Consider the following 57,671-nt stretch of genomic DNA (forward strand, 5'->3'; position numbering starts at 1 on the left):
TGACGTACTCGTGGACCAGGGCCCCGTGCGTCATCATCGCGCCCTTGGGCAGCGCGGTGGTCCCGGAGGTGTACAGCAGCTGCACCAGGTCGTCGGAGGCGGGCGGGCGCCGCGGGGTGAAGGCCCGTTCCGTCTCCAGGGCGTCGAGCAGCGAGCCGGGGGCGTCGCGCAGCGCGCGGGCCGGGAGTCCGGCGGGGAGTCGCGCGGCGAGGCCCGGGTCGGTCAGGACGAGGGAGGAGCCGGACTGGTCGAGGAGGTAGGTCAGGTCGTCGCCGATGAGGTTCTGGTTGACCGGTACGTGGACGAACCCGGCCCGTGCGCAGGCGAGGAAGCCGATCAGATAGGCGTCGGAGTTGTGCGCGTAGGCGGCCACCCGGTCGCCGGGGGCGAGCCCGTGCTCCTCGGTGAGGACGGCGGCGGCCGTGGAGACGGCGGCGTCCAGGGAGCGGTAGGTCCAGGCCCGGCCGGCGTAGCGCACGGCGGTCCGGTCGGGGGTGCGCCGGGCGCTGCGGGTGAGGACGCCGTCGACTGTGCTGCTGCGTACACCTGTCATGGCGTGATCCTGTGCGGCCCGGCCCCCGGGGGTCAAGAGGCTGGATACCGACCAGACGGTTGACAGTTCCCGGGGCTCCCTGGCTGAGTGGCGCGTGGCTGTCCGGGCGGTCCGGACCGGCCACCGTGCCACCCGTACCGCTGGGAGGAACACCTTGACGTTACGCAACCGTCTGAGACTGCTCGGGGTCGCCGGTCTCGCCCTGTTCACCGTGTCGGCGTCGCTGCCGCCGGCCGCCGCGTCCGGGGCCCCTGAGTCGCGGCACCCGTCCGGGGACGGTCTCTCCGCCGTCATCCGATACACGGAGTACGGCATTCCGCACATCGTGGCGAAGGACTACGCGCAGCTGGGGTTCGGCACCGGCTGGGCGCAGGCCGCCGACCAGGTGTGCACGCTGGCGGACGGCTTCCTCACGGTGCGCGGGGAGCGGTCGAGGTTCTTCGGCCCGGACGCCGCCACGGACTACTCCCTCTCCTCGGCGGCGACGAACCTCTCCAGCGACCTGTACTTCCGGGGCGTCCGGGACAGCGGCACGGTGGAGAAGCTGCTCAAGGAGCCCGCGCCCGCCGGTCCGAGCCGGGACGTCAAGGAGACGATGCGCGGCTTCGCCGCCGGGTACAACGCGTGGATAGCGCAGAACCGGATCACCGACCCGGCCTGCCGGGGCGCGTCCTGGGTACGCCCGGTGACGGCACTGGACGTGGCGGCGCGCGGCTACGCGCTGGCGGTGCTCGGCGGCCAGGGGCGCGGGATCGACGGCATCACGGCCGCGCGGCCGCCGACCGCCGCTCCCCCGGCGGCCGGGGTCACGCCCGAGGAGGCGGCGACGGCGGCGAAGCGGCTGCTGTCGACGCAGAACGCGGACATGGGGTCCAACGCGGTGGCCTTCGACGGCTCCACCACGGTGAACGGGCGCGGGCTGCTGCTCGGCAACCCGCACTACCCGTGGCAGGGCGGACGCCGCTTCTGGCAGGTGCAGCAGACGATCCCCGGCGAGCTGAACGTGTCGGGCGCGTCCCTGCTGGGCTCGACGACGATCTCGATCGGGCACAACGCCGACGTGGCGTGGAGCCATACGGTCGCCACGGGCGTCACGCTGAACCTGCATCAGCTCAACCTCGATCCGGCCGACCCGACCGCCTATCTGGTGGACGGCAAGCGGGAACGGATGACGAAGCGGACAGTGAGCGTCCCGGTGAAGGGCGGGGCCGACGTGACCCGCACCCAGTGGTGGACCCGCTACGGGCCGGTGGTCACCTCGATGGGCGCGGCGCTGCCGTTGCCGTGGACGGCGACCACGGCGTACGCGCTGAACGACCCGAACGCGACGAATCTGCGGATGGCGGACACCGGTCTGGGCTTCGGCAAGGCCCGCTCCACGGGTGACGTCGAGCGTGCGCTGCACCGGTCGCAGGGCATGCCGTGGGTGAACACGATCGCGGCGGACCGGGCGGGTCACTCGTTCTTCTCCCAGTCGCAGGTGCTGCCGAGGATCACGGACGAGCTGGCGGAGCGCTGCTCGACCCCGCTGGGCCGGGCCACCTACCCTGCTTCCGGCCTCGCGGTGCTGGACGGTTCGAGGGCGGACTGCGCGCTGGGCAGCGACCCGGACGCGGTGCGGCCGGGGATCTTCGGCCCGGGCCGGATGCCGGTGCTGAAGAACCAGCCGTACGTGGAGAACTCCAACGACAGCGCGTGGCTGACGAACGCGGATCGGCCGCTGACCGGGTACGAGCGGGTCTTCGGCACGATCGCGACACCCCGGTCGATGCGGACGCGAGGCGCGGTCGAGGACGTCGCGTCGATGGCGGACCGGGGACGGCTCCGGGTCGGGGACCTTCAGCGGCAGCAGTTCGCCAACCGTGCGCCTGCCGGGGATCTGGCCGCCTCCGAGGCGGCGAAGTGGTGTGCGGCGCTGCCGGGCGGCACGGCCGTGGGCACCGACGGGACGCCGGTCGACGTGTCGGCCGCCTGCCGGGTGTTGCGGCGCTGGGACCGGACCGTGGACAGCGACAGCCGGGGCGCGCTGCTCTTCGACCGGTTCTGGCGGAAGGCGTCGTCGGCGCCCGCCGCCGAGCTGTGGAGGACCCCGTTCGATCCGGCCGACCCGGTGCGCACCCCGCGCGACCTGAACACGGCCGCGCCCGTCCTGGGCAGGGCCCTGGCGGACGCGGTGGCGGAACTGCGGGCGGCGGGCATCCCGCTCGACGCGCCGCTGGGCGAGCACCAGTTCGTCGTGCGGAACGGCAAGCGGCTCCCGATCGGCGGCGGGACGGAGTCGCTGGGCATCTGGAACAAGACCGAGCCGCGGTGGAACGCGTCGGGAGGCGGCTATACGGAGGTGTCCTCGGGCTCCAGCTACATCCAGGCGGTCGGCTGGGACGACAGCCGCTGCCCGGTGGCCCGGACGCTGCTGACGTACTCCCAGTCGGAGAACCCGAAGTCGCCGCACTACAGCGACCAGACCCGGCTGTACGCGGGTGAGCGCTGGGTGACGTCCCGGTTCTGCGAGAAGGACATCGCACGCTCGCCGGCTCTGCGGGTGGTGCGGGTGCACGAGCGGCGGTAGGCCAGGTCCGGGAGGGCTGTGGGTCACATCCGGGAAGGCTATTGGCCAGTCCGGGGGGCCTCAGCCCGGCCCGGGAGGCCCCGCAGCTCGGCCCGGGAGAGCCCTCAGCCCGGCCCGGAAGGGGCACGGTCCAGTCCGGGAGGGGCGCGTTCTGCCCCTCCCGGACCCGGTCGCCGCTACAGCGGGCGTTCGAAGCCCTCCCAGTACGGTTCGCGCAGCCGCCGTTTGTAGAGCTTGCCGTTGGGGTCGCGGGGCATCGCGGCGATGAAGTCGAGGCTCCGGGGCCGTTTGTACCCGGCGAGCCGTTCCTCGCAGTGGGCGAGGATCGCGGCGGCGAGCGCGTCCGACGGCTCGTGGCCCTCGGCCGGTTCGACGACGGCCTTGACCTCCTCGCCCCGGTCGGCGTGGGGGATGCCGAAGGCGGCGGCGTCCGCGACGGCGGGGTGGGTGAGCAGGGCCGACTCGATCTCGGCGGGGTAGATGTTGACCCCGCCGGCGATGATCATGTCGATCTTGCGGTCGCGGAGGAAAAGATAGCCGTCCGCGTCGAGCACGCCGAGGTCGCCGACGGTGAAGAAGTCGCCGATACGGTTCGTGCGGGTCTTCGTCTCATCCTTGTGGTAGCTGAAGCCGCCGGTGCTCATCTTCATGTAGACGGTGCCCAGTTCGCCCGCCGGGAGCCGGTTGCCGTCGTCGTCGAAGACGGCCAGCTCGCTGATCGGCCAGGCCTTGCCGACGGTGCCCGGCTTCTTCAGCCAGTCCTCGGAGGTGGCGAACGCTCCCCCGCCCTCGCTGGCCGCGTAGTACTCCTCGACGCAGCTCCCCCACCAGTCGATCATGGCGCGTTTGACGTGGTCGGGGCAGGGGGCGGCCCCGTGGATGGCGTGCCGCATGGAGGAGACGTCGTAGCGGGCCTTCACCTCGTCGGGCAGGGCGAGCAGCCGGTGGAACTGGGTGGGGACCATGTGGGTGTGCGTGCAGCGGTGGGCGTCGATGAGGCGGAGCATCTCCTCCGGGGACCAGCCGTCCATCAGGACCAGCGGGTGGCCGATGTGGAGTGCCGCGCCCGCGAACTGGAGCACGGCGGTGTGGTAGAGCGGTGAGCAGACCAGGTGGACGTTGTCGTCGAACGGGCGGATACCGAAGATGCCGAGGAACCCGCCGAGATAGGTCTCCTCGGGGCGTTTGCCGGGCAGGGGGCGTCTGATGCCGCGCGGGCGGCCCGTGGTCCCCGAGGTGTAGTTCATGACCCAGCCGAGGGTGCGGTCCTCGGGCGGGGTGGCCGGGTGGCCTTCGAGGAGTTCGGCGTAGGGGCGGCAGCCGGGGACCGTGCCGACGCCGTAGCGGTGGGTCGCGGGCAGTTCCGCCTCGTCGGCGGCGGCCGTGGCGGTGGCCGCGAAGCGTTCGTGGGCGATCAGGACACGGGCCCCCGAGTCGGCGACGATCCAGGCGATCTCGGGGCCGACGAGGTGGTGGTTGACCGGGACGAGGTAGAAGCCGGCCTGCGAGGCGGCGAGGTGGGCGGTGAGGAGTTCGACGCCGTTGGGCAGCACGACGGCGAAGGCGTCGCCCTCGCGCAGTCCGGCCGCGCGCAGTCCGTGGACCATGCGGTTGACGTCGGCGTGGAGCCGGCCCGCGCTCCACTCCTCGCCGTCGGGGGCGATCAGGGCGGTGCGGTCGGGGTCGGCGGCGGCCTGGGCCCAGAAGCCGTTGGGCGGCTGGTTCACGTGGCACTCCTTCCGGCGATGCGGTTCATGCGGGTGACGGCCCGTTCGAAGCCGCGGGTCAGGTCGTCGACGACGGCCCGGACGCTGCGTTCGCTGGTCATCCGGCCGACGATCTGCCCGACGGGTGTGCCCAGCAGTTCGCCGACCTCGTACTTCTGGATCCGGGAGACGGCCTCGGCGACCAGCAGCCCCTGGAGCGGCATGGGCAGGGTTCCGGGCCCTGCCGCGTCGTCCCAGGCGTCGGTCCACGCGGTACGGAGCTGGCGCGCGGGTTTCCCCGTGAGGGCGCGGGAGCGGACGGTGTCGCCGGAGCCCGCGGCCAGGAGCTTGGCGGTCAGGGCCGGGGAGTGCAGGTCGGCCTCCTCGGTGGTGAGCCAGAGGGAGCCGAGCCAGACGCCCTGCGCGCCGAGGGCGATCCCGGCGGCGGCCTGTTCGCCGCTGCCGATACCTCCGGCGGCGAGCACGGGCAGGGGGGCGACGGCCTCGACGACTTCGGGGACCAGCACCATGGAGCCGATCTCCCCGGTGTGGCCGCCCGCTTCGTACCCCTGGGCGACGACGACGTCGATGCCCGCCTCCGCGTGCCGCCTGGCGTGCCGGGCGCTGCCGGCCAGGGCGGCGACGAGGACCCCGTGGCCGTGGGCCCGTTCGATGACGTCGGCGGGCGGGGAGCCGAGGGCGTTGGCGAGGAGTTTGATCGGATAGTCGAAGGCCACGTCGAGCTGGTTCCGGGCGACTTCCTCCATCCAGCCGGTGATCCGCCAGCCGGACACCTCCCCCGCTGCCAGTTCGGGCACGCCGTGCCGGGCCAGGAGCTCCCGCACGAATCCGCGGTGCTCGGCCGGGATCATCGCCTCGACGTCCGCCTCGGTGACGCCCTCGACCTTCTTGGCCGGCATGACGACGTCGAGGCCGTAGGGCTTGCCGTCGGCGAGGTCGTGCAGGCGGTCCAGGTCGCGCGCGAGATCCTCGGGAGCGGTGTAACGCACCGCTCCGAGCACACCGAAGCCCCCGGCTCTGGTGATGGCCGCGGCGACCTCGGGGAACGGCGTGAAACCGAAGATGGCGTGCTCGATTCCCAGTTGGCGGCTCAGTTCCGTCTCCATGGGCGGCAGGATGCCGCAGCGGGGCGGCCGAGGGAAGACTTTTTCTGATGCAGCGTCAGATTCTTTGCGGGCCGGGACGCACCCGCGAGCGCGGGGGTGACAGTAATCTCTGCGGCGGCAGGAACTTTCACTGCTCGGCGAGATTTCGGAAGTTACTTTCGCGCGGGCTCCGGCACACGGGTACGGCCCGGTGACCGGACGTCGGGCGCGGGAAGGAGTTGCGGATGACCGGGGACATGCGGGGGAACGGACGGGCGGCGGACGGCCGGGACGCGCGGGGAGGCCCGGAGCCGGCCGGGGGCCACGGCTCCACGTCCGGCCCGCGTCCGGCCGGGGGCCGGGCCACCGGCGCCCGCGCGGCCGGACGCGGCATCGCCCGGCGGCGGCTGGGCGGCGGGATACTGGCGCTGGGCGGTGCCCTCGCGCTGACGCCGATCCCGCTCGCGGGCGCGGCCGACCGGGGCGGGCCGCGCACGGGGACTGCGGACAGAGCGGCGGGCATGGGAGCGGGCATGGAGTCAGGGGCACACCGGCCCACGCTGCGGCGCGGGAGCGCCGCGCGCGCCGGGCTGCTCCAGGAGCCGCTGGACCAACTCGTCCGGGACGCCGAGGCCTACCTCGACGACTCCCCCGCGCACCCCTGGTACGCGGGCGCTGTGCTGCTCGCCGGGCGGGGCGGAACGGTGGCGCTGCACCGGCCGATCGGCAAGGCGGTGCGCTATGCCGCGTACGACGAGAAGACCGACACCGGGGTGGAGTTCCCGGCGGACCAGCAGATCGCGATGGCCGAGGACACCGTCTTCGACCTGGCCTCGATCTCCAAGCTGTTCACCTCGCTCCTGGCGGTCCAGCAGATCGAGCGCGGGGCGCTGGAGCTGGAGGCCGCGGTCGCCACGTATCTCCCGGACTTCGCGGGCGGCGGCAAGCAGGACGTCACCGTCCGTCAACTGCTGACGCACACCTCGGGTTTCCGTTCATGGATCCCGCTCTACGCGGAGCCGACTCGGGAGGGGAAGCTCCGGATGCTGTGGGAGGAGGTCCCGGCGAGCACCCCGGGCAGCGCGTATCTCTACTCCGACCTCAACCTGATCTCGTTGCAGCTGATCCTGGAGAAGATCACCGGCCGCCCACTGGACGCGCTGCTCCGCGACGAGATCACCGCCCCGCTCGGGATGCACCGCACCCGCTACAACCCGCCCGACTCCTGGAAGCCGAAGATCGCGGCGACCGAGGACGCCCGGCTGCCCTGGTCCGGTCTCGATCGCGGCCTGGTCTGGGGCGAGGTGCACGACGAGAACGCCTACAGCCTGGACGGGGTGGCGGGCCACGCCGGGGTGTTCTCCTGCGCCTGGGACCTCGCGATCCTCGCCCGGACGCTCCTTAACGGCGGGGTGTACGGCCGCTCCCGCGTCCTGTCCGACGAGTCGGTCGACCTGCTGTTCACCGACTTCAACACCGCGTTCCCGGGCGACGAGCACGGCCTCGGCTTCGAGCTCTACCAGCACTGGTACATGGGGGCGATGGCGACCCCGCGCAGTGCGGGGCACACCGGATTCACCGGGACCAGCCTGGTGCTCGACCCGTCGACCGACACCTTCCTCATCGTGCTGGGCAACTCCGTCCACCCGGTGCGGAGTTGGCGCTCGGGCAGTGCGCCCCGGGTGGCGGCCGCCAACCAGTTGGCGCGGGCCGTTCCGGTCCGGCCCGAACGGGGGCGTACGGCGTGGTTCTCCGGGATGGCGAGCGCGTCCACCGCCACCCTGACCCTGCCCGCCCTGCGTCTGGACTCCGCACGGGCCCGCCTGGAGTGCGCACTGTGGTGGGACACCGAACCGGCCGCCGACGGCCTCTTCCTGGAGGCGTCGGCGGGGCAGGACTGGCAGCCGGTGCCGTTCACCACCCTCGCGCCGGGCCCCGGCCACCGGCCGGATCCGCAGCCGCACCCGGCCGGCTCGGTGACCGGCTGGTCGGGGCGCGTCTGGCACCGGCTGGAGGCGGACCTGACGGCCTGGCGCGGCCGGGACGTCACCCTGCGCTGGCGCTACGCCACCGACCGGCTGTACGTGGGACGCGGCGCGTACGTGGACGGGCTGCGGGTCCGCGACGGCGCCCGCACGGTCTTCGACGCGGAACGGCCCCGGGACGCCGGCCGGATCGAGGCGACGGGCTGGGTACCCTCGGCGGACTGAGCCCGCGCCCGGACGGGGAGGGGCGTCGGCGGCCGACGCCCCTCGCACCGCCGGAGCGGCCGCGCCCTCACGTCACCGCGTCCGCCTGCGCGTCCGCCCGCGCGGGCAAGGGCGCGGGTACCGGCGCGGTCGACTCCCGGACCACCAGCCGCGGGCGGATCAACAGGGAGCGGCCGGCCGAGGGCGCCGACTCGATCCGGGCGCGCAGTTGCTGGAAGGTCTCCGCCGCCATCTCCGGCAGCGGCTGGCGGACGGTGGTGAGCGGCGGCTCGAAGAGATCGGCGAGCAGGATGTCGTCGAAGCCGACCACCGACACATCGCGCCCGGCGGTGCGTCCGGCGTCCTTGGCGCCCCGGCAGATCCCGATCGCGCACATGTCGTTGATGGCGACGAACGCGGTGGGCGGGCGGGGCCCGGAGAGCAGCTCGCGGGCGGCGTTGCGGCCCAGTTCGGCCGCGTCCTTGTCACCGAACTCGGTGGTGTCCGCCCCGGGCCAGACCGTGGCGTCGGCCGGGTCGAGCCCGGCCTCCTCCAGCGCGGCGCGGAAGCCCCGCAGCCGCTCGCGGCGGTTGACGCTGTTGACCGAACCGGAGACGAAGGCGAGTCTTCGGTGGCCGAGTTCGAGGAGATGGCGGGTGGCCAGCTCCGCCCCCATGGCGTTGTCCACGCTGATGCTCGCCAGTGACGGCGGGTCGCCGGCCTGGGCCGTGCGGTCGAAGGCGACCATCTTCAGACCCCGGCTGAGCAGCGGCTCGACGTGTTCGAGGGAGGGCAGCGAGGAGCAGAGCACCACTCCGCTGACCCCGTCCGCCAACAGCTCCTCGCCGTACTTGAGCTCCCGCGCGGGATCGCGCTCGCTGTTGCAGAGCAGCACGTGGTACCCCTCGGCGAGCGCGATGGCCTCCAGCTCCCGCGCGAGCGACCCCCAGAACGGGTTCGCCACGGACGGCACGATCAGGCCGATCACCTTGATCCGGCCCGTGCGCAGCATCCGCGCCGCACGGTTGGGCCGGTAGCTCAGCCGCTCGATCGTCTGCTCGACACGGGCCAGGGTGGCCGCCTGCATACGGTCGGTGCGCCCGTTGAGGACGTTGGAGACCGTACTCGCGGAAACGCCCGCAGCCGCCGCGACCTGATGGATCGTTACCCCGCTCATGCCACCTCCGATTGGAAACTCCCTGACGATTCTAGTGTATCGATTTACTGAAGTCTCTCTACCGATACACCCGTTAACTTGCTCGAAAAATTGTTGTGCATCAGCTGTTGACGCCACTCCAGCGGCATTCCTAGTCTCAGTGCATCGATTTACCAGCACATCCCAGCCATGGCCGGGACTCCCTCACTGGATCGATCCACAAACTCCGCCTCAAAAAAGGGGTGCCTCATGGAACTCAACAGACGGTCGCTGCTCGCCGCCATCGGTGCGGGCACCGCCGCCGCGCTCACGGGCTGCGGCACCGGCACCTCCGCGGCCGGTTCCGCCGACGGTCCCGCCGAGGGCGAGATCACCCTCCTCACCCCGATCTACGAGGGCGCGAAGGGCAAGACGCTCCTGGAGGGCGACACCCTCGGCGGGTTCCGGAAGAAGTATCCGGACGTCAAGGTGAACGTGGACTACACCACGTACGCCCAGCTCAACGAGAAGATCACCACCGGGCTCGCGGGCGGCCTGCTGCCCGACGTGCTGATGATGGGGGTCGGCTGGATCCCGCCGTTCGCCGCCAAGGGGGCGATCGCGGAACTGCCGGAGAAGCTGGCAGAGGCGCACGACTACGAGAAGCGGGTGCTGGAGCCGTCGCGCCACGACGGCAAGCTGTACGCCCTGCCCGTCGTGCTCGACACCCGCATCGTGGTCTACCGCAAGGACCACTTCGCCGAGGCCGGCATCCGCAGGACGCCCGCCAACTGGTCCGAACTGCGCGCCGTCGCCAAGCAGCTGACGAAGAAGGGCCGGGTCGGGTTCGACCCCTTCTCCATCGATCTGCGCCAGTGCTGGGAGACCTTCCTCTTCGCCAACGGCGGCCGGCTGTTCAGCGAGGACGGCAGGAAGCCGCTGTTCACCGACGCCCGTGGGGTGGAGGCCCTCCAGTTCTTCAAGGACCTGGTGGCCGACGGCTCGGCGGACTTCGCGCGCAAGACCGCCGCCGGAGCACCGTCGAACGTGCAGACCGGCCAGGCCTCGATGATGATGACGACCAGCGCGCTGTGGGTCCAGGTCAAGGAACAGAACCCGGAGCTGATCGAGCAGGACAAGCTCGGCTCGTTCGTCCTGGCCAACCGCAGGCCCGCGATGCTCCAGGGCGGCACGCTCGTCACCCAGTCGGCGAGCTCCAAGCACCCGGCCGCGGCCCGTGCGCTCGTGGAGTGGCTGGCCACCCCCGAATCGATCCTCGGCGCGGCCCAGCAGCGCGGTTCGGTGCCCGGGCTGCGGGATCTCGACGACACCGGCTACGTCAAGGAGAACCAGTTCGTCGACCTCTCCCTGAAGAACCTCCAGCACGCGGCGTCCGAGGGCGGCACCGCCGCCTGGATGGAGATCCGCGAGAAGATCAAGCCGACGCTGGAGCCCGCGATCGTGGGCGACCAGTCGGCGAAGGACGCCATCGCGGAGCTCGGCCGGCTCGCCGAGGCCGCCATCGGCCGGATGTGAGGACCGGTCACTGTGGGAGCGACATCCGTATTGAAGGCGCGGCCCGTGCGGCCGCCCGCACCTCCTGAATCGGCGCCGACCCAGCGCACCCGCCGGACCCCCACGGGACCCGGACGCCGACGGCGCCGGGCCGGCATGCTCATGGTGGCGCCCGCGCTGCTGCACGCCTCGCTGTGGATCGGCCTGCCGGTGCTGGCCGCGGTGGCCCTGGCGTTCACGAAGTACGACGTACTGACCGCCCCGCAGTTCGTGGGTCTTGACAACTTCCGGGACATGCTGGACGACGCGGTCTTCCGCAAGTCCATCGTCAACACCGCCGTCTACACCTTCTTCACCGTGCCGTTCGGCATGCTGCTGGGCCTGCTGCTGGCCATGGCCCTGCACACCGGCCTCAAGGCCCGCGGCATCTTCCGCACCGCGGTCTTCCTGCCGCAGGTCACGGCCACGGTCGCCATCGCCCTGGTCTGGCTGTGGATCTACAACCCGGGCAATGGCCTGCTCAACGCGCTGCTGTCGTTCATCGGCATCGACGGCCCGGCCTGGCTCTCCTCGACGACGTGGGCGATGCCCTCGGTGATCCTGGTCGGCATCTGGCAGGGCATCGGCATGAAGATGCTCATCTATCTCGCCGCGCTCCAGTCGCTCCCCAGGGAGCTGTACGAGGCGGCGTCGGTGGACGGCGCGTCGAAGGTCCGGCAGTTCTTCTCCATCACGCTGCCGCTGCTGAAGCCCGCCACGTTCTTCGTGCTCATCACGTCGATGATCAGCGCGTTCCAGTCCTTCGACCAGATCTACATCCTCACCGACGGCGGCCCCGCCAACAGCACGACGATGATGACCTACGAGATCTACAAGTCCGCCTTCCGGGAGTTCCGCGTCGGATACGCCTGCGCCCAGTCCCTGGTGCTGTTCGTGCTGCTGATGGGCTTCACCCTGGTCAACCGGCGGATCATGGGAGGCACCCGTGGCCACAGTTGATACCCGGAAGCCGGTAGCCCCGAGCACCGCGGAGCCGCGGGGGCGCGGCGGTCGGCGGCCGGTGTCCCCGGGCCGGATCGCGCTCTACATCACGCTGTCGGTGATCTCCCTGCTGATGGTGGTGCCGTTCGTCTGGATGGTGATCACCTCACTCAAGTCGCCGGTGGAGATCGCCTCCCAGGACGCCGGACTCCTGCCCAGCAGCTGGCAGTTCGGCAACTACGTCGACGCGTTCCGGGCGGCCCCGTTCGCCACGTACGCCCGCAACAGCTTCATCATCGCGATCAGTCACACCGTGCTGAACGTCCTGGTCGCCTCCATGGCCGGGTACGCGCTGGCGCGGATCAGGTTCCGCGGCAGCGAGGTGATCTTCTACCTGTTCATCGCGGCGCTGATGATCCCGACGTACACGAAGGTGCTGCCGGAGTTCCTGATCGTCCGCTTCATGCCGCTGGCCGGCGGGAACGACATCCTCGGTCAGGGCGGGAGCGGCTGGCTCGACACCTGGTGGGCCCTGATCATCCCGGGGGCGGTGACGCCGTTCGCGGTCTTCCTCTTCCGCCAGTTCTACCTGGATCTGCCGGTGGAGCTGGAGGAGGCGGCCCGCCTCGACGGCCTCGGCGAGTTCCGCATCTACGCCCGGATCATGACGCCGCAGGTCAAGCCGGCGCTCACCACCGTGGCGCTGCTGACCTTCGAGTCGTCCTGGAACAACTTCCTGTGGCCGTTGCTGGTGACCCGGACGGACAGCCTGCGGGTCATCCAGGTCGGGCTCTCCGTCTTCAAGACGGAGAACGGCACCCAGTGGCACTTCCTGATGGCCGGCACCACGCTCGCCACCCTTCCCATGGTCCTTCTCTTCCTCATCGGCCAGCGCTACTTCGTGCAGGGCTTCGCCACCGCCGGTCTCAAGTGACCGGCCCCCGGCCCCCTGCGGCCGGGCACCGAATCCGGCCCGCAGTGGCCGGAAACCGAAAGGGCTTCACCCATGTCTGCTGATCTGCAGGGCTCCCGCGCGCTGGTGACGGGGGCGGGGCACGGCATCGGCCGGGCCATCGCGCTCGCCCTGGCCGAGGCCGGCGCCGACGTCGCCGTGCACTACCACTCCTCCGCCGACCGGGCGGCCGAAACGGTCTCGGCGATCGAGGCGCTGGGCAGGCGCTCCAAGGCGTTCGCCGCCGACGCGACCGTGACCGCGGACGTGGACCGGCTGGTCGAGGAGGCGGCCGGCTTCCTCGGCGGACTCGACATCCTGGTCTGCAACGCCGGTCACCTCGTCGGCCGCTCGACCATCGCCGAGATGAGCGACGAACACTTCGACCGGGTGATCTCCACCAACCTGTCCTCGACGTTCCGCACGGTGCGGGCGGCGCTGCCGCATCTGACGCGGTCCCCGGCCGGACGCGTCATCACCATGTCCTCGCTCGCCGCGCACAACGGCGGCGGCCCCGGCTCGGTGGCCTACGCCGCCGCGAAGGCCGGGATCCGCGGCTTCACCAAGGGCCTGGCCAAGGAGCTGGCCGGCACCGGCATCACGGTCAACGCGGTCGCGCCGGGCTTCATCAAGGGCACCGCGTTCCACGACACCTTCACCGCGCCCGCGGCGCAGGAGGCCATGGAAGCGGGCATCCCGGTCGGCCGGGCGGGCACCCCCGAGGACGTGGCGTCCGCCGTGGTCCATCTGGCCTCGCCCGCTTCGGGCTTCCTGACGGCGACCACGATGGACATCGACGGTGGCGTATGGCCGCGTTGAGGCGGATCGCGCGGGAGCGCGGCGGCTGGTGGCACGCGTACGTCTGCCCGGCGCACGGGGTGGAGCTGGAGCACGGCGATCTCCTCGCCGGGGCGTTCCCCGAGGGCGGTGCGCGGTGTGCGCACGGCTGCCGGGTGGACACCGAAGCGGTGCGCGGCGCGTGGCTGGTCCTCTCGCACCAGGCCTGGGCCCGTCATCTGCGGGTGCTGGCGCACCGGGGCGAGCGGGCGGAGGCGGTGGAGCGGCTGGGCGAGTACGCGGGCCTGTACGCCGAGCTGGCCGCCGACCGGCACGGCGAGGCGCAGGGCTGGATGCTGCGCGGCCGGCTCTTCCACCAGGCGCTGACGGACGCCATCTGGGCGGTGAACGTCGGGCACGCGGTGATCACGCTCGCGGAGAAGGAGGCCGGGGACCTGGCCGCGGTGCTGCCGCTGCTGGAGGCGCTGGAGGAAGCGGCGCTGGAGGCCCGGGACGTGTTGACCGCCCAGGGGCAGCTGGCGTCCAACTACACGGCGTGGCTGAACGCGGCCGGCGTCGCGGCGAGCCGGGCGGTGGCGGCCGTCCGGTCCACGGCCTGGGAGGGCGCCGGATGCTGGCTGGAGGGCGAGCACGGGCTGTACGCGCATCTGCGCGTGGCCGTCGCGGACGACGGCTGGGAGTGGGAGGGCAGTACCTACTACCACGGCTTCGTGCTGCGGGCGGCGCTGCTGGCGCTGCGCTCCACCGACCCGTCCGCCCTGCCGACCGACGTGGTGGGCGTGCTGGCGGGGATGACGGACGTGCTGGCCGCCGTCGCGACGCCGGGCGGTGTGCTGCCGGCCCTGCACGACGGCCCCTACCGGCGCGACGCCCTCGGGCTTGAGTGGCTGGAACTGATCGCGCTGGCCCGGCAGTCGGTGCCGTCGGACGCGCTGGACGCGGTGGCGGACCGGGTCCGTGCGGAGCTCGGCGAGGCGGACGACGCTCTCGACCGTGAGCTGGACGGCTGGTTCGCCGGGCCGCCGCTCCCCCGGCGGGCCGCTTCCGCCCCGGTCACCGTGTTTCCCTCGACCGGGTACGCGGTGCTGCGGGCGGCGGGCATCCACGCCCTGGTGGACTTCGGCCCGCACGGCGGATCGCACGGCCACCGGGACAAGCTGTCGCTGTATCTGTACGGCGACACCACCGCGTGGCAGCCGGACCCGGGCCAGGTGCCTTACGCCCACCCGGAGTTCCGCGACCTGTACACCTCGACTGCGGCCCACCCCGCGTTCCGGGTGGACGGCGCCGAGCAGGCCGAGTGCGCCGGTGCGCTGACGGCGGCGGACGCCGTCTCGGTGACCGCCGAGGTGACGGAGGCGTACGAGGGTGTCCGGGCGGTCCGTCGGGTGACCGTCGGCCCGTGCTATCTGGTGGACCTCCTGACGGTGGAGGTCACGGGCCGGGAGGACCCCCGCGTCACCGCCCAACTGCGGCCCGGCACCGCGCTGGACGTGCAGGTGCAGGCGGCGGGCCCGGTGCGCACCACCTGGTACGGGGACGAGACGCTGCACGGCTGGCACACCCAGGGCGACGGGGTGCCGGTGCGTCCCCTCACCCTGCCGGGCCCCGGTCCGGCCGACGACCCGCAGCGCACCCGGACCCGGGTCGACTTCACGGCCGAGGGAGCGCACGTCGTCTTCGCCTCGGTCTACCAGGCGGCGTCGGCGGGCCCCGCGGTGAGCGAGGTGCGGCTGGACGGTACGGAGCTGACCGTGGAACTGTCGGACGGTTCGATCGCCCACTTCCGGACGGAGGGCTGAGCCGTGCTGCTCTCGGCGACCCCACCGCCCGGTCCGCGCCCCGCCCAGGAGACCCGGGTGCGGGAGGAGGCGGCCCGCCACCGCGAACTGACCCCGCCCCGCACCCACCCGCTGGCCAGCATCACCTGGCTGGGCCCGGCCGCGTCCAACCCGGCCCTGGCCTACCGGATCGGCGGCGACCCGGCCGATCTCGCGGAGAGCGTGCGCTGGATCGAGGCGGCGTCACGGCTGCCGCACTGGGGCCGGGCCCATATGCCCGACCACGACCTGGACGCCGGCTGGCTGCTCCACCATCTGGCGCTCGCCCTGCGCTGGATCGGGAACGACCTGCCGGACGACGTGGCCGCGCTGCTCCGCTACAAGCTGCTGATCCAGGGGCGTCGCCTGTACGACTTCGCGGTGGCGAGCGAGGGCCGCTGGTGGTCGTCCTCGTACTGGCAGAACCACAACTGGATCTGTTACGCGGGTCTGGCGACGGCCGGCTACGTGCTGGGCAAGGAGGCGTGGACCGAACGGGCGAAGTCGAACCTCGCCACGGTGCTGGACGTGATGCCCGAGGACGGTTCGCACGCGGAGGGGGTCGTCTACTGGCGTTACGGAGTCCCGTTCCTGGCGATCCACCTGGATCTGCTGGCGGAGACCGAGGGCGTCGACTGGTGGGACCGGGGAGGCTTCATGGCGAACACCTTCGGCTACCGGCTGCACCAGAGCGCGCCCGGCTTCGCGTTCACGATCGACCACGGCGACTGCCACGACCGGCGCAGCGGCCACAGCGCCGGGCTCTACTACCGGCTGGCCGCGCAGTACGGCATCGCCGAGGCGCAGTGGCTGGGCGACCTCGCCTCGGGCGAGCTGCTCCGGGCGGAGGCGGAGCACAGCGGGGTGCGGCCGGGCATCCTGCCGGAGGCGTACCTCGAATACCTCTGGTACGACCCGGCCGTCGTGGCGGCCCGGCCCACCGTGACCCGGGCGTTCTTCCCGGACCTGGGGCTGCTCGCGGCCCGCACCGGCTGGGACGCGGACGCCACCGCGGTGTCGTTCAAGGCGAGTCCCGGCGGCGGCCACCGGGCCTGGGAGACGAGCGCGAAGCACCGGGCGGAGCTGGGCCACGAGACGCTGAACCAGGGGCACCACCACCCGGACTCGGGCTCCTTCGTCCTGCTGTCGGGGGCCGCCCACCTCGCCGTGGACGACGGCTACAGCAACCGCAAGCGGGCGGAACACCACAATCTGCTGCTGGTCGACGGGCAGGGGTACGCGGACGAGGACCGCTACCACGTCTACGAGGGGATTCCGTATCTGCGGCAGGCCCGGCAGCGGGACGTGCTGGTGGGCGACGAGGAGGGGTGGGCGCACGCCACGGCGGAGATCGCCGCGATGTACGACCCGGCCCTCGGGGTCGGCCGACTGGACCGGACCCTGGTGTTCACCCCGGCGGGGCGGCTGGTGCTCCTGGACCTGGCGGAGTCTCAGGAGCCGCGGGAGTGGACGTTCCTGCTCCGGACGGACCGGCCGACGGAGGAACACGCCGACGGCAGCCGGCTGATCAGGTCCGGCGAGGCCACCGCCCGGGTGCGCCGGCTCGCCCCGGACGAGGCGTCGGTGCGCACCGGGGTCATGGAGGTGGAGGCCAATCCGACGTCCAGCACTCCGGAACTGCGGCTCACCCGCACCCTGCACACGCTGGACGTGACCACTCCGGCCTGCCGGGCGGGCCTGTTCCTCACCGCCATCACGCCGGACGCCGCGTGCCCGGTCACCGGGGCGGAGCTGACCGAGGGCCACGGTGTGCGGTTCGCGGACGGCGAGGAGAGCGTGTTCCTCTCCCCCGTCGCCCGCCGCATCCGGGGGGTGGGGCTCTCGGCGGACGCCGCCGCCGTCCTGCTCACCGCCGCCGGAGCCGCGTACGTCGTGGCGGCGACCCGGCTGGAGCTGGCGGGCCGGGTACTCCTCGACGTAACGGATCCGTACACAGGAAAGGTCGGGTAGATCATGGGGACACCTCTCGCCGGGGCGGTGGCGTCGCCGCCCGTTCCGGAAGCCACCCCGTCGGGCTGGCCGACGCTGCTGCGCCGGCTGGAGTTCGTCGCCTACCCGGCCGCCGCCGGGGCCGCGTTCACGCTGCTGGCGCTGGGGGTGGTGACCTGGCTGCCGGCGCTCGCCGCGATGGGCCGGGCGCTCCAGCGGTGGCGGGTGGAGGGGGACAGCCGCTGCTTCACCAACACGCTGGCCGCCTTCGGCGGTTACTGGCGCGCGCTGTGGCTCCACGGCCTGCTGTCCACGGCAGTAGCGGCCGTCCTGGCCGCCAACACCATGTATGCGCTGGGCCGTTCGGAGGCATGGACCTTCCCCTTGCTGGCCGCGCAGATGGGCATCGCGGCGGCGTTCGTGATCCACCATGTGGCGCTCGCGGCCGAGGCGGGCCGGGACCCGGACGGCGGTGTCCGGTCCTGGTCGGCCGGGGCGCTGGCGCTCGGCTTCGGGTCCCCGGCCCGGGGCACCGCCCTGCTCGGCGCGGTGATCTCCGCCGTCCTGCTCTCCCTCGTCGTACCGCTGGGGCCACTGCTGCTCGGCCCGAGCGTTCCGGTACTGCTCGCCCTGTCCATCGCCGATCCCAGGAGGCACACCTCATGACCCGTCTTCCGCGCACCGCCCTGGCCGCCGCGCTCGTCGTCGGCCTCGCCCCGCTCGTCGTGACCACGCCCTCGGCCGCGGCCGAGGCGGCGAGCGCGTACTACGTGTCGCCGTCCGGGAGCGACGCGAACTCCGGTACGTCGGCGGGCGCTCCGCTGGCCACAATCCAGAAGGCGGTGGATCTGGCTCCGTCGGGCGCGGTGGTGAACCTGGCCCCGGGCACCTACCGGCAGGACGTGGTGACCGCTCGGGCCGGGGTCACCATCACCGGTCCGTCGAACGCCGTGGTGAAGGGCGCGGGCGACGCCCGGATCATCCAGGTCCGGCACGACAGCACGACGCTCAGCGGCTTCACCGTGGACGGGCTGCACGGGTCGGCCTCGAACGTGTCGGGCTACCGGCTCAAACTCATTTATGTCATGAGCACGACTCCCGGGAACGGGGTCGGCGGCCTGCGCGTCACCGGCATGACCCTCAAGAACGCGGCCGACGAGTGCCTGCGCCTGCGCTATCTCGTCACGGGTGCCGAGGTGAACGACAACACCATCACGGGCTGCGGGGTCGCCGACTTCGTGTTCGACGGGGGCGGGAAGAACGGCGAGGGGATCTACCTCGGTACGGCCCCCGAGCAGCAGGGCTCCAACGGGGCTCCGGACGCGGCGGCCGACGTCAGCCGGAACAACCGCATCCACCACAACACCATCGTCACGCGGGGCAACGAGTGCGTGGACGTGAAGGAGAACGCGACGAACAACTACGTCGAGTACAACGACTGCAGCGGCCAGCGCGACCCCAGCTCCGGCGGGCTCGACGCCCGGGGCAGCGGCAATATCTTCCGGTACAACACCGTCCACGGCAACGTGGGCGCGGGCGTCCGGCTCGGCGGTGACACCGCGACGGACGGCACCGCGACCTCCGTCTACGGCAACACCATCACCGGCAACGCGGGCGGCGGCATCAAGTTCATGCGCACCCCGCAGGGCCCCGTCTGCTCCAACACCATGAGCGGCAACACGGGCGGCGACGCCGTGGGCACCTACGGCAGCTCCTACGACCCGACCGGTGTGTGCCCGCAGTGAGCGGCCGGGGGCCCGCGAGACGCGGGGTTCTGTACGCGGCGGCGGCAGCCGGGGCCGCCGCGGTCGCCGCCACGGCGACGGACGCGCGCGCGGCGGGGACGACCGGCCCCGCACGTTCACGCTGGACGACGTCCTGGGCCACGGCCCAGACCGCGCCGACCGCCGCCGACCCGGTGGCGTACGCCGGGCTGACCGACGGCTACTGCACGGCCCTGCTGCGGCTGTCGGCGGGTGGAGCGGTCCGGCTGCGGTACGCGAACACCTTCGGGACCGCGCCCGTGCTGGTCGGCCCGGTGACCGCGGACGGCCGCCCGGTGACCTTCGCCGGGCGGAGCCAGGAGTGGCTGGCGGCGGGCGCGAGTCTGACCAGCGATCCCGTCGCGGGGCTGCGGGTCCCGGACGGGGCGCGGCTGGAGGTGCGGACGCGGGTCCCCGGCCCGACCGGTCCGCTCTCCTTCCACCGCAACACCCATGCCTGGCACACCGTCGACGGCGTGCGCACCCGGTCGGTCCTCCTGCTGACCGGGGTGGAGACCACCGGGGCGCGCGGCCCGGTCCTCGCGGTGCTCGGCGACTCCATCGCGGAGGGCGTCGGCACCCCCGACGACGCCGATCTGCGGTGGCCCGACCAGTTGGCGCGGCGGCTTCCCGGTGCGGCCGTCGCCAACCTCGGGATCAGCGGCAACCGGCTGCTGCTCGACGACGTCCGCTTCGGGCCCGGTGGCCAGGCCCGCTTCGACCGCGACGTACTCGGGCTGCCGGGACTGCGGACGGTGCTCGTCCACCTGGGCGTCAACGACCTCCAGCAGCCGCCGGGACAGAGCGGTCCGGACCAGGTCCTGGCCGGCTACCGGCAGGTGGTGCTGCGCGCCCGGGGCGCCGGGCTGCGGGTCGTGGGCGCCACCATCACCCCGTTCGAGGGGTGGACCCGCTGGTCGCCGGAGCTTGACGCGGTCCGCGGGCACATCAACCGGGCCGTGCGCACCGGGCGGATCTTCGACGGCGTGGCCGACTTCGACGCCGCGCTGCGCGACCCGGACCGCCCGTCCCGGATGCTCCCCGCGCTCGACAGCGGCGACGGTCTGCATCCGGGCCCTTCCGGTCACGCGGCGCTCGCCGCCGCCGTCGACCGCGGACACCTTCTGTGAGCCGGCGTGATCCGAGACCTTCCGTCGGCCGAGACCTTCTGTGAGCCGAGACCTTCCGTGAGCCGACACCTTCTGTGAGAGGCGACATGACGAACCGAGGCACCACCCGGCGCACCGTCCTGACCGGTGCGGCCGCCCTGGGCGCGGCGGCGACGCTGCCCCTGACCCTCGCCGCTCCCGCCCACACGGCGTCCGGCACGGCACGGACGGGGGCCGAGGACGCCGCGGCGCTGCGCACCCGTTGGCACACACTGCTGACCGGCGGCCCGGACCTCGACCGGGACGACGAGCGGATCGTCGCCGCGACCGCCCGTGTGGGGCGGGCCGGGGCCACCGCCGCCACCGGCCTCGACCCGTCCCGGACGGACGGGCTGTTCCCCGACCTGACCAGCACGACGCTCTCCAACCACGTCACCACGTCGTTCAAGCGGCTGGCGACGGCCGCCACCGCCTGGGCGGTCCCCGGCACCCCGCAGCACGGTGACGCGGCCCTGCTGGCGAAACTGCTGGGCGGCGTCGACTGGATGCTGACCCACCGTTACGGCCCCGAGCACACCCGCTTCGACAACGACTGGGACTGGGAGATAGGCGCGGCGCTCGCGCTCAACGACACGGCGGTGCTGCTCCACGACGAGCTGGGCGCGGAGCGCCTGGAGCGGGTCACGGCCGCCGTGCTCCACTACACACCGGACCCGAACCTGTGGCGGGTGAACCGGCAGATCGCGACCGGCGCCAACCGGGTGTGGGTCTCCACCGTGGTGGCCGTCAACGCGGTGCTGCGCGGCGACGGCGACGCACTGGCCCGGGTCCGTGACGCTCTTTCGGATGTCGAGGGTGCGGGCGCCAACAGCGTCCTGGCCTTCAACGACACCGGCGGCGCGGCGGCCGGCACGGGCGAGGGCTTCTCCTCCGACGGCTCGTTCCTCCAGCACTACAAGCACCCGTACAACGGCGGTTACGGCAAGGAGCTGCTGGGGAATCTGTCCCGGCTGCTCAATCTGCTGGCCGGTACGGCGTGGACGGTGACCGACCCCGATCTCGACAACGTGCGGGGCTGGGTGGACGACGGCTTCGACCCGCTGATGTTCCGGGGCGATGTGATGGCGTCGGTGTGCGGGCGGGAGATCGCCCGGCCGAGCAAGCAGGGGCACGCGTCGGCGCAGACCGTCGTCGAGGCGGTGCTGCGGCTGATCCCCTGCTTCCCGGGGGAGCCCGCCGACCGGTTCACGGCGCTGGTGAAGCAGTGGATCGCCGAGGACCGCTACCGGGACTTCCTCGCCGTGACCGACCTCGCCTCGCTGGTCGCCGCGCAGCGCGCGCTCGCCTCCGCCGTCCCGGCCCGGGGCCCGCTGGTCGCCCACAAGCAGCATCCTCTGATGGACAAGGCGGCCCACCACCGCCCCGCGTTCGGCCTCGGCATCTCCGCGTACTCGACCCGGATCTACAACTACGAGTCGATCCAGAACGAGAACCTGCGCGGCTGGCACCTCTCGGACGGGATGGTGCTGCTGTACACCGACGATCTGGGCCACTACAGCGAGGACTACTGGCCCACCGTCGACCCGGCCAGGCTGCCCGGCACCACCGTCATCGCCGGGCGTCCGGCCGACGCGGCGGGGCAGCGCACCACCAGCACCGCCGACTGGGCCGGCGGCACCGCGCTCCCGGACACCACGCTGGGCGCGTACGGGATGGAGCTGCGGGCCTTCGGCAGCACGCTGCACGGGCTCAAGAGCTGGTTCTGCCTGGACGACGTCATCGCCTGTGTCGGTTCGGGCATCACCGCCGAGGCGGGGACCGCCGAGACCGTGGTGGAGAACCGCAAGCTGCGCGACCCGCGTGCCGCGCTCCTGGTGAACGGCTCCGCCGCCCCGGACGGTCCCGGCTGGTCCGACGAGCTGGCGAACGTCCGGTGGCTGCACCTGGCCGGAACCGGCGGGTACGTCTTCCCCCGGCCCGCCTCCGTGCGCGCCCTGCGCGAGGAGCGCACCGCGACCTGGCGGGAGATCAACCTCAAGTACGGCACCGACACCCCGGTCACCCGCCCGTACCTGACGCTCTGGCACGACCACGGCCCGGCTCCGAGCGGGGCCGGCTACTTCCATCTCCAGTTGCCCGCCGCCTCGGCCGGGCGCACCCGGCTGCTGTCGGCCGCGCCGCCGGTGGAGCTGGTCGCCGATTCGACCGCCGTGCACGCGGTGCGGCGCGGTGCGGACGGGCTGCTGGCGGCCAACTTCTGGCGGGCGGGCTCGGCGCGGGAGCTGAGCTGCGACGGTCCGGCGTCCGTCCTGGTGCGTCCGAAGGGGCGGAACGTGGGCGTCGCCCTGTCCGATCCCACTCACCTGCGGTCCACCGTGGTGGTCGAGCTGGCCGGGCGCGGGCTCACGCTCGCCTCGGGCGGCCCCCGGGTGAGCACGGCACGCACGCCGGGCTCCATCCGGATCACCGCCGACACCTCGGGGCTGCGCGGAGCGACCCTCGACCTCACCCTGAAGAGGAGCTAGAGCCTTGCTGTTCGACATGGATCTGGAGCGGCTGCGGGAGTACCGCCCCGAGCCGCAGGAACCGGCCGACTTCGACGCCTTCTGGGAGAAGACCCTCGCGGAGAGCGCCCGGCACGACGTCGACGCCCGGTTCGTGCCGTACGAGACGGGACTGGCGACCGTCGACGTACTCGATGTGACGTTCAGGGGCTGGGCCGGGCAGCCGGTGAAGGCGTGGCTGATGCTGCCGAAGCAGCGCTCCGGGCCGCTGCCCGCCGTGGTGCAGTACATCGGGTACAACGGCGGCCGGGGCATCCCGTACGCGTGGCTGACCTGGAGCGCGCTCGGTTACGCGCACCTGGTGATGGACAACCGGGGGCAGGGCGGCGGCGGCAAGAACACCGCCGACACTCCGGACATCGGGCCCGAGGGCCATGGTTCGTCCTCGCCGGGCTTCCTGACCCGGGGCATCGAGGACCCCCACCGGCACTACTACCGGCGGCTCATCACCGACGCGGTCCGGGCCGTCGACGCGGCGAAGGCCCACGACGCGGTCGACGCCGGACGGGTCGCCGTCCTCGGCGGCAGCCAGGGCGGCGGGCTCGCGCTGGCCGTCGCCGGGCTGCGGGACGACGTGGCGGCGGCCGTCGCCGACGTGCCGTTCCTCTGCCACTACCGGCGCGCCTCACAGATCACGGACGCCGGACCGTACGCGGAGATAGCCCGTTGGCTGTCGGGGCACCGCTTCCGGATCGAGGAGGCGATGGAGACCCTGTCCTACTTCGACGGTGTCAACTTCGCCGCACGCGCGAGCGCGCCCGCCTGGTTCTCGGTGGGGCTGATGGACCGGATCTGCCCGTCCTCCACGGTGTTCGCCGCCTATCACCGCTATGCGGGACCGGCCGAGATCGAGGTGTTCCCGTACAACGGGCACGAGGGCGGCGCCGAGTACGACCTGCCGCGCAAGCTGGGTGCGCTGCGGGGGGTGTTCGGGGCCTGAGGCGGCCGAGAGGGCTGAGGGGCCTGAGGGGCGGGGTCACCGGCCCAGCGCGGCCATCGCCGCGTTGTGGCCGGGGACCCCGCTGACGCCGCCGCCGCGCACCGCGCCCGCCCCGCAGAGCGAGACGTTGGCGTGGGTGGTCTCCACGCCCCAGCGCCCGGTGCCCTCGTCCGCGTACGGGAAGGAGAGGTCGCGGTGGAAGATGTGGCCACCGGGCAGCCGCAGATCACGCTCCAGGTCGAGCGGGGTCCTGGCCTCGATGCAGGGTTCGCCGTTCACGTCGAGGGCCAGGCAGTCGGTGACCGGCTCCTCCAGATGCGCGTCCAGTTCGGCCAGGGTCGCCTTCAGCAGGGCCGCGCGGGCGGCGTCGTTGTCGGCGGCGAAGAGCCGGGCCGGGGCGTGCAGGCCGAAGAGGGTGAGGGTCTGGTAGCCGCGCGCGGCGAGGTCGGGGCCGAGGATCGACGGGTCGGTCAGCGAGTGGCAGTAGATCTCGGAGGGCGGGGCGGCGGGCAGCCGTCCGGCCGCCGCGTCCCGGTAGGCGTCGGCGAGCTGCCCGTACCCCTCGGCGATGTGGAACGTGCCGGCGAAGGCCTGCCGGGGGTCGACGGACCGGTCACGGAGCCTGGGCAGCCGGGTGAGCAGCATGTTCACCTTGAGCTGCGCGCCCTCGGCGGGCGGCGGCGGGGCGTCGCCGAGGAGGGTGGCGAGGGCCTGCGGGGAGGCGTTGACGAGCACCCGGCGGGCGGCGACGACGTGTTCCCCCTCCGGGGTGCGGACGGTGACCTCGGCGTGAGTGCCGTCGGTCTCGATCCGGGTCGCCTCGTGCCGTACGCGGATCTCGGCGCCCGCCGCACGGGCGGCCCCGGCCAGCGCGTCGGTGAGCGCGCCCATGCCTCCTACGGGGACGTCCCAGTCACCGGTGCCGCCGCCGATCACGTGGTAGAGGAAGCACCGGTTCTGGAGCAGCGAGGTGGCGTGGGCGTCGGCGAAGGTACCGATCAGGGCGTCGGTGAGGACGACCCCGCGTACCAGGTCGTCGGTGAAGTTCTCCTCGACGGCCACCCCGAGCGGTTCCTCGAACAGCATCCGCCAGGCGTCGGCGTCGTCGATGCGTTCGCGCAGTGCGTCCCGGCTCGGCAGGGGCTCGGTGAGCGTCGGGAAGACCCGTGTCGCGAGTCGCTGGGTCATGGCGTAGAACCGCTGCCAGGCCGCGTACTCGCGCTCGCCGCCGGTCAGCTCGGCGAAGGACTCCCGCGTCCCGTCGCCCGCGACGAGCAGCCCGGTGGGGCGTCCGTCGCGCACCGCGGGGGTGTAGGAGGAGACGGTCCGCTTGCGTACGGCGAAGTCGAGGCCGAGGTCCCGGACGATCTTGTCGGGCAGCAGGGACACCAGATACGAGTAGCGCGAGAGCCGGGCGTCGACCCCCGCGAAGGGGCGGGTCGAGATCGCCGCTCCCCCGGTGGCGTCGAGACGTTCCAGGACGAGGACCGACTGCCCGGCACGGGCCAGGTAGGCAGCGGCGACCAGGCCGTTGTGGCCGCCGCCGACGATCACGGCGTCGTAGCGGTCGCGGGCGGGCATGCCGGAGCCGGAGGCCCGCTGGGCGACGGGCTGACCTGCGGGTGACCGGGGTGCGGGTGTCTGGGGTGCGGGCATGCACCTTCGTAACACGCCGCCTTCCGTCCCGGCCAGGGGTGGCGTGCTCCCGGCCTGGGGGGCGTGACGGACACGGGGGGGGGACGGACACAGAGGGGGCGGGAGGGACACGGAGGGGGCGGGAGGGACGCGGGGCGGGCGTGCGGATCAGGTGCGGTGCGGTCCGGCGGCCTCCGCCGACCGTCCGAGCCGCTCCAGGCAGTGCGCCTCGTCGTCGCGGGCCGCCAGCGTCTGGGGGTGGTCGGGGCCCAGCACCCGGCCGCGCGCCTCGGCGACCTCCCGGTAGGCCACCAGCGCCTCGCTCCACCGGCCGAGCCAGCCGAGCCCCGCGGCGACCTCCCGGCGGCTGATCACGGTGTCCGGGTGATCAGGTCCGAGGGTGCGTTCCCGGAGCGCGCAGACCTCGCGCGCCTCGGCGAGCGCCTCCTCCCAGCGGCCCGTCCGCCCCAGGTTGACCCCGAGGCCGTGGCGGGCGCGCAGCGTCTCGGGGTCGGCGGCGCCCGCGGTCCGGGTGCGGTCGGCGACCAGGGAGCGGTACAGCTCCAGGGCCTCCGCGTCGCGGCCGAGCCGGCCGAGGCTGATACCGGCCTCGTAGCGGGCGGCGAAGGTGTCGGGGTGATCGGGCCCGAGAGTGCTCGCGCGGGCCCTGGCGACGTCCTGGAAGGTGTCCAGCGCCTCGTCCCAGCGGCCCAGCCTGCCCAGGGTGTACGCCACTTCGTAGCGGGTGGTGAGGGTGTCGGGGTGCGTCGGGCCGAGCAGCCGGGCGCGGGCGTCGGCGACCTCCCGGGCCAGCTGCCAGGACTCCTCGGGCCGCCCCAGCCTGCTGAGGTTGAACGCCAGGTTGTGGCGGCAGCGCAGGGTGTCCGGGTGGTCGGGGCCCATGACGCGTTCGCGGACGGCGAGGACCGCCGCGTACACCTGGTGGGCCTCGGCGTGCCGGCCGAGTCGGCCCAGGGCGTGGGCGGTCGCCTGGCGGGCGGCGAGTGTCTGCGGGTGGTCGGCGCCCAGGGCGCGTTCGCGGCCCTCGGCGACCCGGGCGAACTCGCGCAGCCCTTCCTCGGCCCGGCCCGTGCGGCTGAGGGTGAGGCCGAGTTCGTAACGGCTGGCGAGGGTGTCGGGGTGGTCGGGGCCGAGGACGCGGCCGCGCTGGGCGGCGACCTCCCGGTGCACCTCGCCCGCCTCCTCCCAGCGGCCCAGGCGGCCGAGGTCGATGCCCGCGCTGTGGCGGCCGTCGAGCGCGGCGAGGAGATCGGCAGCGGGGGGCCCGGCCGGCCCGGAGACGGCGGGGCCGGAGTGCGGGGCGGTCGCGGAGTGTGAGGCTCCGGTGGTCCACTGGCCCGTCAGCCCGGCGGCCGGGTCGACCCGTTGGGCGGCGGGGCCCGTCGCGCCGGTCGCCCGGTGGCCGGCGGTCATGGAGCGGGTCCAGGCGGGCAGGGCCCTCGTGCGCGGGGCCGACGGCCGCTCGGCGCCGGACAGGGCGAGGGGTCCCGGCCCGAGCGCGGGCTGTTCCCCGGTCCGGCCGAGGACGATGCGGCGGCGCAGGTCGCCCGCGTCGACGGGCCGCTCCTCGGGGGCCTTGGCCAGTAGGTCGAGGACGACGCGGTCGAGGAAGCCGGGCAGGTCGGCGCGGTGGGTGCGCAGCGGTTCCGGCGGGGTGTCGCGGTGTCCGACGAGCACGGCCCAGGCGTCGTCCTGGTCGAACGGCGGTACGCCGGTGGCGATTTCGTACAGGACGCAGCCCAACGAGTAGAGGTCGCTGCGGTGGTCGACCTCTTTGCCGCTGATCTGCTCGGGCGACATGTAGTGCGGGGTGCCCATGGCGAGGCCGGTGGTGGTGAGGCGGGACGTCATGCCGATGTCGTGGCCGAGGCGCGCTATGCCGAAGTCGCAGATCTTCACCGTGCCGTCGGTCAGCCGCATGATGTTGGCGGGCTTGAGGTCGCGGTGGACGATGCCCTGCTGGTGGGTGTAGCCGAGGGCGTCGGCGACCTGTTCCGCGATGTCGACGACATGGTCGACGGGCAGCGGGTGCTGCTGGTTCTCCTCCAGCAGCTGGCTCAGGTTGTGCCCGTCGAGCAGCTCCATGACGAGGTAGAGCACGCCCTCGTGCTCGCCGAAGTCGTGCACGACGGTGACGCCCCGGTGCTGGAGGGAGGCGGCCACCCGGGCCTCGCGCCGGAACCGTTCGCGCAGGATGCGGGTGAACGCCCGGTCGTGCTGGGGGCCCATGGGTTTGAGGCATTTGACGGCGACCTGACGGCCCAGCGACTCGTCGCGGGCGCGCCACACCTCGCCCATGCCGCCGCGCCCGATCAGTTCGAGCAGTCGGTACCGGCTCTGGATCAGCCTGGTGTCCGCCATCTGCCGCTTCCCGCCCCCGTTGTAGCCCTCAGCGCTGTGCCCTCCCCGGCCCGTCCAGTATGGCGGCCGGTCCGCGGAGTTTGTACGCGGCGGGGCGGCTGTCGGGCCCCAGCCGTGCCATCGCCCCGAGAATATGACCGGGCGGCAGCTGCCAGCGCACCCGGTCCGGGATCGCGCGCAGGACGGCGCCGGTGGCACGCAGCCGCCGGTCGACGGTGGCCGGCGGCGGGGCAGGCCGGCCGTACAGCTCGTGGGCGTACGGGGGCAGGGACTGGTAGGCGAGCGCCGCCACCCGCCGCCAGACCAGGGCGCGCGCCGGAACGAGCCAGGGGCGCACGGGCGGGCTGCGGAGGAAGTCGTCGACGTCGGCGGCCTCGGCTCCGGCGGCGAGTTCGGGGCGTACGCGGTCGAAGTAGGCGGCGAGTGCGGCGGCGGTGTCGGGCACCCGCTCCGGGTCGAGGCCGACGAGCCGGGCGCCGGTGCGGTGTTCGTCGATGTACCGGTCGGCCTGGGCGTCGGTGAGGGGGTAGCCGGAGCGGCGCTGGACCTGGAGGTAGGAGTCGGCCTCGGCGCAGTGCACCCAGAGCAGCAGTTCCGGTTCGTCGACACCGTACGTCTCGCCGGTGTCCGGGTCGGTGGCCTTGATCACGCGGTGGATCCGGCGGACCCGGGCGCCCGCCTGTTCGGCGGCGTCGGATGTGCCGTAGGTGATAGTGCCGACGAAGGACGCCGTACGCATGAGCCGGCCCCAGGCGTCCCGGCGGAAGTCGGAGTTCTGGGTGACTCCGCGCACGGCGCGCGGGTGGAGTGCCTGGAGGTAGAGGGCGCGGATGCCCGCGATCCACATCATCGGGTCGCCGTGCAGCTGCCAGGTGACCGACCGGGGCCCGAAAAGGCCGGGGTCGGGTCGCGGCGGAGAGGCGCCGTTCATCCGCGGGTACCTCCGGCTCGACGGTGCACGGGGGCGGTGCCGGTACGCGCACGGACCGGGACCGGGACCGATGGCACGTCGGGGAGGGGTGTCTCCGGCAGGGCGGGTCGGACGGCGACCGGGCCCCGTGCACGGTGGCCGAGCGGTTCACGGTCCGGGTGAGGCCACGTTCGGCGCGCCCCCAGGAATACCCCCTGGGGGTATGCTGTTATGGCGGATGTCCCCAGGACGGAAGAGACGGAAAAGAAGACCCGAAGGCACATCACACACGTGGAGTCACGATGAACAACCACTCCGGCCACGACATGACCGCCCACGGCGGCGCCCGTCCCGGTGGACTGTCGGTCTCCGAGAACGGGTACACCCTCGAACTCGACTCGACGATCTTTCCGGCCGGGGTACGGACGGTCACCTTCCGGGTGACCGGTCCCGACGGACGTCCGGTGACCGAGTTCACGCCCGAGCACGAGAAGAAGCTGCACTTCATCGCCGTCCGGCGCGACACGACCGGCTTCCAGCACGTGCACCCGGTGATGGACGGGAAGGGCACCTGGAGCGTCGACCTGACGCTGGAACCGGGAGACTGGAGATTCTTCGCCGACATCCACCCGGTGGGCCACGGCGGAACCATGACGCTGGGCATCGACGCCTCGGTCGCCGGGCCGTACGACCCGCGGCCGATTCCCGGGGGCTCGCGCAGCGCCCATGTCGACGAGTACACCGTCACCCTCGACGGCGAGCTCCTGCCCGGCACGGCGAGCGACCTGACGCTGACCGTCAGCCGGAACGGGCGGCCGGTCACCGATCTGCAGCCCTACCTGGGCGCGTACGGGCATCTGGTGGCGCTGCGGGTCGGCGACCTGGGCTACCTCCACGTCCACCCGGACGGCGAGCCCGGTGACGGCGTCACCGCGCCGGGGCCCGGGATCACCTTCATGGCCACGGCGCCGTCGGGCGGCGTCTACCGCCTCTACCTGGACTTCCAGCACGAGGACGTCGTCCGGACGGCCGAGTTCACGGTGCGGACCACCGCGACCGCCCCCGGCCCGGACGCGGCGCCCCGGGCGGCGTCCGAGCACACGGGCCACCACGGCGGCCACGCACACCACTGACCGGCCGCAGGAATCTCACCGGCCGGCCGGGCCGCGCACGGCCCTGCCGAGGGGCGCTCGATCCGTCGAGCGCCCCGCCACCCTCCAGCACAGCCTCCCCGTCGGAAGGACCGCCATGCCCCGGTGGACGAGGGCGAGATCGAGCGTGCCCGCGCGGGCACCTCGGACGACCCCGGGATCGCGGCGATCATCACCCTCGCCCTCCAGGTCCACCGCGAGCCGACGTCGATCACCGACGCGCAGGTCGTCGCGCTGCGCGGGCACGGCTACAGCGACCGTGCGATAGCCGACGTCGTCGGCGTCGTCGCACTCAACGTCCTCACCGGCGCCTTCAACCTGCTGGCCGACCTCACCCCGGAGAGCGGCGCCAATGCGTAGGGACATCCCCGCCTCCCCCCGCGGGGCGCGGCCTCCGGCGCGAGGCCGCGCCCCGCCGCAAGGACCCGGAAGGAACACGCCATGCGCCTGTTCGCCCACCGCGACTACCGCCGCCTGTTCAGCGCCCAGGTCATCGCCCTCTTCGGGACCGGCCTGGCCACCGTGGCCCTCGGGCTCCTCGCCTACGACCTCGCCGGTCCGAGCGCCGGGGCGGTCCTCGCCACCGCCCTGACCATCAAGATGGTCATGTACGTGGTCATCGCCCCGGTCGCCGCCGCGTACGTCGACCGCTTCCCCAGAAGAACCCTCCTGGCCCTCCTCGACGCGGTGCGTGCCGTGGTGGTCCTGGCGCTGCCGTTCGTCACGGAGGTCTGGCACATCTACCTCCTGGTCGGCCTGCTCCAAGCCGCTTCCGCGGCGTTCACCCCGACGTTCCAGGCCGTCATCCCTGACATCGTCACCGAGGAGTCGGACTACGTACGCGCCCTGTCCGCCTCGCAGGTCGCCTCCACGATGGAGAGCCTCCTCTCCCCCGTCATGGCAGCGGTCGCCCTGGCGTTCCTGAGCTTCGACCGGCTGTTCCTCGGCACCTCCGCCGGATTCCTCCTCTCCGCCCTGCTCGTGCTGTCGACGCGCATCCCCGAAGCCCGCCCCAGCTCCCGCACCCGGGCATGGGACAGGGCGACGGCAGGGATCAGGACCTTCCTCGGGACACCCCGGCTGCGCGGCATCATGGCGCTCAATCTCGCGGTCGCGGCGGCAGGGTCGATCGTCGTCGTCAACACCGTCAACTACGTCCGTGACGAGCTCGGGGGCTCGCAGTCGGCCGTCGCGTGGATGCTCGCCGCCTCCGGCAGCGGGACCCTGCTGGCCGCCCTCGCACTGCCCCGGGTGCTCGACCGGGTCGCCGCCCGGACGGTCATGGTGACCGGCGCCGGAGTCCTCGTCGGCGGCACGGCCGCCGCGGTGACGCTCGCCGCGGCCGGACTGGCCACCTGGACCGGTGCGGCGCTCGTCTGGACCCTGATCGGCATCGGCATGGCGCTGGTCATCACCCCGACCGGCAAGGTCCTGCGCGCCTCGGTCGAACCGAACGCGATCCCCGGCGTCTTCGCCGCCCAGTTCTCCCTCTCGCACCTCGCCTGGCTGATCACCTATCCCATCGCCGGATGGCTCGGCACGAACACCGGCTTCGCCGCCGCCTGGTCCGCCCTCGCGGCACTCGCCACCGCGGGCGCGATCGGCGCCCTCCTTCTGTGGCCGCGCCACGACGGACGAGGAGCCGCGCCCGGGACCCTGACCCCCGTCCCGGCCGGGCGCCCGTCGGACCGGTCCACCCTCTCCAAGGCCGCGTAGAACGCGCTGTCGGCCGCCGACGTCGCGCGGGCCCGTGACCGAGCCCGGTAACGAGCCCAACCCCCGACAGCCGTATCCGGTCGGCCCCAACAGCAGCTCGCTATACCCCCAGGGGGTATATTGCTCACTCGGAAGCGAGATACCCCCCTCCCGTATAGGAGAAAGCTATGTCAACCTCGTCCGCCCCTCCGAGCCCACGCCGCTGGACGGCACTCGTCCTCATAGCCCTGGCCCAGTTCACGGTCATCATGGACACGTCCATCATTGGCGTGGCCCTCCCCAAGATGCAGGCGGACCTGGGCTTCTCCCCCGAGGGCCTGTCCTGGGTGTTCAACGCCTACGTCGTCGCCTTCGGCGGGCTCCTCCTGCTCGGCGGGCGGCTCTCCGACCTGTTCGGCGCCAAGCGGATCTTCGTCGCCGGCTGGATCGTGATGGCCGGGGGATCCCTGGTCGCCGGCCTCGCCTCGGAGATCTGGGTCGAACTGACCGGGCGCGCCCTGCAGGGCGTCGGCGCCGCGCTGATCGCCCCGTCCGCCCTGACGCTGCTGATGATGCTCTTCGGCTCCCGCCCCAAGGAACTGACCAAGGCGCTGGCGCTGTACGGCGCGGCGGCACCGGCGGGCGGCACCGCCGGCGTCTTCCTCGGCGGTGTGATCACCGAGTACGCCAGCTGGCCCTGGGTGTTCTACATCAACATCCCGATCGCCCTGATGGTGCTGGCCTTCACCCCGCGGGTCATGCCCTCGTCCCCCGTCCGCCGCGGATCCGTCGACTTCGGCGGAGCGGCCACCGTCACCGTGGGACTGGCCACCGCCGTCTACGCCATCGTCCGCGCCCCGGAAACCGGCTGGTGCTCGGCCGAGACCTGGCTCGTCCTGCTGGCCGGCCTGGCGCTGATCGCCGCGTTCGTCGCCATCCAGTCGAAGCGCCGCGAGCCGCTGATGCGGCTGGGCATCTGGAAGGCCCCCAACCTCGCCGGCGCGAACATCGCGCAGCTCCTGATGGCCGCCGCGTGGATCCCCATGTGGTTCTTCCTCAACCTGTACCTCCAGCAGGTCCTGGGGCTGGGCGCGTTCGCATCGGGCGCGGCCCTGCTGCCCATGACGGTCGCCATCATGATCATGATGATCGTCCTGGCACCCCGTCTGATGGCCCGTTTCGGGAGCAAGCCGCTGATCGTCACCGGCCTGTCGGCCCTCGCGGCAGGCATGCTGTGGCTGTCGTTCGCCCGGGCGGACGGCACCTTCTGGGTCGACGTCCTGCCCGCCTCCCTGCTGGCCGCGGCCGGCATGTCGCTGGCGTTCATTCCCTCCCTCGGCACCGCACTGTCCGGTGCGCGCCCCGAGGAGGGCGGTCTGGCCTCCGGCATCGTCAACACCAGCTACCAGGTCGGCTCGGCACTCGGACTGGCCGCGATGACGGCCGTGTCCGCGGCGTACGGCGCCCGTGAACTCGGCAACCCCGAAGCACTCACCAACGGGTTCTCCGCCGCCTTCGTCGGAGCGGCGGCCCTCGCCGCCGTCGGCGCGGTCGCGTCACTGCTCACCCTGCGCGGGGCCCCCTCGCGGAATTCCGCCCCCAGCGAGAAGCAGCGCGTCTGAGCGGGCGCCTCTCGAACCCGCAGGGGCCGGCCCGGTCGGGCCGGCCCCTGCGGGGCGGTCGGGTTCGGGCGGTCGGCTCAGTCGCGCAGGAACGTCTCGACGCTGGTCGCCAGGGCCAGCGGAGTCTCGTACATGGGGTAGTGGCCGCTGTTGGCGATCTCCTCCAGTTCGGCGTTCGGATAGTGGCTGAGCCATGTGGCGCGCATGGCATCGGCCGTCAGGGCGAGATCGTGCTCGCCGACGATGACCTTGACCGGGACGGGGTTGCCGGTGATCCGTTCCGTGAGGTCGGCCGTGACCCAGTCCTTCACGTAGCCACCGAACGCCTCGCGGGTCGACCACTCCAGCGAGCGGTCGACCATCAGGTCGAGCCACACCCGGGGGGCACGTCGGCCGGTGACCAGGTCCACAATGGCCCGTCGCTTGTCGCGGTCCTGCGCGGCACCGTAGAACAGTGCCTCCCCGTCGCGGTCCAGCGGATAGACACCGGCGGGAACGGGGGCCAGGCCGACCAGCTTGCGCACCCTTCCCGGAGCCTGGGCCAGCACCTGCTGGGCCGCCTTGCCGCCCATGGAGTGGCCGACGAGGGAGAAGCTCTCCCAGCCGAGTTCACCGGCCAGCGCGAGGGCGTCGTCGGCGATCTCGGCGAGCGTGTACGCGCCGCCGACGGCTCTGCGATCGCCGTAGCCCCGGTAGTCGAGTAGCGCGTAACTGAAGGTGTCGCCGTCCAGGTAGTCCAGGACGGGGCCCCAGCCGGAGCTGGTCCCGAACCAGTCGTGGAGCACCAGCACTTTGTGGTCGCCGGAACCGATCAGGCGGTGCGGCATGCTCATACGGGGCCTCCCGGGTCGTGGACGGTCGGGCGCGCGGGGCGACGCGCGCTCCGGATCCCTTCCCCCGGCCGGGTCCGCGAACCGGATCGACGGGGAGTGCCACAGCCCGTGTGGTGGAGTCCGTCCCGGCCGCAGCGCGCTCGCCGACAGCCGGTCCCCGGGGACGTCCGCTCAGTGGCCGGCGGTCAGTTCTCCGGTGAGCCTGTCGTGGATGCGCGCGCTCGGGTCGTTGAGGCCGGTGATCTCGACGGTCTTGCCGCGCTGGGCGTACTTGGTCTCGATGGCGTCGAGAGCGGCGACGGAGGAGGCGTCCCAGATGTGGGCCGAGCTCAGGTCGATGACGACGCGGTCGGGGTCGTTCGCGTAGTCGAACCTGCCGACGAGGTCGTTGGCGGAGGCGAAGAAGAGTTCGCCGGTGACCCGGTAGACGACGGTGGCGCGGTCGGGGTCGGTGACGGCGGTGACGTCGGCGAGGTGGGCGACGCGCCGGGTGAAGATGACCATGGCGGTGACGGAGCCGACGACCACGCCGATGGCGAGGTTGTGCGTGATCACGACGCAGGCGACGGTGATCACCATGACGGCGATCTCGCCGACGGGCATCCGCCGGAGGGTCTTGGGCGCGATGGAGTGCCAGTCGAAGGTCGCGAAGGAGACCATGACCATGACGGCCACCAGGGCGGCCATGGGGATGTCGGAGACGACCGGGCCGAAGACGATGCACAGCACCATCAGGAACGCGCCCGCCAGGAACGTGGAGAGGCGGGTGCGGGCGCCGGACACCTTTACGTTGATCATGGTCTGGCCGATCATGGCGCAGCCGCCCATGCCGCCGAAGAAGCCGGTGACGATGTTCGCGACGCCCTGCCCGAGGGATTCACGGGTCTTGTTCGAGTGGGTGTCGGTGATGTCGTCGACCAGCTTCGCGGTCATCAGCGATTCCATCAGGCCGACCAGCGCCATCGCGAACGCGTAGGGGGCGATCGTCGTGAGCGTGTCGAGGGTGAACGGCACATCGGGCAGGCCCGGCACCGGCAGGGAGGACGGCAGGGCTCCCTGGTCACCGACGGTCGGCACCGCGATGGCGGCGCCGACGGTGATCACGGTGAGGATGACGATGGAGACGAGCGGGGCCGGGACCACCGTGGTGATCTTCGGGAAGAGCACCATGAGTGCCAGGCCGCCGATGATCAGGGGGTAGACGGGCCAGGGCACGTCGGTCATCTCGGGAATCTGGGCCATGAAGATCAGGATGGCCAGGGAGTTGACGAAGCCGACCATCACCGACCGCGGAATGAACCGCATCAGTTTCGCTACGCCCAGCGCCCCCAGGACGACCTGGAAGACGCCCGCGAGGATGACGGCGGCGATGAGGTAGCCGAGGCCGTGGTCACGGTTCAGCGGTGCGATCACCAGGGCGACGGCGCCGGTGGCGGCGGAGATCATGGCCCGCCGCCCGCCGACGACGGAGATCACCACGGCCATGGTGAAGGAGGCGAACAGACCGATCGCGGGATCGACTCCGGCGATGATCGAGAACGAGATCGCTTCGGGGATCAGCGCGAGCGCGACGACCAGTCCCGCCAGCACCTCGGTACGCCACACCTTCGGATCGGACAGCCAGTCGGGCTTCAGGTCGCGCAGGCGGGTGGCCGGGGACACAGCGGAGTCAGCGGAAGACAAGGGAGAAGGACCTGTCCTGCTCGGGCGCGCCCGGTCGACGGGCGAGTGCGCGGGGATGACGGGGTGCCGGGCGGCCCCCGTGGACGGCTCCGTGAGCGCGGAGCCGGAAGACCGGGGTGGGGACGGACGCGGAGCCGCGCTTCGGTGCGGCCGCGGTCACGTCCGGGGTCGGAGCGTCACGGCGGGCAGAGCGCGGCGCCGGGCGTCATGGGCTCGCGCACGCCCTTCTCCTGAGACAATCGGACCTTCGTCGGAGGCTTCATCGGCCCCGACACGGCGGTACGGGCAGCGGAACGCGGCCTCGCCTCCGACAACTCTACCCTGACGTTAGGGTAGAGATCGGCTGAGGGGCGCCCGCCCCGGACGGAGGGGCGCCTGCCGCAGGGGCGGTATCGGTGGGGACGATCCGGGAACGTACCGGGAACGAGAGAGGCCAGAGGCACCGCGTGGACGGCAAGCACATGCAGATCGGCGAGGTCGCCGCACGGACCGAGCTCTCCCTGCGCACGATCCGCCATTACGAGGAGACCGGCCTCGTCGTCCCCTCCGCCCGGTCCCAGGGCGGATTCCGCCTCTACACCGAGACCGACGTCGCCCGCCTCATGGTCATCCGGAGGATGAAGCCGCTCGGCTTCACCCTGGACCAGATGCGCGAACTGCTCGATGCCACCGACCGGCTCGACGGGGACGACCGGCTCGACGCCGGCCGGCGCGAGGAGCTGCTGGCCCGGGTGCGCGCCTATCAGCAGGCCGCCGCCGAGCAGGTCGGGAAGCTCCGCGTCCAGCTCTCTCGGGCCGAGGACTTCGAAGCCACCCTCCGCGCCCGCTGGGACGGCGACGCCGCACCGTAGGTGGAGGCGGACCGTTGCCATGTCTCCCGCTTTGAGCAGACCATCAAGTCCCGCGAAGAGGACAGGTACCGGTTGATGCGTACAACAGAGCCGACAGAAGCCCACATCGAGGACGCGAGCAACATCCTGGTCGCGCCTTCGGTGTTGCACGACGACGACACGATCAGGAGCTTCTTCGGTTCCGTCATCACGCCCGAGGACCTCGCCTCCGGTGCGCCCGACCTCACCCGGAGGACCGTCTACCTGTGCGGTGACATATCCGCGTTCAGCGGCCGCCGACTGCACTCCGCCGCCCGGGTGTTCGTCGTCCGGGAGCTGTCGCACCGGTACCACGAGGACATCGACGAACCGTGGGCCCTCATCGACATCGGCCGCGTCCCCATCCGCGTACACGGAGTCGGCGTGTACTACCGCCGCTTCTTCGGGCTCGACGACGGTCATTTCGAGGGGATCCGCGCGGAGCACGCGTTCCAGTCCCTGACGGAGTCCACCAAGCCCGGCACAGCGCATCGCAGCGGAATCTATCTGACGCCCGTCACACGGAACGGCGACGAACTGCGTTTCCGCCTGCTCCGGTGCTCCACGAACCTCTCGGGGCCGACGGAGGGCTTTCGCCCGACCGACACGCTCATCGTCGAGGCGCTGAACCGCGAGGCGGCCACCGTCTTCCGGGACCAGGCTCCGCTGAACCACGTCCTCGCCCAGATCTACCACAACACCCTTGCCACGGCGGAGCGCAAGCAGTCCAAGGCCAAGATCGCGGCCCACGCCGACAAGACCAAGGACATGCCCGTCAACGGCATCATGGCCTTCTGCACCTTCTACGACCGGCTCGACAGCCTGCGCCCCCTGACCGATGACGCCTTCGACTACGGCGTGAAAGGCGCCAGCGGGCTGACCAGACTCCGCTTCCGTCTCAAGGAGACGGCCGAAGAGCGCGACGGGACCCCGCTCCCCTCGCAGTTCAGCGTGACCCTCTATCCCGGCTCCGTGTTCTTCATGCCGCTGTCCACCAACCGCCTGTATACGCACGAGATCCGGCCCTCGGCGCTGGACGCCGCGTCGCTCCCGACCCGCCTGGGGTACGTGGTGCGCTGTTCGAGCACCGAAGCCGTGCACAGAGACGGCCACACGTTCCTCGAAGTGGCCGGGGACCTGGTGAGGATGGAACCGCCCACACCGGCCGGCCTGGACGATCTGCGCAAGCTGTACGCCGAGGAGAACAGGACCTCGTCCTTCATCGACTACGGCGACAAATTCCTCTTCAGCATGAACACGGGAGACTACGTTGCCCCCCGGATCTAGGTTTTCGGATGAGATCCTCGTGAGCACTGTGCCGACCGAGGAAGATCTCTTCACGAAGCTGTCCACGTCGGCTCATCTGGAAGACCTGGGAAAGGGGCGGCGAGGCGCCGTGCTCACCAGGACGGACGAGGCGGACGGCGTGCCGCTCGTACGCACGACCACGCGGTACAGCAGCCCTGCGCAGCGTTTCCGGGCCGTGCACGAACGGCTGGCGCGACGCGTCCAGGAACGTGCGGCGCTTCCGGTCGGCTTCAACAACGCTCTCATCGAGAGCTACACGAACGCCTACACGAGAATGGGCAGCCACTCCGACCAGGCACTCGATCTGGCCGACGAGTCGTTCATCGCCGTCCTCTCCTGCTATCGGTTTCCCGAAGCGGGCCCACCGAGGAAGCTGATTTTCGAATCGAAGGAGTCCGGTGACGAGAAGGTCGAGATCCCACTGACCCACAACGGTGTCGTCGCGTTCTCCGTCGACGCGAACAGGCGGCTCAGGCACAGAATCGTGCTGGAGGATCCCTCCCGCACAGCGGACAACCTGTGGCTGGGCGTGACCTTCCGGACGTCGAAGACCTTCGTCCGGTATCGCGACGGGCAGGCACACCTCCCGCGGGGTGCCCGCCTCACATCGGCCGACGAGGAGCAGAGGAACGAGTTCTACCGGCTGCGACGCCGCGAGAACAAGGAGACGGACTTCAGCTACCCCCCGCTGACGTACACCGTCAGCGAGAGCGATCTGGTGCCGCCCGTCTGACCTCCGGGCCCTGAACCACGTGGCGGGACCACTCTCCGCCGCGAAGGCCGACTGCCCCTCACCGCCGCACGCGCGGCATCCCCAGCCCGATCCACGAGATGATCTCCCGCTGGATCTCGTTGTTGCCGCCGCCGAAGGTGAAGATCACGGCCGACCGGTAGCCGCGTTCCAGTTCGCCGTGGAGCACGGCGCCCGCCGATCCCTCCTTCAGCGCGCCCGCGGAGCCGACGATCTCCATCAGCCAGGCGTAGGCGTCCCGGCGGGCCTCGGAGCCGTAGACCTTGACAGCCGAGGCGTCCTGGGGGGTGAGCGTGCCGTCCTGGAGGGCCGCGACCATCTGCCAGTTGAGCAGTTTCATCGCGTCGAGGCGGGTGTGGGTACGGGCGAGCAGGGCGCGCACCCAGCCGAGGTCGATGACCCGGCGGCCGTCGGCGAGCTTGGTGTCGGCGGCCCAGCGCTGGACGTTGTGCAGGGCGCGGACCGCCATCGTGCCGTGGGCGGCGAGGGTGACGCGTTCGTGGTTGAGCTGGTTGGTGATGAGCCGCCAGCCGTTGTTCTCCTCGCCGACGCGGCGGGACACCGGGACCCGGATGTTCTCGTAGTAGCTCGTGGTCGTGTCGTGCGAGGCGAGGGTGTTGATCAGGGTGCAGGAGTAGCCCGGGTCGCTCGTGGGGACGAGGAGCATGGTGATGCCCTTGTGGGGCGGGGCGTCGGGGTCGGTGCGCACGGCGAGCCAGACCCAGTCGGCGGTGTCGCCGTTGGTGGTCCAGATCTTCTGTCCGTCGACGACGTACGCGTCCCCGTCGCGGACGGCGCGGGTCTTGAGAGCGGCGAGGTCGGTGCCGGCGTCCGGTTCGCTGTAGCCGATCGCGAAGTCGATCTCCCCGGCCAGGATGCCGGGCAGGAAGTGGGCCTTCTGCTCATCGGTGCCGAACTGCATGATCGTGGGCCCGACGGTGTTCAGGGCCATCAGCGGCAGCGGTACGCCGGCCTGGGCGGCCTCGTCGAAGAAGATGAACTGTTCCATCGGGCTGAGTCCCCGGCCGCCGTACTCCTTCGGCCAGCCGACCCCCAGCCAGCCGTCGGCGCCGAGCCTGCGGACCGTGTCGCGGTAGAAGCGCTTCTGGGCGGCGGGCTCCGCGTAGCGGGCGTAGGCGTTGTCGGGCACCAGGGTCGCGAAGTAGGTGCGCAGTTCGGTACGCAGCCGCTGCTGCTCAGGCGTGTATTCGAGGTGCACGGCCCCTCCAGAGTCTCGCTTCGGCGTCGTCCGTGTGCGGCGGCGCACACAGTAGAACGTGTTGCAAGAATCCGGAAGGGCCGGCGGGCGTCCGGCGGACGAAAGGCCCAGCGGTCAGCGCTTGACGGCGCGCAGCACCACGAATTTCGGGTCGCCCGCGACCGTGGTGCAGTTCCCGAAGATCCGGCGCAGGTGGGTGTGGTACGAGAGGTGCCGGTTGCCCACGACCCAGAGCTCGCCGCCCTGGCGCAGGGCGGTCCGAGCCCCGGCGAACATCGTGCGGGCCGTCGCGTCGGTGGTCGCCATGTGCGAGTGGAAGGGCGGGTTGTTCAGCACCAGGTCCACGCTGCCCGGGTCGAGGTCGCCGAGACCGTCGCCGACCAGGAAGTCGGCCTTCGCGCCGTCGGGCGCACCGGCCCGGAAGGTCTCCTCGGCGGAGGCGACCGCCCCGTAGGACTCGTCGACGAAGGTGAGGTGCGCGTCGGGGTTGGCGATGGCGGCGGAGAGCCCGAGGACCCCGTTGCCGCAGCCCAGGTCGACGACCTGGACCGCCCCGGACCGGGTGGGCAGGTGCTTCAGGAAGAAGCGGGTGCCGATGTCGAGGCGCTCCGCGCAGAAGATCCCGGCGTGGTTGACGGCCGTCAGGCCAGCGACCGGGCCCACGTCGGCGGGCAGCTCGTAGCGGTACGGCCACGGGCTCGGCGTACGCGGCAGAGCGGGGTCCGGGGTGCAGAAGATGAGCCGCGCCTTGCGCACCGCGAGGGAGGTGCGGGTCGGGCCGATGATCCGCTCGAAGAGCTTGAGCGTGGAGGTGTGGATCTCCTTGACCATGCCGGTGCCGATGACCACGGTGCCGGAGTGGACGGCGGGGGCGATCCGGTGGAGCTGGTCCTCCAGGAACGCCAGGGACTTGGGCACCCGGACGAGCAGGACGTCGATCCGGTCCGGCGGGGTGTCGCGCGAGGACAGCAGCCGGACCGCGTCCTGGTCGACGCCGTTCCTGGCGAGGTTGGCGAGGGTCGCGCGCCGGGCCAGGTAGGAGTCGCTGATCTGGACCGGCCGGTGTGCGGCCAGCGCGGTGGCGAGCGCCCCCCACCGGTCCCCCACGACCGCGACCGTCCCCGAGAGGTCGACCGGGCCCGTCTCGGGATCCGTCAGCTGCCGGAGCAGGTATTCATCGGCGGCGTCCCACGCGCGGAAGGGATCGCGCGGGTGCTCGGGGAAGCGGGCGAGCTCGAAAGCGCCCTGTGAGGTCGTCAAACGGTTCATATGTCACTCAGGCTAGCCGAGGGAACCGGGGCGCGCCCCACACGCTCCCCGGCTCCCCGGCCGCCTCCACCTCGGCGTACGGCTCCGCGCACCGGCCCACCGGGTGTCCCCACGGGCCCGCCGGGCCGTCAGGGCAGTTGTTTGTCGATGGCCGACCGCCCCTCGGCGGCCAGCTTGCGCCGTGCCCATTCCAGGGTCTCCGGCGTCAGGTCCCGCCCGGAGGCGAGCACCAGGTCCTCCGCGCTCGGCCGGTCGCTCGCGCCCGTGTGCAGGAGCCGGTCGGGCGTGATGCCGTCCGGCCCGGACACGGCCGCGGATACGGGTTCGGACTCTTCGCTCATGCCGCCTCCTCGTCCTTGCGGCAATTCTCGCGCCGCACGGGCCCGGCCGCATCCGAGGAGCCCGCGCACGCCTACCCAGGAGGGTGAATCAGCCCTTGGCACGCCCGAGGAGTGGGCAGAAGAGGGACGTCGTTGCCCCATTCTCCGAGGCGGTGCCCATGCTCCACGGTGTCGACGTCAGCGCCTATCAGCCCTCCTACGACACGGACGGACTCGACTTCGTCATCGTCAAGTCCACCGAAGGCCGCACCTATGTCAATCCGCGTCTGGACGCGCAGGTCAAGCGGGCCAGGGACGCCGAGTGCGTCGTCGGCTTCTACCACTTCCTCTGGCCGGGGGACGTGTCGGACCAGGTGGCGTACTTCCTGAGCAAGACCCCGGAGAAGGCGGGTGATCTGCTCGCGGTCGACTGGGAACAGACCGGCGGCGGGACGCGGGCGAGCAACGCGGACAAGGACCGGTTCATCCGCGCGGTGAAGCGGGAACGGCCCGACCACCGGGTCCTGTTGTACTGCAACCGCTCCTTCTGGCTCAACCACGACACCACCGGCTACGCGGGCGACGGGCTGTGGATCGCCGACTACGGCACCGCGGGCAAGCCCCGCATCGAGGCGGACTGGCGCATTCACCAGTACACCGACGACCCCCTCGACCGGAACGTCGCCGACTTCGACTCGGTCCGCGCCCTGCGCGACTGGGCGGCCGGCCGCTAGAGAAGGCGGACACCCCGCGCACCCCGTACGCCCCCGGTGGCCCTGGGCCACCGGGGGCGTACGGCGTTCCGACGGCTTCCGGCGGACCGATTCTTGACCTGCACATGATAGGTACACAGTGTTCACACGTGGGGCACGGTGCGTGTGGAAGGCTCCCGCCTGACCACCTACCGCACGGCCGTCGCGCGGGTCCCCCACCCAGGGTCCTCGTCGCGACGCCCGCGTTCCGGAGAGGACACCCCACATGTCCCGTCGTCACTCGTTCTACGCGCGTCCACTGCTCGCCGCCGTGGCAGCCGTCACCGTGCTCGCCGGCACCGCCGCCGCGGCCCCGTCGGACACCTCGCCCGGCCGGTACACCGCCACCGCTGCGGCCCTCGACGACACCTACTACCAGGACTACTACCAGGACGCGCTCGGCAAGACCGGAGCCGAGCTGAAGTCCGCCCTGCACACGATCATCAGCGACCAGACCAAGCTCTCCTACAGCCAGGTGTGGGACGCCCTCAAGGCGACCGACGAGGATCCCGCCAACTCCTCCAACGTCGTCCTGCTGTACACCGGGCGCTCCCAGTCCAAGAACGACAACGGCGGCGACTCGGGACAGTGGAACCGGGAGCACGTCTGGGCCAAGTCGCACGGTGACTTCGGCACCGCGACGGGCCCGGGCACCGACGTCCATCATCTGCGGCCCACCGATGTCCAGGTCAACTCCACGCGCGGGAACAAGGACTTCGACAACGGCGGGAGCGAACTGGGCGACGCGCCGGGCAACTTCACCGACAGCGATTCCTTCGAGCCGCGCGACGAGGTCAAGGGCGACGTCGCCCGCATGATCCTCTACATGTCGGTGCGCTACGAGGGCAACGACTCCTTCGCCGACCTCGAACCCAACGACCAGGTGAACAACGGGTCCGCGCCGAAGATGGGCAAGCTGTCCGTCCTGAAGCAGTGGAGCCAGGAAGACCCGCCGGACACCTTCGAAAAGCGCCGCAACGACGTCATATTCGACCAGTTCCAGCACAACCGGAACCCGTTCATAGACCACCCGGAGTGGGTCGGCGCCATCTGGTAGTCCTGCCCACCCGGCGGTACGGCTCAGTCCTCCCCGGCCAGGGCCTGCGCGCAGCCTTCGACGGCGTCCTCACGGGTGGCGTAGCGCGGCAGGTCCTGGCCGGTCCGTTCCCGCACGAGGTCGGACGGGCCCAGCAGATCGTTCGGATCGACGACCGCCGCGCGCCGCCCGTCGCCGGCGAGCCGCGCGAGCCCGGTGTGCAGCATCGCCAGGGCCACGGAGTCGACCGACGTGACGTCGTGCAGGTCGAGGACGACCGAACCCCCGCCCGGCCCGGACTCGTCCAGGGCGTACAGCACGCGCTCCGCGGCCGTGAAGTCGATGGACCCCTGGGCGACGACGACGCCGACCTGTTCGTGCAGGACCCGTTCGTGCCCGGCCGACGGCGCCGACGGCAGGTCGTCCGCGGTGGTGACGAGGGTGACGGTGGAACCGGGGAGCGCGGGGTTGAGCATGAGGTGGAGCCCGTAGCGGTCCGACATCGCCTCCAGTGCGGCGTGGCCGCGCACCGATCCACCGGTGGCGTCGAGCGGCGGGCTGTAGGTCGCCACGCCGAAGCGGGCGGGGCCCACCGCGATGAGGCCGCCGGACACCCCGCTCTTGGCGGGAAGGCCGACGCGCAGCAGCCACTCGCCCGAGCCGTCGTACATGCCGCAGGTCGCCATGACGGCGAGGACCCGGGCGGCGACCTCGGCGGAGACGACCCGCTCGCGGGTCACCGGGTTCACGCCGCCGTAGGCGAGCGTCGCGGCCATCGTGGCGAGGTCGACGGCGGTGACCCGGATCGCGCACTGACGGAAGTAGCGGTCGACCGCGAGGACCTGGTCGACGGGCATGGTGCCGGTGGAGCGGATCAGGTACGCCAGCGCCCGGTTGCGGTCCCCGGTCACCGACTCGGAGCTGAACACCTCTTCGTCGACGTCCAGTTCACGCCCGGCGAAGCAGCCGAGGCAGTGCAGGATCCGGTCGAAGGCGGGTTCGTCCGGGGTGTCGGGGATCAGCGCGGTGGTGACGATCGCACCGGCGTTGACCATGGCGTTGGCGGGCCTGCCCGTACCGGGTTCGAGGCTGATGGCGTTGAACGCCTCGCCGCTCGGCTCGGCGCCGACCCAGCGGCTCACCTCGTCGAGGCCGAGCAGGGAGAGCGCGAGGGCGTAGATGAACGGTTTGGAGACCGACTGGAGGGTGAAGGGCACCTCGGCCTCGCCCGCGACGTAGCGGTGTCCGTCCATGCTCACCAACGCGAGACCGAAGGCGTCCGGGTCGGCGAGGGCAAGCTGGGGAATGTAGTCGGCCGGCTTCCCCTCCCGTACGTCGACGAACCGGTCGCGCAGGTTCTGGAGGGAGTCGGTCACCGCGTCGGCGGCGCTCATGGCCCGCGCCCCTCAGCCGCGCTCGGCCTGGGCGACCCGGGGGAAGGTCTTCACCCCGGCGGCCTTGCGGCTGTTGGCCTGGGCGGTGACCGTGCGGCCGGGCGGGGCGTCCTCGACGCCGACGACGACGGCGTCGAGCACCTTGTCCTCGGCGTCGACGAACTCCACCTTCACGGCGAAGAACGTGGCCTCGTCGGTGGGGTTGGTGACCCGGACGAGCGCGCTGCGGACCTCCTCGGACGCGGTGAGCGGCAGTCCGTTGACCGAGACGTCGCCGATGGCGTTGCCCCGGCCCTCGACCTCCTCCAGCCGCTTCGCCGCCTCCTGCCGTACGCGTTCGGACTCGGCGGACACCGAGGCGGCGAAGCTCTGCTGGGTGCGCGGGCTCGGCGCCTCGGAGGGTGATTCCTCCGGCTCGGGTGTGAGGGTGTGGACACCCTGGTCGGTGCCTTCGCTGCTGGTGTCGGAGTCGCAAGCCGCCGTGGAGGCGAACAGCAGGGCCGCGACGGCGACGGGGGCCAGGGCGCGTACGGCTCGGCGCGCGGGGAGGTTCGCTTTCACGGACGGTCCGTCCAATCCAGGAGAGGGGGTGCGAGAGGGGGGAAGGGCTGTTCGCGGGTCACACCGTCTCGTCGCCGAAGATGTCGCGGAGCTTCGCCTCGCGCTCGGTGTCGAGATTGCTGTGGAGGAGTTCGGCGCCGTCGCCGGGCAGTTGTGCGCCGATCCGCTCGGGCACCTCGTTCATGGTCAGCAGGAACAGCGCCGAGGTCCCGGGCGTCACCTTCTCCTTGACCTCGGCGATGAAGTCGTCGTCGATGCCGACGTCCGCGAGCTTCCCGCCGAGCGCCCCGGCGGCCGCCCCGATGGCCGCTCCCAGCAGCGGCATGAGGAAGATCAGGCCGAAGAGCATGCCCCAGAAGGTCCCGCTGAGGGCCCCGGCGCCGACGAGGTTCAGCAGCTGTCTGGTGCGCGGCTTGGCCCGGTCGGCGGGCCAGCTGACCACCGCCGCGTCGAGGATCTTGATCAGCCCTTCCTTCTGAAGGGATTTCAGCGCCTCCTCGACGCTCTCCGCGCCTTCAGCCGTCCGGAACTTCCACACCGTGAGCGTGGACATCGCGCAGCCTCCCGCACTCCAAGGGCAACAACTCGCCCATATTAGGATCAAAAGGTATGAATTGACTCGTCGAAGCATCCGCTTCATACGGGAGCGGGTTCGAGCCCTGGGAGGGAACGATGGATACGGACGCCCTGACCGCCGACCTGTTGCGGGAGCTGCGGGCGACCCGGCCCTATCCGGCCCTGTCCCTGACCATGCCGACCCACCGCAAGGCCCCGGACAACGGCCAGGACCCGGTCCGCCTGCGGAACCTGGTGGCCGACGCCGGACACCGCCTCGAAGCCGATCCGCAGGTCAGCCGCGAGGTCCGGGCCGCCCTCGTGCACCAGTTGGAGCGGGCGGCGGCCGAGGTGGACCCACGCGCGGCGATGGACTCCCTGGTGCTCCTCGCCACCACCGACGAGTACTGGATCTGGCAGCTTCCGCGCACCGCACCCGAACGGGTGGTGCTCAGCGACACCTACCTCACCCGCAACCTCGTCGCCGCCAAGGCCCAGACCCGGCCCTTCCGGGCGCTGACGGTCGCCGCCGACCACGCGACGCTGTGGATCGGCACGGCCGACGGCATCCGCCAGGAGGCGGTGGGCGGCTTCCCGCTGACCGCGCCGAAGGAACCGCCGAACCCGCAGCGCGAGGAGCGGATCGGGGACACCCCGAGCACTTTCAGCGACGAGGAGACGCGGAACTTCTTCCGCGATGTCGACGAGAAGCTGCGCGCGGTGCTCGCCGACGATCCGCGCCCGCTGTATCTGGTGGGCCTCGCCCCCGCCCTCGCCCTGCTGGACGAGGTCGGCGAGAGCTCCGGGTCCGCCGTCGGCCGGGTCACCAAGGGCGCACCGGCGGACCTGTCGCCCGCCGAGGTCCTCAAGGAGCTGCGGCCCGCCCTCGACGAGGGCGCTCGCCGGGCGGCGGCGGAGGTGGAGACCAGGCTCGACAACGCCCGCAGCGCCCACTCCTTCGCCGGCGGGCTCGACGAGGTGTGGGCCGCCGTCCGTGAGGGCCGGGCGGGGCTGGTCGCGGTGGAGGAGCACTTCCAGACGGCCGTCAGGGTGACCGACGAGCACCTGGAGCCGGTGCCCGAGGGAAGCACACAGAGCGCGGACGGCACGATCCGCGAGGACATCGTCGACGAACTGGTCGAAGCCGCGCTCGACAGCGGCGCCGATGTGGTCTTCGTCGAGGACGGTTCGCTGGCGGACCACGGCCGGATCGCGGCGGCGCTGCGCTACTGACCGAGCCTCTGACAGGCCCTCCGCCGTCAGCCCAGGCGGCGGAGCGGCTGCCCGTCGAGGAAGGCCCTGATGTTCTCCACGGCCTGGCCGTAGTAGGTCTCGTAGTTGGCGCGCGACACATATCCCAGGTGCGGGGTGGCCAGCAGGCGCGGAGCCGTGCGGACCGGGTGACCGGCCGGGAGCGGCTCGGTGTCGAACACATCGGTCGCGGCCCCGGCGATGACGCCGGCGTGCAGAGCGGCGAGCAGGGCGTCCGTGTCGACGACGGCCGCCCTGGAGGTGTTGATCAGATACGCGGTCGGGCGCATCAGGGCGAGTTCGGCCGCCCCGATCAGGCCCCGGGTCCGGTCGCCGAGCGCCAGGTGGACGGAGACGAAGTCGCTGGAGGCCAGCAGTTCCTCCTTGGAGGCCGCCAGCTCCGCCCCGACCTCGTCGGTCCGTTCCTTCGTAAGGTTCTGACTCCACGCCAGGACGTCCATGCCGAAGGCCAGGCCCACGCGCGCCACCCGGCCGCCGATCTTTCCGAGTCCCAGCAGCCCGAGCCTCCGCCCGTGCAGATCGGCGCCGAGGGTGGACTGCCAGGGGCCGCCCGAGCGCAGCGCCTCCGCCTCGGGGACGATCCCGCGCGCCAGACCGAGGAGCAGCGCCCAGGTCAGCTCGACGGGCGGGGTGGCGGAGCTGGCGGTGCCGCAGACGACGACGCCGTGCCGCTTCGCGGCGTCGAGGTCGATGACGGAGTTACGCATGCCGGAGGCGACGAGCAGCCGCAGCCGGGGCAGCCGGGCGAACAGCTCCGCCCGGAACGGCACCCGCTCGCGCAGGGTGACCACGAGGTCGAAGTCGGCGAGCGCCGCGGCCGCTTCGTCCTCGGTGGCGAGGTGCTCGGTGAAGGTCACGACCTCGACATCGGCGGTCACGGGCGACCAGTCGACGACGGTGGTGGCGACGGACTGGAAGTCCTCGATCACGGCACAGCGCAGCTTCATGGCGGCCTCTCCGGTGGGTCTCGGGTCGCCGCCCATGATCGCTCAACCACCCCGTCGGCGAGAACAGGGCCCGGTGACCGACGCCGTCAGCCGCCCCACGTCCAGTCCACGACCTCCGGCAGGTCCGTGCCGTGCTCGCGGATCCAGGCGTGGTGGCGGGTGCGGACGTCCGCCATCTCCTGACGTACCGCGACGGCCCGGACGCCGAGCCCCGGCACCCGGTCGATGACGTCCATGACCAGCCGGTAGCGGTCGAGGTCGTTGCGGACGACCATGTCGAACGGCGTGGTCGTGGTGCCTTCCTCCTTGTAGCCGCGCACATGGAGGTTGGCGTGGCCGTTGCGGCGGTAGGCCAGCCGGTGGATCAGCCACGGGTAGCCGTGGTAAGCGAAGATCACTGGCCTGTCGCGGGTGAACAGGGCGTCGTACTCGGAGTCCGGCATTCCGTGCGGGTGCTCCGCGTCGGGCATCATGCGGGCGATGTCGACGACGTTGACCACGCGCACGGCCAGCTCCGGCAGATGGCGGCGGATCAGGCCGGCGGCGGCCAGCGTCTCCTGGGTGGGTACGTCCCCGGCGCAGGCGAGGACCACGTCCGGTTCCCGGCTCCCGTCCTCGGTCCCGGCCCACTCCCAGGCTCCGGCCCCGCGCGCGCAGTGGGCGCGGGCCTCGTCCAGGGTGAGCCAGTCAAAGGTCGGCTGCTTCCCGGCGACGATCACGTTGACGTAGTCCCGGCTGCGCAGCGCGTGGTCGGCGACGGAGAGCAGGGTGTTGGCGTCCGGCGGGAGGTAGACGCGCACGACCTCGGGGCTCTTGTTGAGGATGTGGTCGACGAAGCCGGGGTCCTGGTGCGAGAAGCCGTTGTGGTCCTGGCGCCAGACGTGCGAGGTGAGCAGGTAGTTGAGCGAGGCGATGGGCCGCCGCCAGGGCAGCCGGCGCGAGGTGCGCAGCCATTTGATGTGCTGGTTGACCATCGAGTCGACGATGTGGGCGAAGGCCTCGTAACTGGAGAAGAGCCCATGCCGTCCGGTGAGGAGGTAGCCCTCCAGCCAGCCCTGGCAGAGGTGTTCGGAGAGCACCTCCATCACACGGCCGTCGTGGGCGAGGTGTTCGTCGGTGGGCAGGGTGCCGGCCTGCCAGGCCTTGCCGGTGACCCGGTAGAGGGCGTCCAGCCGGTTGGACGCGGTCTCGTCGGGGCCGACGACGCGGAAGTCCCTGCGGTCCTCGGTGGCGGCCATCAGGCTCTCCAGGAAGCCGCCGAGCACCTTGGTCGGCTCGTGGAGGGCGGTGCCGGGCTTGTCGACCCGTACGGCGTGGTCCGCCGGGTCGGGCAGCGGGAGGTCGCGCAGCAGCAGCCCGCCGTTGGCGTACGGGGTGGAGCCGAGCCGGGCCGCTCCCTCGGGCACACAGGCGAGGACCTGCTCGGTGGGGCGGCCGTCGGCGTCGAAGAGTTCGGCGGGCCGGTAGGAGCGCAGCCACGCCTCCAGCTGCCGCAGGTGTTCCGGGTTGTCGCGGACGCCGGGGAGCGGGACCTGGTGGGAGCGCCAGGTGTTCTCGACGGGCAGTCCGTCGACCTCTTCTGGTCCTGTCCAGCCCTTGGGGGTGCGCAGCACGATCATGGGCCAGCGGGGACGCTCGGTGGCGCCGTCCTCGCGGGCGGCCCGCTGGTACGCGCCGATGCGGTCCAGGGCGGTGTCCATGGCGGCGGCCAGTGCCCGGTGGACGGCGGCCGGGTCGTCGCCGCTGACGAACAGGGGGTCGTGGCCGTAGCCGCGCAGCAGTTGGCCGAGCTCCTCCTCGGGGATGCGGGCGAGGACCGCCGGGTTGGCGATCTTGTAGCCGTTGAGGTGGAGGATGGGCAGGACGGCTCCGTCGTGGACCGGGTCGAGGAACTTGTCTCCGTGCCAGGAGGCCGCGAGCGGACCCGTCTCGGCCTCGCCGTCGCCGACCACGCACGCCACCACCAGGTCCGGGTGGTCGAAGGCGGCTCCGTAGGCGTGGGCGAGGGCGTAGCCGAGTTCGCCGCCCTCGTGGATGGAGCCGGGTGTCTCGGGGGCGACATGGCTGGGCACGCCGCCGGGAAACGAGAACTGCTTGAAGAGCAGTCCCATGCCCTCGACGTCCCGGCCGATGTCCGGGTAGGTCTCGGAGTAGCTGCCTTCCAGCCAGCAGTTGGCGAGGACGGCCGGTCCCCCGTGGCCGGGCCCCCACACGCACAGGGCGCTCAGGTCCCGGGACTTGATCACCCGGTTGAGGTGGGTGTGGACGAGGTTGAGCCCCGGCGAGGTGCCCCAGTGGCCGAGCAGCCGCGGCTTGATGTCCTCGGGGACGAGCGGCCGGGTCAGCAGGGGGTTGGCCATCAGGTAGATCTGCCCGACGGCGAGGTAGTTGGCCGCGCGCCAGTGCGCGTCGAGCGCGGCGAGTTCGTCGTCGGAGAGGGCGGAGGGCGCGGAGGGCGTACGGGGGTCGCTCACGGAGCAGGTCTCCTCGTCGGGTGACGGCACACGGGCGGGGGTGTCAGGACGCCTCGGGTCCGTACCAGAGTGTGGTGGCGTTGCAGAACTCGCGGATGCCGTGTCCGGCCAGCTCACGGCCGTAACCGGAGCGCTTGATCCCGCCGAAGGGCAGGGCCGGGTGCGAGGCGGTCATCCCGTTGAAGAAGACCCCGCCGGCCTCCAGGTCGCGGGCGCAGCGCTCCTGTTCGCCGGGGTCGCGGGTCCAGACGTTGGAGCTGAGGCCGAAGGGGGTGTCGTTGGCCAGGTGGATCGCCTCGTCGAGGTCGGCGACCCGGTAGAGGGTGGCGACGGGGCCGAAGGTCTCCTCGCGGTGAACGCGCATGGCGGTGGTGATGGAGGCGAGCACGGTGGGCTCGTAGAACCAGCCGTTCTCCAGGCCGCCGCCGAGCTGGTCGGGACGGCGTCCGCCGCACAGCGCCTCGGCTCCCCGTTCGACGGCGTCGTCGACGAGTTCCTCCAGGTCGGTGCGGCCCTGTTCGGTGGAGAGCGGTCCGATGTCGGTGCCCTCCTCCAGCGGGTCGCCGACGGTCAGGGCGCGCATGCCCGCGGTGAACCGCTCGGCGAACGCGTCGTAGACGTCGGCGTGCACGATGAAGCGCTTGGCGGCGATGCAGGACTGGCCGTTGTTCTGGACGCGGGCGGTGACTGCGGTGGCGGCGGCCTTCTCCACGTCCGCCGAGGGCAGGACCAGATAGGGGTCGCTGCCGCCGAGTTCCAGCACGGTCTTCTTCACCTCGTCACCGGCGGTGGCGGCGACGGCGCGCCCTGCCGGTTCGCTGCCGGTGAGGGTGGCTGCGGCGACGCGCGGGTCGCGCAGGACCGCCTCGACGGCGCCCGAGCCGATCAGGAGCGTACGGAAGCAGCCGGCGGGGAAACCTGCCCGGTGGAAGAGGTCCTCCAGGTAGAGGGCGGTCTGCGGGACGTTCGAGGCGTGCTTGAGAAGCCCGACGTTGCCCGCCATCAGCGCGGGGGCGGCGAAGCGCACCACCTGCCAGAGCGGGAAGTTCCACGGCATCACGGCGAGGACCACGCCGAGGGGGCGGTAGCGGACCAGCGCGCGGGAGGCGCCGGAGTCCTTCGCGTCGTCGGGGTCCGGGTGTTCGTCGCCGAGCAGCCCCTCGGCGTGGGCGGCGTACCAGCGCATCGCCTTCGCGCACTTGGCGGCCTCCGCGCGGGCCGCCGTGACGGGCTTGCCCATCTCGACGGTCATCGTGCGGGCGATGGTGTCGCGGTCCTCGTCGAGGAGGTCGGCGGCCCGGTTCAGCCAGCCGGCCCGCTGCTCGAAGGGCGTGGTGCGGTACTGGCGGAAGGTCTCCGCGGCGGCGGCGATCCTGCGTTCGGTCTCCTCCTCGTCGAGGGCGGGATAAGACCTGATCAGTTCGCCGTTCGCGGGGTTGACCGTCGCGATGGGCATGGCAGTGGCCTCCTTTGCATCGGTACTCCGACCGTGCCGCGCCGCACCGGTCCGCGCAACGCGGCCCTCCCCTCCCCCGCACGTACCCGGCCGACGCGGATCATGCGTGCCGGGGCAGCGCGTTCCGCGTCGGCCGGGTGAGGGGGCCGCTCCTCCGGGCGGTTACACGAGCGCCGCCAGGGGAACGTGGCGGGCGGTGCGGACGCCGGGCAGCGGGGCGTACGGGAGCAGACCCGCGGGCTGCGGTGCCTCGGCGTAGCGGGTGAACCAGACCACTTTGCCGTCCGTGGTCCGGCAGGTGCCCCAGCTGTCGCTCAGGGCCATGACCCGGCTCAGCCCGCCGCCGGTCGGCAGCAGCCGGGGCATCCGGGCGCTGTTGTCCGCGACGGACACGGTCACGTGCCGCCCGGTCCAGCGGAGTTCGAGGACGCAGGTGTTGCCGTCGCCGACATGCCGGTGGACGTTGGTCAGGAGCTCGTCCAGGGCCCGGCACACCGGCCGGACGTGCAGGTCGAGACTCCAGTGACGAAGGTGTGCGGCGACGATCCGCCGCACCTGGGAAACGCGCTCTGCCGACACCTGCAGTTCGACCGAGTAGTGCCGGTCGAGTGGAACGGTCATCGTCGAGGCTCCTCACCACGAGGCCCACGTCTTTCACCCCGTCGTACTTCACCCCGTCGTACGAACGCCCCCCGAACACGAAGCGTGAGCACAGATCACTTCTGGGTCACTCATCAGGGTGCGTCGAATAGGCCGGACGCGCAACAGGTGGGCCGTCCGTGCTGGTGGGGAGCGGTGTCCGTCGTCAGGACGGTCACAGCAGATAGGGCAGCAGGGTGTCCGGGGTGAGGGGCAGTTCGCGCAGCCGGGCGCCGGTGGCGTGGCGGACCGCGTTCCCGATGGCGGCGGCGGTGCCGACGATCCCGATCTCGCCGATGCCCTTGCTGCCCATCGGGTTGAGGTGGCGGTCGTCCTCCTCGATCCAGTGCGCCTGGATGTCGGCCGTGTCGGCGCAGACGGGCACGTGGTAGGCGGCGAGGTCCTTGGCGGTGAAGTCGCCGAAGTCCGGGTCGATGCCGCAGCCCTCGGTGAGGGCCATGCCGATGCCCATCACCATGCCGCCGGTGAACTGGGAGCGTGCGGTGCGCGCGTTGAGGATCCGCCCGGCGGCGTACACGCCGAGGAGGCGGCGTACGCGGACCTCGCCGGTGACGGCGTCGACGGCCGTCTCGGCGAAGTGCGCGCCGAAGGCGTGCCGGGAGTACGGGGACTCCTCGCCGGTCTCCTGTTCGGTGTCGGCGGTGGTGGTGATCCCCTCGGCGGGCAGGGGGCCCGACTGCTCCGCGAGGCGGGCGGCGAGGTCGGTCGCCGCCTTGTGCACGGCCCAGCCCCAGGAGGCGGTGCCGGAGGAGCCACCGGCCAGCGGGGCGGCGGGCAGCTCGGTGGAGCCGATGTCGACGCGTACGGCCTCCGGGGCGACGCCGAGCACGTCGGCGGCGATCTGGGCCAGGACGGTGCGTGCCCCGGTGCCGATGTCGGTGGCGTTGACCTCGACGCGCAGGGCGCCGTCCCGCGCGGCGTGGGCGGTCGCGGTGGACCGGGAGACGAGGACAGGGTACGTCGCCGAGGCCACGCCCGTACCGATGAGCCAGCGGCCTTCCTGGCGGGCGGCGGGCCTGGGGTCGCGGTCCTGCCAGCCGAACCGGGCCGCACCGTCGCGCAGACAGGCGGCGAGACCGCGGCTGCTGAAGGGGCGGCCGCTGTCCGGTTCGGTCTCGGGCTCGTTGCGCAGCCGCAGCTCCACGGGGTCCAGGCCGAGCGCGGAGGCCAGCTCGTCCATGGCGGACTCCAGGGCGTACATCCCCGAGGCCTCCCCCGGGGCCCGCATCCAGGAGGGGCTGGGGACGTCGAGGGCGGTCACCCGGTGCGCGGTCCGGCTGTGCGGCGAGGCGTACATGACGCGGGCGGGCACGGCGGCCTGTTCGACGAACTCCTTGACGGTGGAGGTCTGGGTGACGACCTCGTGGCTGACGGCGGTGAGCACCCCGTCCAGGTCCGCGCCGAGCCGGACCCGCTGGATCGTGGGGGCGCGGTGGCCGACGACCTCCGCGAGCTGGGCCCGGGGGAAGGCGAGTTTGACCGGGCGGCCGGTGTGCCGGGCGGCCATCGCGGCCAGGACCCCCTGCGGGCGGGTGGTGCCCTTCGAGCCGAAGCCGCCGCCGACGTGCTCGGAGACCACGGTGATCCGGTCCGGGTCCAGGCCGAACGCCTGGGCCAGGCTGTCGCGGACCTTGGTGGAGCCCTGGCTGGAGTCGTGGACGGTGAGGTGTCCGTCGGCCCACACGGCGGTGGCGGCGTGCGGCTCCATGGGGTGGTTGTGCAGCGCGACCATCCGGTACGTGGCGTCGACCTGGACGGGCGAGGCGGCCAGGGCCCGTTCCACGTTGCCACGCACCCGGACGGCGGGTTCACCGCCGTTGGCCTCGTCGGGCGTGTAGAGGCCGGAGTGGTCCTCGGTGAGAGTGACGTCGTGCGGGTCGCGTTCGTACTCGACGAGGAGTTCCCCGGCGCCTGTCCGGGCGGCCTCCAGGGATTCCGCGATCACGAGGGCGATCGGCCAACCGTGGTGCGGGACCCGGTCGTTCTGGAGCACGGCGAGGATCGGGTCGTCGGGTTCCTGGAGCTCGGGTGCGTTGTCGTGGGTGAGAACGGAGTGCACGCCGGGCACGGCGAGGGCGTCGACGGCCCGTACGGCGGCGACGCGTCCGGCCGCGACGGTGGCCGGGACGGTCCAGGCGTACAGACACCCGGCGGGCGCGCGGTCGGCCGCGTAGCGGGCGGTACCGGTGACCTTGTCCCGGGCCTCTCTGCGGACGACGGGCGCACCGGGGAACTGCGGGGCTTGCGTGGTCATGGCGGTGGGTCCTCGGGGGTCGGTGGTGCGGGCGGGCGGTGGGCGCGTGGGCAACGGCCCCGGGCGGTTCAGCCGGTCCGCGTGGGCTGCCGGGCGGTGAGTTCGCCGAGCACGTCGAGGGCGAGCCGGCGGGCGAGGTCCACCTTGAACGCGTTGTCGCGCAGCGGCCGCGCCTCGGCCAGTTCGGCGATCAGGGCGTGCTGGAACACCGCGGGCGTGGCCGGGGCGCCGCGCAGCTCGGCCTCCGCCCTGCGGGCCCGCCACGGTCGGTGGGCGACGCCGCCGAACGCGAGCGTGGCGTGTTCCACGCGGCCGGCGTCCACCCGGAGCGTGGCGGCGACGGAGACGAGTGCGAAGGCGAAACTGGCGCGGTCGCGGGCCTTGCGGTAGCGGGTGGCCGCCCCGGGCGCCGGCGGCGGAAGCACCACCTCGGTGATCAGCTCGCCGGGTCTGATCACGGTGTCCTGGTCGGGGTTCTCGCCCGGCAGGCGGTGGAACTCGGTGAGGGGGACGGCCCGTTCGCCCTCGGGCCCCAGGAGCACCACGGTCGCGTCGAGCGCGGCGAGGGCCACGGCCATGTCGGACGGGTTGGTGGCCACGCACTCCGGCGAGTGCCCGAGGATCGCGAGGTCGCGGTGGGTGCCCTCGCGTGCGGGGCAGCCGGAGCCGGGGAGCCGTTTGTTGCAGGGCTTGGAGACGTCCTGGAAATAGCGGCAGCGGGTGCGCTGGAGCAGGTTACCGCCGGTGGTGGCGGAGTTGCGGAGCTGGCCGGAGGCCCCGGCCAGCAGCGCCTGGGACAGCACGGGGTAGCTCTCCGTCACGTCGGGGTGGGCGGCGAGGTCGCTGTTGCGCACCGTGGCGCCGATGCTCAGGCCGCCGTCGACCGTCCGGGTCACCCGGTCCAGTGGCAGCCCGGCGACGTCGATGAGGACCCGGGGCGTCTCCACGCCGAGTTTCATCAGGTCCACCAGATTGGTGCCGCCGCCGAGGAAGCGGGCGCCGGCGCCTTCCGCGCAGAGCCGGACGGCCTCGTCGGTGGAGGCGGGGCGCACATAGCCGAACGGTTTCACTCGATCACGTCCTCGATGGCTTCGACGATCCGGGGGTAGGCCCCGCACCGGCACAGGTTGCCGCTCATCCGTTCGCGGATCTCGTCGGCGTCGAGTGCGACGGGTCCGGCCGGTCGGTCGGCGGTGTCCGGTTCGGTGGCATGCGAGGGGTGGCCGTCGGCGGCCTCGCGGAGCATGCCCACGGCCGAGCAGATCTGGCCCGGGGTGCAGAAGCCGCACTGGAGGGCGTCCCGCTCGACGAACGCCCGCTGCACCGGGTGCAGGCTCTCGCCGTCGGCGAGCCCTTCCACGGTGGTGATCGTGGCGCCGTCCTGGGCGACGGCGAGCAGCAGGCAGCTGTTGACCCGCCGCCCGTCGACGAGGACCGTGCAGGCCCCGCACTGGCCGTGGTCGCAGCCCTTCTTGGCCCCGGTGAGCCCGAAGCTCTCCCGCAGCGTCTCCAGGACCGTGGCGCGGTGGTCGACGGTCAGCGTCGCCGCCTCGCCGTTGACGTGCAGGGTCACGGTGGAGTGTTCGTCGACGACCGGTTCCGGTTCGAGGTCGGTCCCCAGAGCGAGGGAATCCATGCGCGCGCCTTTCGCTTCGCCGCGGGGCTGGGTCACCCCGGTCGTGTTCTCGTCCGTGCCGTCAGCGGCTCTCCAGCCGCAGCCTGACCTCCTGCTCCTGGTCGCCGGCGGCCGTGCCGACGACGCTCACCGCGAAGGCACCGGTGAGGTGGGTACGCAGCCGGTCGACGGCCCAGTAGCCGCCCTGGGCGTCCACCGTGACCGGTTCGGTGAGGCGGGCGGGGGTGGCGGCCGCCCTCGGTTCGGACACGTCCACGGTGGTGACCCAGACGGTCGGGCGGGGGCCCGTGGCCGACGTGGGGGTCTCGCCCATCGGGTGGTCGGACGCGAAGGCGGTGGCGAGCACGTCGAACACGGTCCGCGCGTCCTGTGTGTCACAGCGGCTGAGCGAGACCACCACCTCCCGGCCCGCCGGGTGATCCTGGCCGCTCTGCTCGGGGGTGCTGTTCACCGTGATTCCTTCCACTGGGGTGCCGGCCTCTGGGACCACTCCAGGCTGACCCCGCATCCGGCCGACGGCGACACGGGAAGCGCCCGAAAGAGGGCTTGAGCTCCCGGAGAGCGGGCAGGAGGGCGGTCCTGGCCCACGGTCTTGAAACGCCTTTCCCCTGAGATACCCATAAAACATGAATTACTGTGAATAGCTGACTGATGCCCTTCTCCCGGGGTATGCGCCTTACATGGATGTTCTGAATACAGTCAATGCGGTCGAGGTGTCGGCCGAGGTCCCGCTCGCGGCGAGCGCGGGGGCCCTCGGGGTCGTCCTGCCCATCGTGGCGCTGGCCGTCGTCGCCCTGCTGATCGGCGGCTTCATCCTCAGCAAGCGCAAGCACGACGCCGAGCCGCCGCCGCCGCAGCCCCATGAGCAGCCGGAGAAGCCGGATCAGCGCACCCACATCGAGCAGCACGACCCGCACTCCTCCGACCGGTTCCCCGCAGACGGCCACGCCCTGTCCCCGTACGAGCTGAAGGACCACGGCAACGGTCCGCTGCCGCCCGACGAGGAGCAGCCGCGCGGTTGATGCCCGTCATCCATTCGGATACGGCAAGGAGCGCTTCTTCTGGGCGCTGCCGGCCGCGGTAGGCATCTTCGTTATGGGCGGTTGTTTCTCGTTCTACCAGGGGCTTTCCGCGCTCCGCAGGGACGGCCACGAGTCCCCCCGAGGGGTATACGGCGGGTCTCATCGTCCTCGGCGTCGCCTTCGTCGCCGAGGCCACGTCCCTGGGGCGGGCCCTGCACCAGGCGCGCGGCGAGAAGCGCGGGGCCCTGGACCCGGCTCTGCGCACCGTCATCGCCGAGGACAGCACGGCGGTTCTCGGCGTGGCCCTGGCCCTGGCGATGGCGATGGCGATGGCGGGCAGGGTTCTGCACCTGAC

Annotated in this window: 47 protein-coding genes and 1 pseudogene (2 of these 48 cut by a window edge); 25 read left to right on the forward strand and 23 right to left on the reverse strand. The window is 72.1% G+C overall.

Going from position 1 to position 57,671, the window contains the following annotated elements:
- On the reverse strand, positions 1–553 hold the start of the coding sequence (locus ACIQRW_RS13415; protein WP_403758597.1) for an acyl-CoA synthetase. It extends 947 nt beyond the left edge of the window; 553 of the gene's 1,500 nt are visible here — the first part of the coding sequence; it begins with the start codon at positions 551–553; its stop codon lies off the left edge, out of view.
- A gap of 154 nt (positions 554–707) precedes the next feature.
- Here ACIQRW_RS13415 and ACIQRW_RS13420 point away from each other — a divergent pair, with 154 nt between their 5' ends.
- Entirely contained in the window at positions 708–3,122 is a 2,415-nt protein-coding gene (locus ACIQRW_RS13420) for an acylase (protein WP_403758600.1), read from the forward strand.
- Between the two features lie 176 nt (positions 3,123–3,298).
- Here the strand turns inward: ACIQRW_RS13420 and ACIQRW_RS13425 are convergent, their stop codons facing one another.
- Together ACIQRW_RS13425 and ACIQRW_RS13430 are read right to left on the reverse strand one after the other, a co-directional pair.
- On the reverse strand, positions 3,299–4,849 hold the full coding sequence (locus ACIQRW_RS13425) for an acyl-CoA synthetase (protein WP_403758603.1): 1,551 nt from the start codon (positions 4,847–4,849) through the stop codon (positions 3,299–3,301).
- Positions 4,846–5,955, reverse strand: a complete 1,110-nt coding sequence (locus tag ACIQRW_RS13430; protein WP_403758605.1) for an NAD(P)H-dependent flavin oxidoreductase — start codon at positions 5,953–5,955, stop codon at positions 4,846–4,848. Before ACIQRW_RS13430 ends, ACIQRW_RS13425 begins: the two co-directional genes overlap by 4 nt.
- 224 nt (positions 5,956–6,179) lie before the next feature.
- On the opposite strand from ACIQRW_RS13430, the gene ACIQRW_RS13435 reads away from it, so the two are divergent.
- Complete coding sequence (locus ACIQRW_RS13435; protein ID WP_403758607.1) at positions 6,180–8,144, forward strand: serine hydrolase; 1,965 nt, start codon at positions 6,180–6,182, stop codon at positions 8,142–8,144.
- A gap of 67 nt (positions 8,145–8,211) precedes the next feature.
- Here ACIQRW_RS13435 and ACIQRW_RS13440 read toward each other — a convergent pair whose 3' ends face one another.
- Complete coding sequence (locus ACIQRW_RS13440) at positions 8,212–9,300, reverse strand: LacI family DNA-binding transcriptional regulator (RefSeq protein ID WP_403758610.1); 1,089 nt, start codon at positions 9,298–9,300, stop codon at positions 8,212–8,214.
- A 228-nt stretch (positions 9,301–9,528) separates the two neighbouring features.
- On the opposite strand from ACIQRW_RS13440, the gene ACIQRW_RS13445 reads away from it, so the two are divergent.
- From ACIQRW_RS13445 to ACIQRW_RS13495, 11 genes are all read left to right on the forward strand, one after another.
- Positions 9,529–10,794 carry an ABC transporter substrate-binding protein gene (locus ACIQRW_RS13445; RefSeq protein ID WP_403758613.1) on the forward strand — a complete coding sequence of 422 codons (1,266 nt, stop codon included), beginning with the start codon at positions 9,529–9,531 and terminating at the stop codon, positions 10,792–10,794.
- 135 nt (positions 10,795–10,929) lie between these two features.
- Positions 10,930–11,772: a carbohydrate ABC transporter permease gene (locus ACIQRW_RS13450; protein ID WP_403758616.1), complete on the forward strand. Its 843-nt coding sequence runs from the start codon at positions 10,930–10,932 to the stop codon at positions 11,770–11,772.
- On the forward strand, positions 11,759–12,688 hold the full coding sequence (locus ACIQRW_RS13455) for a carbohydrate ABC transporter permease (protein ID WP_403758619.1): 930 nt from the start codon (positions 11,759–11,761) through the stop codon (positions 12,686–12,688). The genes ACIQRW_RS13450 and ACIQRW_RS13455 overlap by 14 nt, the downstream gene beginning before the upstream one ends.
- A gap of 72 nt (positions 12,689–12,760) precedes the next feature.
- A complete protein-coding gene (locus ACIQRW_RS13460; protein ID WP_403758622.1) occupies positions 12,761–13,525 on the forward strand; it encodes an SDR family NAD(P)-dependent oxidoreductase in 765 nt (254 codons plus the stop codon).
- A complete protein-coding gene (locus ACIQRW_RS13465; RefSeq protein ID WP_403758625.1) occupies positions 13,513–15,306 on the forward strand; it encodes a heparinase II/III family protein in 1,794 nt (597 codons plus the stop codon). Before ACIQRW_RS13460 ends, ACIQRW_RS13465 begins: the two co-directional genes overlap by 13 nt.
- Before the next feature lie 3 nt (positions 15,307–15,309).
- A complete protein-coding gene (locus ACIQRW_RS13470; RefSeq protein WP_403758628.1) occupies positions 15,310–17,295 on the forward strand; it encodes a hypothetical protein in 1,986 nt (661 codons plus the stop codon).
- A 3-nt stretch (positions 17,296–17,298) separates the two neighbouring features.
- On the forward strand, positions 17,299–17,940 hold the full coding sequence (locus tag ACIQRW_RS13475) for a hypothetical protein (RefSeq protein ID WP_403758631.1): 642 nt from the start codon (positions 17,299–17,301) through the stop codon (positions 17,938–17,940).
- Entirely contained in the window at positions 17,937–19,019 is a 1,083-nt protein-coding gene (locus ACIQRW_RS13480; RefSeq protein WP_403758634.1) for a DUF1565 domain-containing protein, read from the forward strand. Before ACIQRW_RS13475 ends, ACIQRW_RS13480 begins: the two co-directional genes overlap by 4 nt.
- The gene (locus ACIQRW_RS13485) at positions 19,016–20,167 is read left to right on the forward strand and encodes an SGNH/GDSL hydrolase family protein (RefSeq protein ID WP_403759427.1); all 1,152 of its coding nucleotides are present in this window, start codon (positions 19,016–19,018) and stop codon (positions 20,165–20,167) included. The genes ACIQRW_RS13480 and ACIQRW_RS13485 overlap by 4 nt, the downstream gene beginning before the upstream one ends.
- Before the next feature lie 86 nt (positions 20,168–20,253).
- On the forward strand, positions 20,254–22,671 hold the full coding sequence (locus ACIQRW_RS13490; protein WP_403758637.1) for a polysaccharide lyase 8 family protein: 2,418 nt from the start codon (positions 20,254–20,256) through the stop codon (positions 22,669–22,671).
- A gap of 4 nt (positions 22,672–22,675) precedes the next feature.
- Positions 22,676–23,650, forward strand: coding sequence for an acetylxylan esterase (locus ACIQRW_RS13495; RefSeq protein WP_403758640.1), 975 nt, complete (start codon positions 22,676–22,678; stop codon positions 23,648–23,650).
- Between the two features lie 36 nt (positions 23,651–23,686).
- Here ACIQRW_RS13495 and ACIQRW_RS13500 read toward each other — a convergent pair whose 3' ends face one another.
- The 3 genes from ACIQRW_RS13500 to ACIQRW_RS13510 all read right to left on the reverse strand — a co-directional run bounded on the left by ACIQRW_RS13500 (position 23,687) and on the right by ACIQRW_RS13510 (position 28,598).
- A complete protein-coding gene (locus ACIQRW_RS13500) occupies positions 23,687–25,231 on the reverse strand; it encodes a phytoene desaturase family protein (protein ID WP_403759429.1) in 1,545 nt (514 codons plus the stop codon).
- A 222-nt stretch (positions 25,232–25,453) separates the two neighbouring features.
- A complete protein-coding gene (locus ACIQRW_RS13505; protein ID WP_403758643.1) occupies positions 25,454–27,667 on the reverse strand; it encodes a tetratricopeptide repeat protein in 2,214 nt (737 codons plus the stop codon).
- Between the two features lie 28 nt (positions 27,668–27,695).
- Entirely contained in the window at positions 27,696–28,598 is a 903-nt protein-coding gene (locus ACIQRW_RS13510) for an oxygenase MpaB family protein (protein WP_403758646.1), read from the reverse strand.
- 281 nt (positions 28,599–28,879) lie between these two features.
- Here ACIQRW_RS13510 and ACIQRW_RS13515 point away from each other — a divergent pair, with 281 nt between their 5' ends.
- The 4 genes from ACIQRW_RS13515 (at position 28,880) to ACIQRW_RS13530 (ending at position 33,045) form a co-directional block, all read left to right on the forward strand.
- Positions 28,880–29,710, forward strand: coding sequence for a hypothetical protein (locus tag ACIQRW_RS13515; RefSeq protein WP_403758649.1), 831 nt, complete (start codon positions 28,880–28,882; stop codon positions 29,708–29,710).
- A 123-nt stretch (positions 29,711–29,833) separates the two neighbouring features.
- A complete protein-coding gene (locus ACIQRW_RS13520) occupies positions 29,834–30,088 on the forward strand; it encodes a hypothetical protein (RefSeq protein ID WP_403758652.1) in 255 nt (84 codons plus the stop codon).
- Positions 30,089–30,169: 81 nt separating this feature from the next.
- On the forward strand, positions 30,170–31,444 hold the full coding sequence (locus tag ACIQRW_RS13525; protein WP_403758655.1) for an MFS transporter: 1,275 nt from the start codon (positions 30,170–30,172) through the stop codon (positions 31,442–31,444).
- 167 nt (positions 31,445–31,611) lie between these two features.
- Positions 31,612–33,045 carry an MFS transporter gene (locus ACIQRW_RS13530; protein WP_403758657.1) on the forward strand — a complete coding sequence of 478 codons (1,434 nt, stop codon included), beginning with the start codon at positions 31,612–31,614 and terminating at the stop codon, positions 33,043–33,045.
- Positions 33,046–33,122: 77 nt separating this feature from the next.
- Here ACIQRW_RS13530 and ACIQRW_RS13535 read toward each other — a convergent pair whose 3' ends face one another.
- Both ACIQRW_RS13535 and ACIQRW_RS13540 read right to left on the reverse strand, forming a co-directional pair.
- The gene (locus ACIQRW_RS13535; RefSeq protein WP_403758660.1) at positions 33,123–33,878 is read right to left on the reverse strand and encodes an alpha/beta fold hydrolase; all 756 of its coding nucleotides are present in this window, start codon (positions 33,876–33,878) and stop codon (positions 33,123–33,125) included.
- 171 nt (positions 33,879–34,049) lie between these two features.
- Positions 34,050–35,540 carry a SulP family inorganic anion transporter gene (locus tag ACIQRW_RS13540; RefSeq protein ID WP_403759431.1) on the reverse strand — a complete coding sequence of 497 codons (1,491 nt, stop codon included), beginning with the start codon at positions 35,538–35,540 and terminating at the stop codon, positions 34,050–34,052.
- A gap of 467 nt (positions 35,541–36,007) precedes the next feature.
- Here ACIQRW_RS13540 and ACIQRW_RS13545 point away from each other — a divergent pair, with 467 nt between their 5' ends.
- From ACIQRW_RS13545 to ACIQRW_RS13555, 3 genes are all read left to right on the forward strand, one after another.
- Positions 36,008–36,412: a MerR family transcriptional regulator gene (locus tag ACIQRW_RS13545; protein ID WP_403758663.1), complete on the forward strand. Its 405-nt coding sequence runs from the start codon at positions 36,008–36,010 to the stop codon at positions 36,410–36,412.
- Between the two features lie 75 nt (positions 36,413–36,487).
- On the forward strand, positions 36,488–37,717 hold the full coding sequence (locus ACIQRW_RS13550) for a hypothetical protein (RefSeq protein ID WP_403758666.1): 1,230 nt from the start codon (positions 36,488–36,490) through the stop codon (positions 37,715–37,717).
- A complete protein-coding gene (locus tag ACIQRW_RS13555; protein WP_403758669.1) occupies positions 37,701–38,471 on the forward strand; it encodes an alpha-ketoglutarate-dependent dioxygenase AlkB in 771 nt (256 codons plus the stop codon). The genes ACIQRW_RS13550 and ACIQRW_RS13555 overlap by 17 nt, the downstream gene beginning before the upstream one ends.
- 58 nt (positions 38,472–38,529) lie before the next feature.
- On the opposite strand, the gene ACIQRW_RS13560 is transcribed toward ACIQRW_RS13555, so the two are convergent.
- The 3 genes from ACIQRW_RS13560 to ACIQRW_RS13570 all read right to left on the reverse strand — a co-directional run bounded on the left by ACIQRW_RS13560 (position 38,530) and on the right by ACIQRW_RS13570 (position 41,318).
- Positions 38,530–39,708 (reverse strand): acyl-CoA dehydrogenase family protein, encoded by a 1,179-nt coding sequence (locus tag ACIQRW_RS13560; RefSeq protein WP_403758672.1) that lies wholly within the window; start codon positions 39,706–39,708, stop codon positions 38,530–38,532.
- A gap of 114 nt (positions 39,709–39,822) precedes the next feature.
- Positions 39,823–40,977, reverse strand: coding sequence for a methyltransferase (locus ACIQRW_RS13565; protein WP_403758675.1), 1,155 nt, complete (start codon positions 40,975–40,977; stop codon positions 39,823–39,825).
- Positions 40,978–41,105: 128 nt separating this feature from the next.
- Entirely contained in the window at positions 41,106–41,318 is a 213-nt protein-coding gene (locus ACIQRW_RS13570; RefSeq protein WP_403758678.1) for a hypothetical protein, read from the reverse strand.
- A gap of 158 nt (positions 41,319–41,476) precedes the next feature.
- On the opposite strand from ACIQRW_RS13570, the gene ACIQRW_RS13575 reads away from it, so the two are divergent.
- Both ACIQRW_RS13575 and ACIQRW_RS13580 read left to right on the forward strand, forming a co-directional pair.
- The gene (locus ACIQRW_RS13575; RefSeq protein WP_403758680.1) at positions 41,477–42,031 is read left to right on the forward strand and encodes a GH25 family lysozyme; all 555 of its coding nucleotides are present in this window, start codon (positions 41,477–41,479) and stop codon (positions 42,029–42,031) included.
- Between the two features lie 244 nt (positions 42,032–42,275).
- A complete protein-coding gene (locus tag ACIQRW_RS13580; RefSeq protein WP_403758683.1) occupies positions 42,276–43,106 on the forward strand; it encodes an endonuclease I family protein in 831 nt (276 codons plus the stop codon).
- A 23-nt stretch (positions 43,107–43,129) separates the two neighbouring features.
- On the opposite strand, the gene glsA is transcribed toward ACIQRW_RS13580, so the two are convergent.
- Genes glsA through ACIQRW_RS13595 form a run of 3 tightly spaced genes read right to left on the reverse strand, consistent with a single transcriptional unit; the run spans position 43,130 to position 45,593 of the window.
- Positions 43,130–44,479, reverse strand: coding sequence for a glutaminase A (gene glsA, locus ACIQRW_RS13585; protein WP_403758685.1), 1,350 nt, complete (start codon positions 44,477–44,479; stop codon positions 43,130–43,132).
- 12 nt (positions 44,480–44,491) lie between these two features.
- A complete protein-coding gene (locus tag ACIQRW_RS13590) occupies positions 44,492–45,040 on the reverse strand; it encodes a hypothetical protein (protein ID WP_403758688.1) in 549 nt (182 codons plus the stop codon).
- Positions 45,041–45,098: 58 nt separating this feature from the next.
- The gene (locus tag ACIQRW_RS13595) at positions 45,099–45,593 is read right to left on the reverse strand and encodes a DUF1269 domain-containing protein (protein WP_403758690.1); all 495 of its coding nucleotides are present in this window, start codon (positions 45,591–45,593) and stop codon (positions 45,099–45,101) included.
- 119 nt (positions 45,594–45,712) lie between these two features.
- Here ACIQRW_RS13595 and ACIQRW_RS13600 point away from each other — a divergent pair, with 119 nt between their 5' ends.
- On the forward strand, positions 45,713–46,828 hold the full coding sequence (locus ACIQRW_RS13600; protein WP_403758692.1) for a chemotaxis protein: 1,116 nt from the start codon (positions 45,713–45,715) through the stop codon (positions 46,826–46,828).
- Between the two features lie 26 nt (positions 46,829–46,854).
- Here ACIQRW_RS13600 and ACIQRW_RS13605 read toward each other — a convergent pair whose 3' ends face one another.
- From ACIQRW_RS13605 to ACIQRW_RS13640, 8 genes are all read right to left on the reverse strand, one after another.
- On the reverse strand, positions 46,855–47,814 hold the full coding sequence (locus tag ACIQRW_RS13605) for a D-2-hydroxyacid dehydrogenase family protein (RefSeq protein WP_403759434.1): 960 nt from the start codon (positions 47,812–47,814) through the stop codon (positions 46,855–46,857).
- Positions 47,815–47,900: 86 nt separating this feature from the next.
- On the reverse strand, positions 47,901–50,288 hold the full coding sequence (locus ACIQRW_RS13610; protein ID WP_403758694.1) for a phosphoketolase: 2,388 nt from the start codon (positions 50,286–50,288) through the stop codon (positions 47,901–47,903).
- 43 nt (positions 50,289–50,331) lie between these two features.
- Entirely contained in the window at positions 50,332–51,744 is a 1,413-nt protein-coding gene (locus ACIQRW_RS13615) for an NADP-dependent succinic semialdehyde dehydrogenase (protein ID WP_403758695.1), read from the reverse strand.
- A gap of 162 nt (positions 51,745–51,906) precedes the next feature.
- Positions 51,907–52,365 carry an ATP-binding protein gene (locus ACIQRW_RS13620; RefSeq protein ID WP_403758698.1) on the reverse strand — a complete coding sequence of 153 codons (459 nt, stop codon included), beginning with the start codon at positions 52,363–52,365 and terminating at the stop codon, positions 51,907–51,909.
- Positions 52,366–52,558: 193 nt separating this feature from the next.
- Positions 52,559–54,658, reverse strand: a complete 2,100-nt coding sequence (locus tag ACIQRW_RS13625; RefSeq protein ID WP_403758701.1) for a xanthine dehydrogenase family protein molybdopterin-binding subunit — start codon at positions 54,656–54,658, stop codon at positions 52,559–52,561.
- Positions 54,659–54,726: 68 nt separating this feature from the next.
- Positions 54,727–55,728, reverse strand: coding sequence for an FAD binding domain-containing protein (locus ACIQRW_RS13630; RefSeq protein ID WP_403758704.1), 1,002 nt, complete (start codon positions 55,726–55,728; stop codon positions 54,727–54,729).
- Positions 55,725–56,294, reverse strand: a complete 570-nt coding sequence (locus ACIQRW_RS13635) for a (2Fe-2S)-binding protein (protein WP_403758707.1) — start codon at positions 56,292–56,294, stop codon at positions 55,725–55,727. The genes ACIQRW_RS13630 and ACIQRW_RS13635 overlap by 4 nt, the downstream gene beginning before the upstream one ends.
- A gap of 61 nt (positions 56,295–56,355) precedes the next feature.
- Positions 56,356–56,745: a hypothetical protein gene (locus tag ACIQRW_RS13640; RefSeq protein WP_403758710.1), complete on the reverse strand. Its 390-nt coding sequence runs from the start codon at positions 56,743–56,745 to the stop codon at positions 56,356–56,358.
- Positions 56,746–56,974: 229 nt separating this feature from the next.
- Between ACIQRW_RS13640 and ACIQRW_RS13645 the strand changes: the two genes are divergently transcribed.
- Both ACIQRW_RS13645 and ACIQRW_RS13650 read left to right on the forward strand, forming a co-directional pair.
- On the forward strand, positions 56,975–57,316 hold the full coding sequence (locus tag ACIQRW_RS13645) for a DUF6479 family protein (RefSeq protein ID WP_403758713.1): 342 nt from the start codon (positions 56,975–56,977) through the stop codon (positions 57,314–57,316).
- Positions 57,297–57,671, forward strand: a pseudogene (locus ACIQRW_RS13650) (cation diffusion facilitator family transporter) (its annotated part continues 277 nt past the right edge of the window); the annotation flags it as partial. The gene ACIQRW_RS13645 and the pseudogene ACIQRW_RS13650, both read left to right, overlap by 20 nt.

Origin of the sequence: Streptomyces sp. NPDC091287 (genome assembly GCF_044768525.1) — a bacterium.
GTDB lineage: Bacteria > Actinomycetota > Actinomycetes > Streptomycetales > Streptomycetaceae > Streptomyces.

Excerpts from the sequence above, each read along its gene's own strand:
- ACIQRW_RS13430 (WP_403758605.1), bottom strand. The coding sequence starts at position 5,955 with ATGGAGACGGAACTGAGCCGCCAACTGGGAATCGAGCACGCCATCTTC.
- ACIQRW_RS13435 (WP_403758607.1), top strand. The coding sequence starts at position 6,180 with ATGACCGGGGACATGCGGGGGAACGGACGGGCGGCGGACGGCCGGGAC.
- ACIQRW_RS13440 (WP_403758610.1), bottom strand. The coding sequence starts at position 9,300 with ATGAGCGGGGTAACGATCCATCAGGTCGCGGCGGCTGCGGGCGTTTCC.
- ACIQRW_RS13445 (WP_403758613.1), top strand. The coding sequence starts at position 9,529 with ATGGAACTCAACAGACGGTCGCTGCTCGCCGCCATCGGTGCGGGCACC.
- ACIQRW_RS13450 (WP_403758616.1), top strand. The coding sequence starts at position 10,930 with ATGCTCATGGTGGCGCCCGCGCTGCTGCACGCCTCGCTGTGGATCGGC.
- ACIQRW_RS13460 (WP_403758622.1), top strand. The coding sequence starts at position 12,761 with ATGTCTGCTGATCTGCAGGGCTCCCGCGCGCTGGTGACGGGGGCGGGG.
- ACIQRW_RS13465 (WP_403758625.1), top strand. The coding sequence starts at position 13,513 with ATGGCCGCGTTGAGGCGGATCGCGCGGGAGCGCGGCGGCTGGTGGCAC.
- ACIQRW_RS13475 (WP_403758631.1), top strand. The coding sequence starts at position 17,299 with ATGGGGACACCTCTCGCCGGGGCGGTGGCGTCGCCGCCCGTTCCGGAA.
- ACIQRW_RS13480 (WP_403758634.1), top strand. The coding sequence starts at position 17,937 with ATGACCCGTCTTCCGCGCACCGCCCTGGCCGCCGCGCTCGTCGTCGGC.
- ACIQRW_RS13490 (WP_403758637.1), top strand. The coding sequence starts at position 20,254 with ATGACGAACCGAGGCACCACCCGGCGCACCGTCCTGACCGGTGCGGCC.
- ACIQRW_RS13500 (WP_403759429.1), bottom strand. The coding sequence starts at position 25,231 with ATGCCCGCCCGCGACCGCTACGACGCCGTGATCGTCGGCGGCGGCCAC.
- ACIQRW_RS13505 (WP_403758643.1), bottom strand. The coding sequence starts at position 27,667 with ATGGCGGACACCAGGCTGATCCAGAGCCGGTACCGACTGCTCGAACTG.
- ACIQRW_RS13510 (WP_403758646.1), bottom strand. The coding sequence starts at position 28,598 with ATGAACGGCGCCTCTCCGCCGCGACCCGACCCCGGCCTTTTCGGGCCC.
- ACIQRW_RS13515 (WP_403758649.1), top strand. The coding sequence starts at position 28,880 with ATGAACAACCACTCCGGCCACGACATGACCGCCCACGGCGGCGCCCGT.
- ACIQRW_RS13525 (WP_403758655.1), top strand. The coding sequence starts at position 30,170 with ATGCGCCTGTTCGCCCACCGCGACTACCGCCGCCTGTTCAGCGCCCAG.
- ACIQRW_RS13530 (WP_403758657.1), top strand. The coding sequence starts at position 31,612 with ATGTCAACCTCGTCCGCCCCTCCGAGCCCACGCCGCTGGACGGCACTC.
- ACIQRW_RS13535 (WP_403758660.1), bottom strand. The coding sequence starts at position 33,878 with ATGAGCATGCCGCACCGCCTGATCGGTTCCGGCGACCACAAAGTGCTG.
- ACIQRW_RS13550 (WP_403758666.1), top strand. The coding sequence starts at position 36,488 with ATGCGTACAACAGAGCCGACAGAAGCCCACATCGAGGACGCGAGCAAC.
- ACIQRW_RS13565 (WP_403758675.1), bottom strand. The coding sequence starts at position 40,977 with ATGAACCGTTTGACGACCTCACAGGGCGCTTTCGAGCTCGCCCGCTTC.
- ACIQRW_RS13570 (WP_403758678.1), bottom strand. The coding sequence starts at position 41,318 with ATGAGCGAAGAGTCCGAACCCGTATCCGCGGCCGTGTCCGGGCCGGAC.
- ACIQRW_RS13575 (WP_403758680.1), top strand. The coding sequence starts at position 41,477 with ATGCTCCACGGTGTCGACGTCAGCGCCTATCAGCCCTCCTACGACACG.
- ACIQRW_RS13580 (WP_403758683.1), top strand. The coding sequence starts at position 42,276 with ATGTCCCGTCGTCACTCGTTCTACGCGCGTCCACTGCTCGCCGCCGTG.
- glsA (WP_403758685.1), bottom strand. The coding sequence starts at position 44,479 with ATGAGCGCCGCCGACGCGGTGACCGACTCCCTCCAGAACCTGCGCGAC.
- ACIQRW_RS13595 (WP_403758690.1), bottom strand. The coding sequence starts at position 45,593 with ATGTCCACGCTCACGGTGTGGAAGTTCCGGACGGCTGAAGGCGCGGAG.
- ACIQRW_RS13600 (WP_403758692.1), top strand. The coding sequence starts at position 45,713 with ATGGATACGGACGCCCTGACCGCCGACCTGTTGCGGGAGCTGCGGGCG.
- ACIQRW_RS13605 (WP_403759434.1), bottom strand. The coding sequence starts at position 47,814 with ATGAAGCTGCGCTGTGCCGTGATCGAGGACTTCCAGTCCGTCGCCACC.
- ACIQRW_RS13615 (WP_403758695.1), bottom strand. The coding sequence starts at position 51,744 with ATGCCCATCGCGACGGTCAACCCCGCGAACGGCGAACTGATCAGGTCT.
- ACIQRW_RS13620 (WP_403758698.1), bottom strand. The coding sequence starts at position 52,365 with ATGACCGTTCCACTCGACCGGCACTACTCGGTCGAACTGCAGGTGTCG.
- ACIQRW_RS13625 (WP_403758701.1), bottom strand. The coding sequence starts at position 54,658 with ATGACCACGCAAGCCCCGCAGTTCCCCGGTGCGCCCGTCGTCCGCAGA.
- ACIQRW_RS13635 (WP_403758707.1), bottom strand. The coding sequence starts at position 56,294 with ATGGATTCCCTCGCTCTGGGGACCGACCTCGAACCGGAACCGGTCGTC.
- ACIQRW_RS13645 (WP_403758713.1), top strand. The coding sequence starts at position 56,975 with ATGGATGTTCTGAATACAGTCAATGCGGTCGAGGTGTCGGCCGAGGTC.